Here is a 40,988-nt window from a genome sequence, read left to right as displayed (position 1 = left end):
CTCCCATTATTCCGGTTTGTGGAAGAACATACCACACTGTCTGACTCAAATCCAGATGGGGCTGGCTGGGCGCTTACGATCCCCATCCCCGTGCCCCGGGAAAAATATTTCCATTCGTCAGGGCAGAAAAAAAACCGGGGCAGGCTCTCCTGCTCCGGTTCATTTTTTCGTGGTGCTGACTCAGAAGTAATTCTGTCCGAAATTCGGAACTCCACGATTCCGCTCTTCCTGCGGATAGAACGGAGTCCCATCCGGCTTGACCAGCTTGCAGGTCAGGAAGACAAGCAGATTGCGTTTTTCCGCATTCGTGTAACGGGACTGGAACAACCGACCGATGAAAGGCAGATCACCCAGCACCGGGATCTTGTCGTAGACCACTTCCGTCACATCGGAAGCCACACCGCCGAGCACCACCGTGTCACCATCGTAGACCGTGATCACAGTGTTGATTTCACGACGGTCGAAAATCGGCATCTTGAAGTATTCATCATCATCACCGCTGTCTTCGCCGCCATCCTCCTCATCGGCATTCTGAGCCCGGGCATCAAAGATCATCCACCCGGAGAACGTCTGAATCGGGAACACGATCGGAGCGGTGATGGTCCGGCGGTCACGGTCAATCTCCGGAGTGATGTCGAAAACGATACCGAGTTTGCGCGGTTCGGATTCAAACTGCGGCTGAGGATCGGCACGAATCGTACGCCAGCTCGAAGAGGTCTCGTTCGTATCGCCGTCTGTATTGCTCGTGTCAAGATCGACCGTCTCCCACTCTTCCGGGAAATAACGTTCGGTGACCATCTCGATGTGGGCGGTCTGCCCGGGCAGCGTCGTAACGCGCGGAGAAGCGAGAACATCACCGCTGTCCGCCCAGTTCAGCGCGAACATCGACCCGGTGACGCGCGTACCATCCGAATTTTCCCAGACATAGGAGAACGTACTGTCCGCCAGAGGATCCCGGGCTGCGGTCGTGGCATCGCCGCTGTCATCGCGATAATACCGCATAAGCTCGTTGGAGCTGTTCCCCATCTTGACCGTATGACCGTCAGGACTCAGGGTATCGCGATTGTTGATCGCAAGCTGATAATTGAATGCCAGTTCCTTGAGATTCGTCTGCGAAATCTCGATGAACTTGATCATAATCTGAACCATGGGCTCCTGCTGGTCGAGAACTTCGTTGATCACCGTCTCCACCGCACGGAGATTTTCGACCGTATTGGTCACAATCAGACGGCTGATCCGGCTGTCATAAACGATCGAGGACCCATACGGAAACGGGATGGCATTGTCTCGCTCAAAGTATTCCCGCAGCGCATTGCTGTCTTCGCCGCCGCCGTCAATCGAGGAAAGCGCCGACTGATCAACCGGGAAAATCCGCGTCTCCATCTCATCGAGAGCCACATTCTGCGGGGCGAGAACCACCGCATATTTCTCCACCCGATAACGCATGTTCGCGTTCTTGCAAAGGCTGGCGATCACCTGCATCAGCGTGAGGTTGTTGGTCACAAGGCTGACCGGACGTTCCTCAAACGGAATCGCATTCGGGTCGGCATTCGGGTCGGCATTCGGATCCTGCTGCCAGTTCTGAGGCTGATTCTGCATCGGCGCCTGCTGATAACGCGCCGGATTGTTGGGATTGTTGAAAGCGGGGTCGAGAGGCATCCCGTCCTGCCCCATCGTGCCGTCCTGAGAATTGAGCGAAGAATCGCTGTAGGTGCGCAGAACGATGTTCACACCGAGACGCTCCGGATCAAGGCGACGGCTCTGGTCGCTCAGATTCTTGATCGCAGAGGCGATGGACACATTGTCAAAATCAATCCTCGGAATGATGATGGAGTTGAGTTTCTTCTGCAGAGCACTCTCCTCTTTTTCCACCTGGGAAACAGGACCGTCGAACAGCAAATCGGTTCCGACTTCGCCATCGGAATCAGGGGTGATCGGAATCGCAAATTTCCAGTTGACCTCACCGGTCATCTTCCGGAGAGTATTTGCGAAACGCACCTTGCCGATCCTGCCGATCAACGTATTGGTTGCAAGAACATTCTGCAACGCATCGGCATTGAACGGATCGATCAGCAATACCTCCTGGAATTTGCGCAGCGCCCGGCTGTACTCTCCGGCATTGGCAAGCTCCCGTCCCTGCTGCAGCAGAACCTGGATATCATACTCCTCCCGGGAGTAGTTCGGCATCAATTTGCTCGTGGCAAGATCTTCGCGCTGCTGGGCAGCAGTCTGACGTTTCCGGTAGAACTCGATCTTGGCCTGCAATGCTTCCCGCTCTTCCGGACAATATTTGATCGCTTCCTCACAAAGCTTGATCGCTTCCTCGAAATCCTGCGAGACGGCGCGCTCATCCGCAATCCGCATCGCCTCTTTCGCTTTTTCGATGTAACTTTGCTTGATCATTCGCTGACAGTAAGCTACACGTTCACGGAACTCCGTCGTGCTGAACTGTTCAAACTTCTTCTGAGCCTGGATGTAACAATCCCGGGCCTGCTCAAATTTTTTCTCCGTCAACAGTTTGTTCGCGCGGATCACAAGAGCGTTCGCTTCCGTCTCCACCAACTGCCTGCCGACGTCATACTGGTTGTTCATGACCTGCATTTCAGGCGTGACGACCGGAGCCGGCGAATCCGCCTGCGCGCCCGGCAAACACCCGATGCCGAGTGCAACTGCCAGCCCAAGTAATTTCGACTCTCTATTCAACATATCCTTATGCCTCCGGCGTTAATTTTTACCGATTGAAGTCCGGCGCGCCGTTCTGCTGACCACGGCGAATCGGAATGCCGTCGTTATTCACCAGACGGGTGGTGACAAACAGCAGCAGATTGTTGCGGACGGTATCTTCCGCCTGCGTTGTGAAGAACCGGCCGATAAAAGGCAGATCCCCGAGAATCGGCCACTTATCCGTACGTTTGTTGACAGCACTGTCAATCATGCCGCCAAGAACAATCGTCTCACCATCGTACACCGTGACATTGACACGAAGTTTACGCGAGGAAATCATCGGCATCCAGACATTGAACGTCATCGACTCTTCAACACGTTCGAGGGTCAGCATACCCGGGATCGGAAGTCCGTTCTCGTCCGTCGAATTCACATAACGGGTAATTTCGCCGGTCACGACGATCGGATATTCGTCTTTTCCGATGAAGTTGCGGAACACCGGATTCACATCCAGCGTGATCGTGTAGTTGTCCGGATTCACAACCGGAGTCACGTCAAACGAGATGCCGATATCGTCGAACTCCTCAAAGTCAGGAGTCGGAATCGTGATCGATACCCCGTTGTCGTCATCATCGATTTCATACTCTTCCCAATCGGTCGGGAACCAATAGCTCTTGACCATCTGGACCGAAGCCTTGTTGCCGCTGGTCGTCATGACTTTCGGCGCCGACAGAGTCTCCGTCTTGGAATTCTGACTCAGCGCGTTGATCGTCAAGTAGAGGTTGAACGGAACGTCCGATCCGAAAATGCTCTGCCGCCCGAAAATCGCCGGGAAGATATTGAGCTTGTTGATCACCGCCGTATTGATTCCCCAGAGAGCGTCATTCGAGGTCATGCCGCGCGTGTTCTGCAACCGGTTCGCACCCTGCCCGAACGCCCAACCCTTGTCGGCACCCGCCGCCAGAGAGACGTTACCGTCCGAGTCAAACGACATATTCCGGGAAACCACATCCATCGACCAGTCGAACCCGAGTTCCTGCATGTCGGTTTCACTGATTTCAATACCTTTGATCTCAACCATGACCAGCGGCGTCTGAATCGCATCAAGCTGGCGGATCAGTTCGTCCAGACGACGCAGATTCTCAAGCGTATTGCGAACGATCAGTTTGCTCGCACGCTTGTCATAGGTGATCGAGCTGCCCTGCCCGAACGGAACACCGCGCGCCTGGAAATAACGCATCAACGCCATCGCCGTAACCGACGGCTTGCGCGTGGAAGTGCGATCGAGGAACGTCTTGGACGCCTCACCGCCTTCGCCGCTGACACCGGCATTGGCCGGCGGCTGCTCCTGAGGCATGGGCATACCACCGGCAGCCATTCCCGCCTCGGTCGCATCAGCACTGTCATCACCAGTAATGCTGGAGATCAAATCACCACGCACCTGGAAGTACTGGATCTGCATCTCATCCACATTCGGTCCGATGAAAACACCGGTCGGGTCGACACGGTACTTCAAACCCGTATTCTGGCAGACATACCGGATCACCTCACTCAGAGGAATATGAGACAAGCTCATCGTAATCCGCTGGAAGCTGTCAGGAGTCTGATTTCCGAAACCGTAGGAAATATTTACCCCCTCCTTATCCGGATCGTAGATTTTGCTGCGATCATTCAGATAGCTGAGCACAGACTTCACGTCCATATTCTCAAACTCGATACGGGGGAACACGATCCGCTCCATCTTCGCAAGTGTCCCCTGACCGGCCGGCTCCTTGCGAATTCCCTCTTTCAAATTGGGCTGGACACTGACCGGAAACACCGGCTCAACCCACTGCCACATGTCCGAAGCGAGAATTCCGGCAATGTCGGCCTCACGACGGTGCAGACCCGCCGTATAAATCTTCTTGTAGATGTTATTCATCATCTGAATCGCATCACGCTGGAACGGATCGATCAGATACACCTCTTCGATTCGGGAGATGGCCTCCTCATAGCGCTGAGCCTTGTAGAAAACCTGAGCCTCCGCCAGCAGACGCTTGATCGTCGCTTCATTCGCCTCGTATTGAGGATAGGACGTCGTAACGTTGACCGCCTGGCGAGTCTCCAGCGCATGCTGTCTTGTCCGGCAGAACTCAATGAAAGTCTCTACCTCGACAAGCAGCGGGGAATCCCCCTGAGAGCCATCCTGCTGCTTCTCCGGCTTGGATACATCCATCGCTTCCGTTGCGAGCTGAATCGCGTTCGGATAGCGCTCATCCGCAGCCGCGACGCGGGCCTGACTGAGCAGGTCTTTGCCGCGCGCGACTTTCCGGCTTTCCAGTTCTTTCAAAAAGAGCTGATGCCTCTCCCGGCCGAGAGTTCCGAAATTCTGAGAGGGATCCGCAAGTTCAGCAATAACCGCCTGGAACTCTTTCTTCCCATTCTCGAAGTCCATTTTCCGGGCAGCTTCAATGCGGGCGTCCTGCTCCTCAAATTTCTTGCGGCGCAACGCCTTCTCCTGCGCACTCAACTCGTTGTCTCCCGTTCCGGCCGTCGCAACTGCCGCCGCTGTCTCCGGCTGATCCGCGGCGAATATATCACCGGGAACTCCGGAAAAAGCAACCGCGAAACCAATCGCGACCATACCCCGCGAAAACAGCTTTCGGTTTGAGATTTCCATGCTCGTTGTCTACCTTAATTTGTTAATCGATCGATCTATCTCTGAATTCCAACTTTTGAAATTTTACACTTATCTTCTCATTCCGGGATTCCTGTAACCGGGATTCCTGTAACCGGGATTCCTGTAACCGGGATTCCCGTAACCGGGATTCCCATAGGGAGGATAGCCTTCCTGCATCTCATCCCGGGCCGGCGGAACCTTGACCATCAGGGCCGGCGGAATGCGACCGGAACCGGTAACAAGCATCTTTGTACCATTTTCATCCTCCGTCGAATTCTCCGATTTCGACGGAATCTCAAGAAGCACCGTACCCTCTTTCGCATCGAACTCCTTGACCCGGTAGCTCTCGCTCCCGGTCCGACGGTCTCCGACGCTGAGCGAATCCCCGACCATAACCGTATACTGCCGCTTGTTCGAGATATCCTGCAGAACGGCCTTGTCGGAAAACGACCGGAGCACTCCGCCCATTGCGAGTTTCAGCTTCAGATCGCCGTTCATCTCCTTGAGATTGATGGCAAACAGATCTTTCTTATCCGGCCCGGCGCCCGCCTGGCGGTCGACGCTTTCGATCATGAAAAACCGTCCGTCAACTTCAAGCTCCGTTCCAATCATGTAAAAGCTGCTCATGCCGTTCGCGTCGATTCTCAGCTCCCACTGCTTCGGATCATCGCTGTCCATCGTATTCACGCTGACCAGTTTAATCGGCAGGGCAATACGGCCGACCTCGATCACACGCAGCCGATGCCAGAGCGGCGGGTGATTGCGCACATTGCCCATGTCCGTGTGCATCATATATTCATAGACGTTTGAAAAACCATCGCCGTCAATATCGTAGAAATCGCTGTCCGGATCATTGGAATCAAGTCCATATTCACGACGAATCTCATCCGGAATCGCCGGAACGATGATGTCAGCAGGCGGCTTGACGAATTTATCGCCATTTTCCGCAGCATTGTTGCAAAACGGACAGACCAGCATATCATCCATATATTTGCGGGGAATCAATTTTCCGCAGAACGGACACTTCACAATCTTGAATACATAGGCCAGATCCGTGTAAATACCGTTATCAGATCCGGAGCGCGACCCGGGATTCACCCAGCTCAAGCTCGTCTCCTTGAAAATTCTCGGCACATCGAACGTGGACGCATTCGGATCATGCGTCTGGTAATCCGGCTGCCGCGTCGGAATCTGGAGATGATGATCCTGAATCTCGCTTGTCTGCTGCACGATGCTCAACACGTGAAACATGAGGCCGATGAAAATCAACAGAAGCAAAAGCAGAATCAGCTTTTCGTAGTGTTTCTTCAGAATATCCAAAATAAACCTCCGCTTTCACTAAATTCCGCTGCCGGATTCCATGATATATTCCACATCGATAATCGCACGGCAAAGCCCGTTCCGGCCTACAACCGGCACTCCGTATCCACTCCGGTGATAGTACGGCAAACTCTTTTCCCGTTCAGCAATTTCACGAGCCTGGCGCTCCGCATTCTCCCGCGCCAGACGCTCCTCATCGCTCTCCTGAGTCCGGAAACCTCCTCGACGACCGCCGCGGCGAGGCTGATACATTTCGCGCGAAGACCTCTGCTGCTCCTCAGTCGCCTCTTTCGCCGCAGCGACCTCCGGATTCACCAACGGCAGCGCATCGTCCTCAAGCTGATAGAGAAACACGCTTCGTACCACATAAACGCGGTTATCATGATAGGCCTGATCGAGAATTCCCACAAACTTGCGAATGCTCTCCATTGTCCCGGTCACCTCGATCGAATAATGGAACACGTCGAAACTTCCGGTTTTCTCCGGCTGAATGCCACGCTTGCGGAATGAAACAAAACTCTGAATGCCGGATTCCGTCGAACGCTTTACGATATCACTGAGAATCTCCCAGTGCTGCGCGATCATCGGATAATCCTCGAGCAGATAGCCGCTCGAACTGCCTCCCGGAGCACCATCCGACGTCGGAGCAACCCCGGTCCCGATATCCGTGAACGAAAACGAGAAATAGGTCGCCTCTTCCGAATCGAACTGAATTTTGTCTTTCGTAAGCGCCAGCATGCCATCCCGGAAATTCGTCATCATCAGCAGGAGATTTTCCGGTTTCCCGCCGAGCTTGCGCTGAACACCGAGCGAACTGCGGAAAATTTCATCAATATTCCCCTCGTTGATCGGCTCAGCCGTCGCTTTTTCCGCCACAGAACGAAACGCCTGCATCGCCTCATCCCAGTTGCGGAAGTTATTGCGCTGAAAAAGTTTGTAATTCATCTCCTGCTGGGCGAACACATCGCTCTTTGTCCATTCCGCAATGAACTCCTCCTTGAACTTCTCAAGAGAAACTTCCTCACCGTTCGTGCGACGCAATACGGATATAAACTGATCCAACGCCGGCTGCAACGGGTGTCCGAACGGTTTGCGAATCTGTTCCGCTACCCGCTCATACAATTTCTTGTCCGTCTCAATGAGAGGAATATTCCCCTCAACCGGAGCCGGGGTCTTCTTGATCAGATTCGCAATCTCTTCCCGCAGATTTTCCGTCTGGGTAATGTACTGCCACATCTGCAGATACTGCATTGTCGTCCAGACCAGAAGCCCGATCGTCACAACAAGGGAAATTCCGAGGACGATTATCAGCACCAAATTGTTTTTTACAAATCTATTCACTGTCGTTCTCCGTCCTATTTCCTGATCGGTTCCTTAAGTTTCACCAGAATCTCGAAAGAGCTCAGATTGTACTCTTTCTCCGGAGTGAACTTCACCAGGGAAGAACCACCCTCCACATCTTCAAAAAACTTGGAATCTTTCAGCTGCTTCAAAAACTGCTCTTCCAGAAGATTTGTCCCCATGATCAGGGTATAACCAATCAGACGGAGCTGCTTGACTTCCGTGAGATCTGCCGGAGAGGGCGGAAGATTGGAATCAGGTCCGCCCATCTCTCCCATGGGACCAAACGGCATCCCTCCGCCGAAACCACCGAGTCCGCCGGACCCACTGCTGCTCGAACTGTCATCCGCGGGGACCTCGTCTCCGATCCCCTCAAGACTTGCAACCCACATCGTATCGGGCATTTTCTGTTCGAGTTCCGTCAGCATATTGGTCCATTTTCCGCGATCCTGCAGGAACTGCAGCGGCTCTTCAAAAGAACTTTTGGCTGAATTCAACTGCCCGTACAGACCATCCACCTGCTTGACTTTCTGATTGGTCTTATCCACCTCGACCTGCACCCGTTCCACCCGCTGCCGGTCGAAGTTCAAACGCTTGTGAACACCGTAAGAGAAAATCACCAGACAGGCGATCAGAGAAAATGCCGAAATATAAAAGTAGGGTTTCTTGCGGTTCAGTTCCACCTGGTTCCGGATCGAGGCCGGAATCAGGGAAATGTTGATCGGGCACTGCGTCACGCTGCGCAGACTCATGCCGATCATCTCCTGGAACATCGGTGCAATCGCCTGAAGTGCCTCCTTATCCACGCTCTCATCAATCGTAATCGCCCCGAACGTGTTCAGATACTCCACCGGCAGTCGCAGTTTCTCATTGAAAAAATCTGTGATATACAACATGGTGGAGCCTCCGCCCGCAAGCAGAATCCGACTCGGCTGATGCCCGCCGTGCTGAGAACGCCACACGTTGATCGAGCGGCTCACTTCCCCATGGAGACGTGTCATGACGTTTCGGGCAATCTTTGAAATCGTTGCCGCAACCTCGGACTCCGGCTCCTCGTAGGCTCCTCCGAGCGCGACAAAACCGTGCCGGTGCTTCAGATCCTCCGCCTCGGTAAAACCGATGCCGAACTCTTTGGCAACCTGCTGCGTAATGGTGTCTCCGCCAATCGGAATCGGCCGGATGAACACCCGGTTCTGGTCGGAGATCATCAAGTTGGAACCGCGACCGCCGATATTCAGAATCAATGCGCACTCGTCATCGCGCAACTGCGTTCCCTTCGCTGCGTTGAACAACGCGACCGGAGCGATTTCCACCGAGAGAATCTTCTTCCCGGAATCCTCGATCACATCGGTATAGCGAACAATCTGATCCGTCTTGACTGCGACAAACAGCGCCTCGTACTCCTCGTGGTCCTCGGAAATCTCAATCGTGCTGCCATCCTCCTGCATCTCACTGCGGAGATCTGACCAGGCGTGCCGGATCAACTGATAATCCCAGACCACTTCGCTCATCGCATACGGAACCGTCTGCCGAGCCTCATACTCCACAATCCGGGAAATCGCACTCTTGTTGCCGAGAAGCAGCGGAAGTTTGCTCAATCGCGAGAAAGAGGACTGACCGGATAACGAAAGCCGAACCTGTTTCGCAGTAAAGTTATTCTCCGCAAGCATCTCAAGATAAGTCTGGGCAAACGAGGATTCCTCCCCCTCCCGTTCTTCCAGCTTGCGAAACGCGAACTTGCGAAGCACGATCGCCCCGCCCGGCGGAAAGACGAATTCGGCCATCTTCAAGCTGTCGCCGCCGACGTCAATCGTCAAAACCGTGTTCTCTTTTGGCATTTTAATGATTGTTCCACATGTTCCGCACCGGATGGCATCCCGGCACCGTTGTTATAATAAAACTTATTGATTGTTTCCTACACTCTGCTGCGCCGCGCCTCCCGACTTGAGCAGATCGTAGTCGTCAATGTCCATGAAGGCCCAGGGCGTTTCATTGCGGGGCAGAATCGCCCCGGAAATCTCGGTGGCGGCTCCACTGAGCTTCGAGAAATAATTCGCATACTCTTCATCAGACAAACCGCGCCGACCGTAATAACCGCGGCCGATCACCACGCCGGCCCGATTCAAAAACAGCACTTCAATCGTAAAAGTGTTGCCGAGATTAACCGTACTGGCACTCCCCCCGCTCGGGAGATAACGATCCAGAAGCTGCGGGGGAATCATCATCGTCGCAATGTGTTTGCGATTGTCCAGCGGAATCGTCCAGAACAAACTGCTCCCGGAAAAGTAAAACGCCTGGGTTTTGCCGTCACTCTGCCCGTTGAAGACGGCTCGCACTCTCATTTCCACATCATTGATCCAGGCGTTCCGCATACTCTTCGGTGCCACCGGCGTATAATCCACGGCGATAATCAACCATTTATTCCGCCAGGAGGCACTGGCAGACACAGTAGCATTGCTGGAGTTCCGGATGTTCGGAGCATGGCTCGAACTCAAGTTGATCTTGATTTTCGTAAAGAAATCATCCGCAGCCATCGCCGCCTCAGAGAGAAACAGCGCGACCAGACCGACCAGTAACAGCCACTTTTTCATACGAAAACTTCCCCGCAAACTCCACTACTTCTGTTGTTCACTCGTCGTCGGCGCTTCCGCCGCGGGTTTTTCCTCGGCAACCGGCGCCGCCGTTACCGTCGTCTCAGCGACTCCAGCATCTTCCAGCACCACGGGGCTTTCCAACTGACTTGTCACTCCGGATATCGAGCTCCCGCCGCGGTACCCATGCCCGATCAGCGCCGCCAGCACCAGAGCGAGCAGGAAAAATATCCCCGTCATAATGACCGTCGCCTTGGTCAGATGGCTGCCTACCTGCGCGCCGAACACCGACTCGCCGATTCCGCCGAACGCGGCACCCATCCCGCCGGACTTCGACGGCTGGATCAGAATGATCCCGATCACCAGCAGCGAAATAATCGCCACCAGCACGTACAGAAATACGATCATGTCAATCGCGCCTTATTTTTCTTCGTTGCTTTCGGAATGCGGGAACACAGGACTCCCCGTGTTCCCCATTCCGGGTCCGGTCTAACATTAGCGCTCATCAAAGAAAAAGTCAACCCCTTTTTTCAGAAACAGCACTAATATTATCAATTATTTTTCCAAAAAACCGGAAAAATCAGCCGAGAAGGGCATTGTGAATCAGCTTCGAGAAGCTCTCCGCAACCAGAGCGGCTCCTCCGATCAGGCCGCCGTCGATATTCCGCTGCGCAACGAGTTCTTTCGCATTCTCCGCTTTCATGCTCCCGCCGTACTGAATGCGGACACCCTCGCCGATCTCACGGCCGAACATATCATTGAGCGTCATGCGGATGAAATTGTGGGTCTCCTCCGCGACCTCCGGCGTCGCGGTCTTGCCGGTGCCGATCGCCCAGACCGGCTCGTAGGCGATCACGACTTTCGCCATCTCCTCCTTGCTGAGACCGGCGAGTCCGCCTTCGAGCTGCGTGAACAGAACTTTCTCCGTTTTCCCGGACTCACGGTCTTCGAGCATCTCACCGACGCAGACAATCGGCGTGAAACCGGCCGCCAGCGCAGCTTTCACACGCTTGTTGACCGTCTCATCGGTCTCACCGAAATACTGCCGGCGCTCGCTGTGCCCGATGATCACATATTCCACGCCGAGCTCCTTGAGCATATCAGCGGAAATTTCACCGGTGAAAGCACCGTTCGCCGCCCAGTGGATATTCTGCGCTCCGAGCTTGATGTTGCTGCCTTTGATCGCTTCGCCAACCGCGGCGATCGTCGTGAACGGCGGGCAGACAACGATATCCGCCTTGTCGGCGGGAACATCGGCAACCAGCCCTTTCAACGCCTCCACGAGCGCTTTCCCCTCGGCAGCGGTCTTGTTCATCTTCCAGTTTCCGGCGATAATGACTTTACGGCTCATATTCTTCCCTCTCTACGTTTATAAAGTATGTGCCATGACAAAGAAGTGTCAATAAGAAAAATATCACGCCCACGAACATTTTGCAACCCTTAAGGCGTTGAACATCTGCGATTCATCGTTTTTTTACTTGGGAAATCCGAAGCGTTACTTCTTTTTGACCGCAACAGCCGTCGCAGATTGACTGCGCCGCCACAGAATCCACAGAGAAAAGAAACCGGTCGACGAATCCGTGATCTGAATGTCCTCGACATCCGCTTTCATCTGCCTGGCCCACCCCCGAAGCATGCCGGCCGTATATTTGTTCTCAATCCGATTCCGGAATGTGGTGTAATCACGCCGGTTCGGCCGGTTCGGGTTGCCGCTCCAGAGCGGAATATAATAGAAGAGAAAAAGTCCCCAGTTGCTTCCCTCGAGATTCGCAAGAACGCGGGCTCCGGTCGAACTGGTCTGCCCCTCGACCGCCGGAAATGATTTCACAACCGACGTGTTGCACCCCATCCCCCCGGCAAGTATCGCTGCCGCGAGCATGGACGTCACGAAAAATTTCTTCATGGGAGTCTCCCTCTGGTTGTCTTTGACCGTAATCCTTTAATTTAGACGGTCAACCATGAATTTGCAAGTCCGCAGCCGCCGCAGAAAATGCAATCTGCCGGAATCGATTCCGCAATAAAAAACAAACATCCGTGTTACAATATGCTCACAATACGCGGATATCTTATATTCCGAACCACTCCCGGACATACAGGAAAGGAACATCACATGAAATGGATTCTCACGGCAGCCGCCATTGCCGCCGGCACTCTGCCCACCCTCCTCTCTGCCGCTCCTCCATCTCCGGAGAGCTCCCGGACCATCCGGCTGGTCCAGGACGACGCACAGGAGTACATGGCCTCCAGGGTTTATCGCTTGAATTACCTGAAAGCAGACGATATCACACCCTTTCTTCTCGGAGTTCTCAAACGCAGCAATACCCAGTCGACCGTCAACCGCATCAACTACAAGGCGGGAAATGAACAACTTCTTACGGTAAGCTGTCCCGCCCGATTGATACCCTATGTCGACGATATGCTCTCCAAACTCGACCGTCCCTCCCGAATCACCGGCCGGGGACAGGGCGATCCGATCCGCGGCACCGGAATCACCCGGCGCGTCTATCCGGCCCGATTCCGATCCGCGAAAACCATGGTCGACGTGATGACCGGAACCGGTGTCAACGGCGGCGTCGACTCGTTCGTCGGCTACGATGCCACCACAAACCTGATCTACTGGAAAGATGACTTCAACAAAAGCAACGATCTCATGAAATACCTCGCCTGGCTCGACCGGCCGGTCCCGATGGTCAATTTCGTGTTCACGATCTACGAGGTGCGCGAAAGCACGCTGCGCGACCTCGGAATCGACTATCTGAGCTGGCGCAACGGCCCCGGACTCGATCTGCTGCAAATCGGTTATGATGCAATGAGCCTCGATTCGGCAGGTACTGCGGCGCTGTCAGCGGCCTCGGGCGGCTTCGGAGGATTCCTCATCGCGCCGCAGTTCGATGCGAGTTTCATCCGCATGCTTGAACAGAACGGCAGGGCCAGCATCGCAAACAGCGCGACCTTGACCGTCGCCAACAGCGAAAACGAAAGTTATTCCACCGGATTTTCCCCTCAATCTCAGGCGATTTTCAAACGGGACAACGATCAGCTGCAGGTCGGGATCTCCGGCGTCGGCATGAAAGGAGGGCTTCGACCGCAGGAGTCGGCAGCGGAAGCGTCCAACCCGCTGTTGAATTCCGACGAGCCACCGCCGCCGCTCTCACTGACCATCTCCGCCCCCCGGATCAATCTGCGCGGACCGTCCGATGCCGGAACCGGGCTCCCATCCGGAGAGGATTCTTCCCGCCAGGCGGTTGTAACGTTTCACTACCTCATCCGGACCGCCGACGTGGTCGAACGCAACAATTACGGCGCGGAACTCGCCGAAGTCAGCACGGTGACCGGAGACTGCAATCTGCTCACCGGAAGCGAAAAACTGCTCGCAAGCTGGAGCCGGGAGAGCGAAGTCGAACAGACGATCGGCATCCCGTTTCTCATGGAGATTCCACTCCTGAAATATCTGTTCAGCACCACAACGGTCAACCGGGAAAAAACCTGCTTCTTCATCACCGCGCGCGGGACACTCGTGCATCCGGACACGTTGCCGACCGAATACGGCGGCCAGCTCAAGTCGCTCAGTGAACTGATCCCGTTCGACCCCACCCGATAACTCAGGAGAATGAAAATGTCACAGAAATACGGATTTGCCGTCCTGCTCGCTTTCGCCGTGATCCCCCTGGCCGCCGCACCGGGAGATTCGGCCTCGACGCCTCTCTACACGGACAGCGTTCTCTCGGGAAGTGTCGAGGCCGCTACGCGCTCCCTGCCGTCCCCGGGAATCCCGCGCAACGAAAACAACGCCGATACCGCCAGTTACATGGACACCCAGGTCCAGGCGCAGCTCCGGATCGATCTCGATGAAAAGCTCGACACCGTCCATTTCATCCGCGACAACAACGATCCGAAAGTCGTGACGAAAACCTATCTGCTCCGGCACGCCGAACCTTACGCGCTGCGCTCCTACCTGCGCGAAATGGTCCAGACGCGGCGGGTTTCCGGCAGCGACACGGCTGTCGAATGTCTGAAATTCGAGGACGGAACCGGCGTTCTGTTCGTTTCCGCCGAAGAGTACCGCTTCCGGGATTCCGAAAACGGAATGGGAATCGACGCAATCGTGGAACGGCTTGACCAGCCGGGACTCCTGAACAGCTCCGGGCAGCCGAAATACGTCTACTTCCCCGCAAACGTCCCGGCCGCCGTCCTCGAGGAGATGGTCAAACATGTCGGCATGAATGTCTCGGGCGACACGGCTGAACTCATCGGCGGCAAAGACAAGGTGATGCTCGACCCCGATTTGAACTGCCTCTTCTTCAACACGGCCGGATATTCGCGCAAAAACATCGAAGAGATGCTCCGTCGCTATGACGTTCCTCTTCCGGAAATCCGGATTCGTTTCCGTGTCTATGAACTTTATGCCGAAAACGACGAAAAGCTCGGAATCGATTTTCAGTCATGGAAAAACAACGCCGGCATGGAACTCTTCAGCGCGGGGGGACGCTACCGCGACAACTGGGCTGCGACTTACGGCGGCACGATGGCCCGCCCGCAGGGCTCGGAACGCACGAGTTTCTACCATTTCAATCCGAAGTGGAACACCCGCTACCTCGACTTCCTCGCAAGCCGCGGCAAAGCCGGAATCGCCCACTCCGGCGAGGTGACGGTCCGTCAGAATTCAACCAGCACGCTGGAACGCACAACCCAGCTCTTTTCCATCGACACCACCGTTCCGGCCCCGAAGACGGAAGAACAGCCCGACGGCAGCCACGCTCAGATTTTCGACGAGATTCTCCCGGCATTCGGCAGGGAGTCGCAGGAGACCGGAATCGCGGTCGACAAGGCCAACCAGCAGACCGTCACCCGAGATCCGAACTCCTACGGATTTTTCATGACGGTCAAGGCGCTCTCGATCGCGCCGGAGGCGGCCATTCTGAAACTCACGCTGAAAAACTCTTCCCTCATCGGCTACCAGTCGACCGGCGCTCCGCGCATTCAGGAGGGGAACACCGTCACCACCGATGTGATGGTGTCCACACAACGCAATCGCTTCGTCGTCGGCGGGCTGGAGAAACGGGAGATCGTCCGCGGATCGACCGGCGTTCCGTTTCTCAAAGACCTCCCGCTGCTCGGCTACCTCTTCCAGGTCGAATCGGAGTCGACCCGCAAATCGCAGATGGTTCTGGTCGCGGAATGCGAATACCTCCTCCCCGACAGCGCCATGCCGGTTGAGACCGCAGAACAACTCAAAAAGATCGATATCGCGACCGCCGACGCCGGGGAGAAAAATCTCCATTTCTACCGCCAGCACGGTCTCGACCGCTGAATCCGCTCCGATTCGGACGAAAAACGGCGGAACCGGAGTTTTCGATTCCGCCGTACGTTCTTCTCCGCAGAGAATCACTCCTTCTCTTCGGGGCGTTTCGCGCCGTCGGGTTCCCTGCGGCGTTCGGCCCGCTGCTTGAGCTGTTCCAGGAACTTCTCCGGCTGCTTCATGGATTCCACACCCCGGGTCAGGAACCGGACGGAACGCTCCAGAGCTTCCACACGTTTTTCGCTTTCCTTCTCCCCGGCAGTCTGCGCCGCCTTGAGTTCCTCCCGCTGCCGCTCGAGCGCTCTCTCATAAATTGCCCGGAGCGACTCAATCTGCGCGGTCACTTCAGGGGTGACGGCTTCGGCTTTCAGGAGTGCGAGCGTGATCTCGCGGGCCTCGCGTCCCTCTTCCGGAGTCAAGACTTTTCCGAACGGTCCGCGGGCTTCCCGGCGCCCCGGCTCCGGACGTTTTCCGTCCGGGCGACGGCGTTCTTCCGGACGCATATGTTCGGCACGCGGCGGCCCCTGCGGTTTTTCCCAGCTGGGACGAAGCAGACGCTCAAGCTGGCGATCGATCTCCTGATCCTTGTTCTCGAGTCGCTCTCTCTCGCGGGCGAGCATCTTTTCGACCCGTTCGATCGCGAACATCTGCTGCAATTCAAACCGCTCGGTGATCCGCTCTTTCAGGGCGGCTTTCGTCGAATCGTTCGGCTCCGCGCGGTAGGCGGCGAGCGCTTCCGCAATCCTGCGATTGAGTTCTTCGAGCTTCATGCGCTGCTCCTCGCTCAATCCGGGTCCACGCCTCTCCCGTCCCGGACGCGGCAGCGGTTTTCCCGGGCGGGGGCGGTCTCCGGGCGGCGGCGGGAGTTCTTCCGGCCGCTGCTGTTCGCCGGGCGGCGGCGGCGCATCCCCCTCCGCGGCAAACGCGGAGAACGGTGTCACGGTCAGCGAGAAAGCCAGTGCGGCCAACGGCAATGTCCATTTTCCAGTCATAATTACCACCTCTCTTCTGCTGTTTCGGGCCCCTCCACCGGGCCTTTGCACAGATAACGCCGCGGCGAGCCGGAATATTGTGTTTCCCGGAAAAAATCCGCTGATTCCCCTCAAAATCGGATAGTCCGTCACTTTTCCGTCACTTCCCCGTCATATTTCCGGAACAGGAAAAGACACTTTCTTTTTTTCAAAACTCCGCTTCCAGTTGAAATGCGCCGGGAAACGATTATCTTGCAGTTTGGTCCAAGCCGGTACAGGATCGAGCCGGGAATGGGTATCCTGAGGGGAAAAGTTGACAAATTTCCCGATTCAGTAGAAGCTTTGTCAACTCCCGTTTCCGACGGCGCGCCGGAAAAACGGGAATCATCCGGATACCGGGAACGAACCGGACCGGGAACGCAATCAACGGCCGGCAAGGCCGGAAATAACGGAGAAAGCCTGTCATGCAAAACGAAACGAATCCTCTTGAATCAATTCCCGCCGCTCTCTGCAGCCATGCGGAAAGGGCCGTCAATGTCCTGACGGTGGAACGGGCATTGATCGATCGATTTTCCCATCAGCGGATCGTTCCGGAATATGAACGCATCCACTATGGCGTCCTCGAGCCGGATGAGGTCGGCCTCGCTCTCGCCCTCCAGACCTGCCGCCGAATGAGCACCCCGGGGAAGCTCCGGCTCGAATTCACGTTGTGGGGACGCAGTTGCCGCGCCGACGAGTTCAGAAGCTGGTTCCGGAAGTTCCCGGGCAAACTCCCGAAAAACGGGTGCAGAATCGACCTGCCCGGAGGATCGCGCATCGCACTTGCCGAATTGAGTGCGCCGCTCGGCACGCTGTTTGAACCCGAACGGCTGCTCGGAATCCCCGTCCTGAACGGAATCATGTTCCTCTCGGCGGAACTGGATCTGCTCGAGTCCTGTTTTCATGCTGACGATGCCCCCGCCATCGGCGACCTCCTGGTCGAAGAGAAACGACTGCCGCTGCTCGAACTCGAACGCTCTGCCGGAGAGTATCTTCAACGCAGATTGCGCAAACCGGTCGAAGTGGAACTCGATTCGCTCTCGCCGCTGCGGCGGCGCGGCGGCGCGGAACTCCGGCTCAGGGTGGCTTTGCCGGGAAGCGATCCGGCAGCACTCGCCGCCCGTTTCCCGATCCTCCGGCCGGAGTTTCAAAACCCCGCCGACGCTCCGCTGGCCATGCTGCCCGACACCGTCTGCGCAGATTACTTCACAATCCTCTGCATCTACGGCAACCCTTGAGAAACGATTCGCATTTCCGCCCCGGTCAGACCGAACCAGCGTGCGATCAGAGTCTCAAATTCCGGGTCAGGAGCCGCCAGCCATGCGGCCGCCTCCGCTCCGGAGAGCTGCGGGAAAGGCAGTTCGCCGAGATCTTTCCGTAGAATCTTGCAGGTGCCGAACCTCTTGACGTACAGAAATCCGATCAGCCGGGAGTTCAGGTAGCGCGCCACAAGTTCAGCCTGCCAGAACGGCAGCCGGGGAATCAGCACATTCGCACTGTTCAGCGTGAGAGTCCCCCCGCGATCGACCGCACAAACCGGCCGCGTCGCAATAAAACGGTAGACCAGTTTCGGAACGGCACGATAACAGCAAAACGGCGCGCTCTGCTGCAGTTTTCCCGGCCGCAGATAGCAATGCGGCTCCCGAAGATGATTCGGCTGAATGTCACAGCCGCGCAGAATCGGCTGCGCACCCGGTTCCGGCTCATGCGTCAGGAGCCGGGCGTTGTCCCCGGTTACGATTCCGAGCGCCCAGTCCGCATTCCCGGAGAGCGTAATTCCGCCCCGCCGGAAAATCTTGTCCACGATCTCCCGTTCCCCGGCAGTCACTCCGGTTTCGATGGCGCAGTCCGCCCGTTCCGCCACGCGATGCTGCGCACGCTCCTCCCGCCCGGACTCACGCAGAATCACGATGCTGTGCCCCGCGGGCGCCGGAGCCCGGACCGCATCGATCCGCACCACCGGCGTAAAAACCCCCGGGAAACAACGACCCAGCAGCTCAATCGTGTCGATCCGGCACGACTCCAGCAACCTGCGCCGCAAAGAAGCATGCGCGGCGATGTTCAGCACCGCCTCCGGCAGTAGAAATGACATCCTGCCGCCCTCCTTGAGAAAACGCAGCGCCTGGCGGATGAAGAGCGCAAAACTCTCCTCCCCCTCCGCCGCCGCCCCGCCCCACGGCGGATTCGTCGCAACCAGGTCGAATCTCCCATACTCCGCCCGCAGCATCCGGCCGGACAGCGCATTCCCGCGGAAAACCCGCGGCGCGAACTCCTCCCCGGGAAAGGCAAGCAGCAGATTGATCTTCGCAAGCTCCACCGCGATCGGATCGCAGTCGATGCCGCAAATCTGTTCCGGCCTCAGCCCGAGTACGACCGCGGCCCGCACCAGATAGTGCCCGCTGCCGCAGCAGGGATCGAGATAACGCTCCGCCCCGCGCCCGGATGACAGCGATTCGTCCACAAGCGCGGTCGGAGTATAATAGGTTCCGCCCTGCGCGCGGCGACCGATCGAAGAGAGCGCCTGATAAAGTTCTCCGAGCGATTCGTCGTCCTGCATCCCGGGCAGCGACTGCAGGAACCGGAACAGCCGTCCGTCCGGAGCGCTTTTCAACCGCAGCCGCCAGGTCTCCATCACCTCTGACACCGATCTGCGCCCAAAGCGAAACGTTCCATCTTCCTCCCGGTATTCCGCCTCTCCCGCAGCCGCCAATCGCTTCAACGCGGCCGCATACATGGCGTTCTCCAGAGCGAGATGAAGCGACCGGAAGCACTTGACGCTCTTTCGATACCGTCCCCGCGCCAGCCGCGCCGCAGAACGGCTCTTATTCGCCCTGCGGGTCAATTTTTCTCCTCCGCCGTCACGGCGAAATGCCGCGACCGCCTCCGGCGCAAACCGATAAGGCGTCACCTGCGCCGGAGTCAGCAGCCCGAGGCGCACCCAGTTGTGCACCGTCGCCCGGCAGACGCCGAGACGAATCGCCACCTCCCGCAGGGAGATCAGTTCTGTTTTCTTTTCCATGCCGCCTATCATATCACGTCCTGTGAAAATAATCAACCGGATCGGCATAAAAAAAGCGGCTTTCGCATTCCGCAAAAACCGCTTTCCGTGGATTCGGGCAGTGCCCGCTCCCCCCACCTTACTTGTCGGAGAGCGCCACCACGCCGGGGAGCTCCTTGCCCTCGAGATACTCGAGCGAAGCACCGCCGCCGGTCGAAATATGGCTCATCTTCTCAGCCAGACCAGACTTGTTCACCGCCGAAACACTGTCGCCACCGCCGATGATCGAAACTCCGCCGTTGGCCTTGACTTCCGCCACGGCCTTGCAGATTCCGAACGTGCCGTTCGCGAATTTCGGCATTTCAAAGCAGCCCATCGGTCCGTTCCAGACCACGGTCTTCGCATTCTTAATCGCCTCGGAATAGAGCTCAACGGTCTTCGGGCCGATGTCCAGACCCATCCAGCCGTCCGGAATGTCGTCACCGACGATCTGCGTATTCGCTTCCGCGTCGAACTTGTCCGCCGCGACGTTGTCGATCGGCAGCAGGAAGTTGACCTTGAGCTCTTTCGCTTTCTCAATCATCTCTTTGGCATAGTCAAGCTGGTCGAGCTCGCAGAGCGAGTTGCCGACGTTGTGCCCCTGCGCTTTCAGAAACGTGTAGGCCATGCCGCCGCCGATGATGAGCGTATCAACTTTGGAGAGCAGATTCTTGACCACGGCGAGTTTGTCGGAAACTTTCGCACCGCCGAGAATCGCCACGAACGGACGAACCGGATTCTCCACCGCGCTGCCGAGGTAGGCGATCTCTTTCTCCATCAGGAAACCAGCCACCGCCGGGGTCAGGAATTTCGTGATGACCGCGGTCGAGGCGTGGGCGCGGTGCGCCGTGCCGAATGCGTCGTTGCAGTAGATGTCACCGTAAGAAGCGAGTTTCTCCGCGAGTTTAAGCTGCTTTTCTTTCATCGCGGCTTTCTTCGCCTTGTACTCCTCGTCGGTCATGTCGTCCTTTTTCTTGACCTTGCCCTGCTCCTCGGCGTAGAAGCGGGTGTTTTCGAGCATGACCACGTCGCCGGGCTTCATCGCGGCGACTTCCTTGTCGGCATTCGCGCAGTCAGGCGCAAACACGACCGGCTTGCCGAGCAGCTTCGACAGATATTCCGCGACCGGCTTCAGGCTGAAATCAGCCTCGTATCCCTTTTCCGCCGGACGGCCGAGGTGGCTCATCAGCACGAGGCTGCCGCCGTTGTCGAGCACGTATTTGATCGACGGGAGCGCACCCTTGATCCGGGTATCATCCTTGATGACCCCGTCTTTGATCGGAACGTTGAAATCCACGCGCATAACGACGCGCTTGCCTTTGAGATCGACGTCGCGAAGAGTTTTCTTATTCATGATATTTCCCCTTCATAGGTTGGTGACATGTTGCTGCAAAAAGGGCGGGCGGCCTATTACCACCCGCCCTTTCAGGGAATTACATTCAGATGTAATTACTTGGCGATGACGCGGACCATCTCCAGAACCTTGTTGGAGTAGCCCCACTCGTTGTCATACCAGGAAACGACCTTCACAAAGGTCGGATCCAGCGCGATGCCCGCCTTGGCATCGAAGACGGAGGTCTTCGCTTCGCCGCGGAAATCGGTGGAAACCACGCACTCGTCGGTGTAGCCGAGAACGCCCTTGAGTTCGCCCTCGCTGGCTTCCTTCATCGCCTTGCAGATCTCTTCATAGGAGGCCGGCGTCTTGAGCTCGACGGTCAGGTCAACGACCGAGACGTCGGAGGTCGGAACGCGCATCGACATACCGGTCAGCTTGCCGTTCAGCTGCGGCAGAACCTTGCCCACCGCCTTGGCAGCACCGGTCGAGGACGGGATGATGTTCTCGAGGATGCCGCGGCCGCCGCGCCAATCCTTCTTGGACGGGCCGTCGACGGTCTTCTGCGTCGCGGTGGCGGCATGGACGGTCGTCATCAGGCCGCGGACGATGCCGAACTTGTCATCGAGAACCTTGGAGATCGGCGCCAGGCAGTTCGTGGTGCAGCTGGCGTTGGAGATGATCGCCTGGCCGGCGTAGGTCTTGTGGTTCACACCGTAGACGAACATCGGGGTCGCGTCCTTCGACGGAGCGGACATGATGACTTTCTTCGCGCCGGCGGCGATGTGCTGCTTCGCAAGCTCTTCGGTCAGGAAGAGGCCGGTGGACTCGACGACGACTTCCGCGCCGACTTCGTTCCACTTCAGATCAGCCGGGCTCTTCTCGGCGGTCAGGCGGATCTTCTTGCCGTTGACGATCAGCATATTGCCCTCGACCGCGATCTCCGCGTCGAATTTGCCGTGAACCGAGTCATACTTCAGCATGTAGGCGAGGTAGTCCGGATCGAGCAGGTCGTTGATCCCGACAATTTCGATGTCATTGCTGAAATTCTGGACTGCGGCGCGGAAAACCATCCGACCGATACGACCGAAACCGTTGATACCAACTTTGATCATTTTGACGTTCCTTTAGTTGATGTTAGGGGTCAAGTATAAAAATATCGATGTATCTGAAATATAACCCGCTTTTCTGAAATGTCAAACGCTTCAACAACTTAATTCCCCTCTTTTGCGGCAGTTTCCCCCTCTTTGACGGATTTCCGCATGGCACGGACCTTTTTTCGTGCTATAGTAAACACGGAAATTTCCGCCGGCACCAGGCTGACGCCAGACCCGGCGGCAGAAACAAATCCAACGGAGATCATGCCGATGAAATTCGATTCCGCCCTGATCCGGCGCGTTCTGCGCGACAACCGCGCGCTGCTCGTGCTTCTCGCCGCGGGTTTTCTGCTGCGACTCGCGGTCGCCCTGCCGGGACTCTGCAGCGATCCGGAAACATGCTTTTCGCGCCCCGACACCCCGGGATATCTCGGGCCCGCGCGCGTCCTCGCCGTCGACGGCCGCTATCTCGACGAACCCGGCGGCGCTCCGAACTGCGGACGGGCACCGGGATTCCCGTTCTTCGCCTCTCTCGTCTTCCGGATCGCGGGGGCGGAGAACACCGTTGCTCTCGTTCTCGCACTCATCATCACGGGGGCGCTGATTCCGCTGGCGGTCTACCTGGCAGGGACGGTCTGGGCCGACCGCCGCACCGGGCTGTGGGCATGCGCGCTCACCGGATTGAACCTGACGATGATCGCCCAGTCGCCGATGCTGCTCTCGGATACGCTGTTCGGACTTCTCGCCGCCATCGTACTTGTCTGCTACGGAATGTTTTACCGAAAACACGACATCCGTTTTTTCGCGCTCGCGCTCTTTCTCGCCGGAGTCGGTGCGCTGATCCGCCCGATCAATTCGGTCTGGATTCTCCCGGCGCTCTTTCTGCTCGCCGTCACGCCGGAGCTCGACTGGAGACGAAAACTCGCAGGTGCCCTTGCCGGAACCGCGCTCTTCCTGCTCCCGCTGCTGCCGTGGATGGGACGAAACGCCTCCCTCGGCGCGGGCTGGTCGATCGATACGAACACCGGCGCCATGTATCATCAGAACGGAGCCATGCTCCTGGCCAAAGTCAACGACACGAGCTTCGAGGCCGAAAAGGCGAAGATCCTCGCCGAACTCGAAGTCGAATTCGCCGACACGGCGAAGTATCCCGACCTCAAAAGCCGCAGCGATTACCGGCTGAAGAAATTCCGGGAACTCATCTTCGCCCATCCGCTCGCATGGCTGCCACAGCACTTCCGACCGCACATCCTGCTGCCAGACGCGCCGACTTTCTTCGAGATCCTCGGCGTCACCAGCGCCGGGCGCGGCACCATGGACGTCATGCAGAAAGAGGGGCTTTTTGCGGCGGTCAACCACTATTTCGGCGGCAAACTCTGGGTGCTGCTGCCCGTCGTTCCGCTGCTCGGGATCACGCTGGCGACTTATCTGCTGGCAGCCTGGAAACTCATCGACTGGGTTGTTCATCTCCGGCGGAACTGGTACTGGATCTTCCTCTTCCTCGCATTCGTCGAGTATTACTTCTTTCTGCCGGGTCCGATCGTCGCGCCGCGTTACCAGATTCCGGCGCTGCCGTTCCTCGCGATCATGGCCGCCATGCAGCTGCCCGCACTCGGGCGGCTCCTGAAACGACTCCTGAAAAAAACAAACGACGCCGCCCCGCAGGGAGCAGCGCCGCAGAATCCGGCGTGAGCCGGACTCTCCCACGTTACGCGCAGAAGAGGAAGTAACGTGCCATGATATAGACCGAGGCAAGCACCATGCTGCCGACAGCCACCGGCACGCCGTATTTCAGGAAGCCCGTGAAACTCACGCTGTGACCGTTCTTTTCGGCGATGCCGACCGTCACGAGGTTCGCCGCCGCACCGACCAGAGACGCATTGCCGCCGAGGCAGACCGCCAGCGCCAGCCCCCACCAGAGCAGATCGCTGCACGCTTCGCTGCCGCGGAACGCCGGCGAGGCGCTGATGAACGTCGCCACAACCGTCACCATCGCCGCAGTGAACGAAACGTTGTTCATGACCGCCGCGGCAATCGCGCTGATCCACATGATGACGAGCACCACCACCGGAACCGGCCATCCCTCCATCAACGACAGGAAACTGCCGATCTTGTCCATGAGTCCGCAGGCAGACGCTCCGCAGACGACGATGAACAGCGCCATGAAGAAGAAAAGCGTGCTCCACTCGATCTTCTCCAACGCATGGTCCACATCGACCTTGCAGATACACAGCGCAAGCGCGGCACCCGACATCGCCACCACGCAGGGCTGCAGCCCGACCGCGCCGTGCACGAGGAAGCCGAGGATCGTCAGAATCATCACAATTCCGCCGCGAATCAGATTGCTGCGATCGGAGATCGCCGCGCGCTCGTCGAGCTCCATGATGAGCGCGCGCTTCTCGACCGTCACGCGCATCCGCTTCGAGTAGTAAACCCAGAGACAGATGCAGTAGATCACCATCAGCACGAGGATGAACGGAGTGAGATTCATAAGGAAATCCATGAAGTTCAGATCCGCAATCGAACCGATGATCAGGTTCGGCGGGTCGCCGATCAGCGTCGCGGTTCCGCCGATGTTCGACGCCATCGTCTCTGCCATCAGAAACGGCACCGGCGGCACGTCGAGCTCGTTGCAGACGAGCAGAGTCACAGGCGCAACCAGCAGAATCGTCGTCACATTGTCGAGAAACGCCGAGAGAAACGCCGTCGCAAATACAAGCAGAATCATCGTCCGGATCGGCAGTCCCCTCGCCAGTTTCGCGCAGCGGATCGCCACGTACTGGAAAAGTCCCGTTCCAGAGAGCAGATTCACAAGCAGCATCATGCCCGCAAGCGTAAACACCACGTCGAAGTTCGAATAGCGGGCGAACGTGTCGAGCTTGTCGTAAAGCCCGGCCTTTCGTTCGATTTCACTCGGACCGGTCGCGTCCGCCAGCGCCTGTTCAGTCTCGGCGAGCGCTTCCGCGGCTTTCGCCTGCGCTCCGGCGGCCTGCTCCGCAACGGCGGCGGGGACCTGCTCCGCAACAGCGGCGGGAGCCTCCACCGCAACCGGTTCCGCGGCCTCCTCGTGGGAACCTCCACTGTGGCCGGGCCCCGGCAGAATCACAATCAGCATAAGCATCGCACCGAGCAATGCCGCAACCGTTTTATGCACCTTCTCCGATGCAATCAAAACATAGGTCCCGATAAAAATGATCGTACCTATCCAGAAAATCAGGGTCGAATGTTCCATAGGTGACAACTCTTATCCGCGCAGAACTTTTTTGACAATATACTTGACCATGATTTCACCGATATATTTGTTGTCGGCGTCGATGACGAAGCAGGTGCGCACTTCATTCTTCACCATCTTCACGGTAAACTGAATCAACGGGGTTTCCGGATGAACCGTAAGCGAGGGTGCTCGCATGTAGTCGCGCACCACGTGCTGATTCTCCTCCTGGAAAATCCGGTTGAACGGCTCGAAACTCGTGAGAAAATCGAGATTCTCCATCCGGAAAATGTACTCCGGAATAAAATTCTTCAAGATATCCATTGCCTCGAGCTCCCCGACCAGACGGTCGTTCGCATCGAGCACCGGAATCGTGCTGCTGTCGCCACGGCTGAAACAGTCGAGAGCCGTCGAAAGCGTATCGCCCTCATGCAGAACGCACTTGCCCGTGACCATCACATCTTCGGCCACAAGGTTGCTCCGGACCGTCACATTCGCCTCACGCAGCACTTCGAGAAATTCCGCCGCGCTCTTCACGCCGGAAAGCTTCTCGAGGTTTCCCGGTTGCGACAGATAACGCACCATCGCCGAGAGCGACTTCAAATAAAGGTCGCTCGTGTCCTGCGAGATCAGCGACATCACCACCAGATTGCACGGTGAAACATCGCACTCCTTGAAATGCACCGGCTTCGGCAGCACCCCGATAATGATGTAGAGATCATCGAACTCCGGCGCACGCAGATGCGGCATCGCACATCCCTCATAAGGAATCTGCAGCGTATCTTCCCGCTCGAGCATGCCGGAGACGATCCGGTCGATGTCCATCTGGCTGCCGAGAACCGCCTGGGCTTTCTTGAGCATATCCGCATAAATACCGGAACGGCTCACGCCGTTGACGTTCGTAAAGATCAGCTCTTCATTCAGAATCGATACCAGCTTCATCTTATACTCACTTTCCGTTGTTGCTTAAGGTTAAACGGGGAGCTCTATGCCCCCCGGACTCCATCTCACATGCGGTTGACCACCGCCTCGGCAAACCCCGAGCAGCTCACCTCGGTCGCCCCCTCCATCAGCCGCGCGAAGTCGTAAGTCACCACCCGGTCGGAAATCGCCCGCTCGATGCCGCGACTCACCAGTTCCGCCGCCTCAACCCAGCCGATGTGGCGCAGCAACATCTCGCCGGAGAGCGCCAGCGAACTCGGGTTGACCTTGTCGAGCCCGGCGTATTTCGGCGCGGTTCCGTGGGTCGCCTCGAAGAGCGAATGGCCGGTCGTATAGTTGATGTTCGCCCCCGGCGCAATGCCGATCCCGCCGACGCAGGCCGCGAGCGCGTCCGAAACGTAGTCGCCGTTCAGATTCAGCGTCGCAATCACGTCATACTCGTCCGGGCGGGTCAGGATCTGCTGCAGGAATGCGTCACAGATGCAATCCTTCACAAGGATCTTCCCCTCCGGAGCCTTCCAGTCGCAGTCCGCCGCAACGACGGCGCGGTCGGCATACTCGCGCCGCACGAGGTCGTATCCCCAGTTCTTGAAGCCGCCCTCGGTGAACTTCATGATGTTCCCCTTGTGGACCAGCGTGACGCTGCGGCGCTTGTTCGCGATCGCATAGTCGAGCGCCGCACGGATCAGCCGTTCGCTGCCCTCGATCGAGACCGGTTTCACGCCGATGCTGGAGCTCTCCGGGAAGCGGATTTTCCGAACCCCCATCTCGTTTTGCAGGAAATCGATGACTTTCTTCGCCTCCGGAGTCCCGGCATTCCATTCGATTCCGGCGTAGATGTCCTCGGTGTTCTCCCGGAAGACGACCATATCGGTCTTTTCAGGATGTTTCACGGGAGAGGGCACACCGTTGAAGTAGCGGACCGGCCGCAGGCAGACGTAGAGATCGAGCTCCTGACGCAGTGCGACGTTCAGGGAACGGATGCCGCCGCCGACCGGTGTCGTAAGCGGCCCCTTGATTGCAATGAGGTACTCGCGGATCGCATCGACAGTCTCACCCGGCAGCCACAGCTCCTCGCCGTAGACCTTGTTGGCTTTCTCGCCCGCGAAGAGCTCCATCCAGGCGATTTTGCGCCGATTTCCGTACGCTTTCTCCACGGCGCGATTCCAGATCCGCATCGACGCGGCCGTGATGTCCGGCCCGATGCCGTCGCCCTCGATAAACCCGATGATGGGCTGATCCGGCACCTGGAGTCGGCCCGCGGCATCGGCGGTAATTTTCTCTCCCGCCGGAACTTTGATCTTCTGATAGGACATTTCAGTCTCCCCTGCATTGCTAAAAGTCGCTCATTATAATATACAGCCGCGGGACTCGATCTGCAAGTTGGAACATTCACGAACTCCGAACTTTTTCCATCCGCGCGCGCTTTGCGCCTTGCATTCCGGAAAAAACGGATTATGATATGGAAGATAATAGCCGGCAACCCTTTCCGGGAGAGAAAATACCATGAAAAAATGGAACGTCCTCATGTTCGCGGCCGCGATGGCCGGATTGACTGTATTTGCAGCGGAGCAGCCCGCACCGGCCTCCACATCGGCCGCGGAGCCGACATCGACGGAGTCATGCGGCAGCAGCTGCCCCTCGTTCGAGTGGCCGCCGCGCATCGGAATCTACATCTCCGACACTTCGGCGGCAAGCCGTCCCGGCACGGTCGGAATCAGCCTGACCGGTGTATCGGAGGGGGAGTATTTCGGCGGAATCGGGTTCGGCTTTTTCGGGGAAGATTTCTCCAGACAGAGTGTGCACGGACTCTGGGCCGGATGGTATGGCGAAGTGCAGAGTCAAACCGGACTCCAACTCGGATTCGTGAATGCGGCGTGGCAGCTTGCCACCGCACAGGCGGCCGCCGGAGCGAATACCGCGGAAACCTGCAACGGGGTTCAGCTCGCAGGACTCGTCAACAGCGCGACCGATCTCGCCGGTTTTCAGGCGGCGGGATTCGGAAATCTCACAACGACGGCGAACGGAGTCCAGTTCGCGGGACTGCTGAATCAGGCGGAATACGGCAGCGGCCTGCAGCTTGCGCTTTTCAATGTGACCGGAGCACCGCTCGAAGATCCCGACCGTGAACCGAGCGGGGTGCGCCCCGGATTCGTCGTGCAGACGGGGCTGGAAAACTACAGCGTGGACCGCAGGGTGTTCCAGCTCGGGCTCTACAACAGCAAGAGCGCGCCCGGCTTTCAGATCGGACTCGTGAACTACTCCGAAACCGGGCTGCTGCGCTGGATGCCGTTTTTCAACTGGTAAAAGCAGAGATCCGCCTCAGTCAACGCCCGCCTTGCGCGTCCATCTCCTCTTCGACGACGGCGAGAAGTGTTCCGAGAACCGGCAACGTGATGCGGCTGCCGCTGCTCTCACCGGTATGCAGATTGCGGATCCTCCGGGCGCCGTGAATCACCAGATTCTGCGGAGCGGTCGAATTGTTCGCGACGAACAGCAGCTGCCCGTAAGGGGCCTGCCGGACCGTGTGGAACTCCACACCTGTGACCGGAAGTCCGTCGGGTCCGCAGACCCGGATCTCCGGCAGCGCCCCGATGCGGGAAGCGGCTTCCGAGAGGATTTCCCGGAGTCTGCCCGGATCATCGGTCCGGTTGTGCCGGATCTCACCGGGGATGTCGTCTCCGCCCCATGCCCCGATCCGGACAAAGAGACCGCCGCCGCGGCAGAAATCGCGCAGCGCCTGCGAGGTTCCCTCCTCCACGGCCGGGACATCAACGGCGACCAGCGCGCGCACGCCGTCCAGCCCGCCCGATTCCAGCTGCCTCTCATCCACCACCCGGATCCCCAGACCCGAAAAGAGGGACGCCTCGTAAAGGCGTTGAAGAGAATGCATCGACTGATCGCCGCAAAGCAGACGGCTTTTCCGGCTGTAAAGCAATGCGATCGGTCGGGGCCGGTCCGCCAGTGCCCGATAAATTCCGGAAAAATGCCGAATCAGCGCCGCCGTCCGGGCATAACGGATCATCAGCGGCACGTCGCTGGCGATGTCGAAGCGGTCGACACTCGGGCTCATCACCCAGATCGATCCCGCCCGCAAACCGTGCATCACATTCTGCTGCATCACCATTTCGAGATATTCCGGCGGCGTCCGGGCGTCGATGGCCGCGATATGCCATTCGCTGTCAAAGAGCGCTTTCCCGCGGTCGCTGCCGGAGACGAGATCGTAATAGAGCGACTGATACATGGTGTTGGCTGCGAATGTTCCCTCCCGGGAATACCGGTCGGCGTAGGCGTCCGTGCCGATCAGATCGCTGAAACCGGAGATCGCGAGCCGGTCGATGCCGTCCGGGACTTCCGCCTCATCGCGTTCTTTCGAGTCGCTGTCGATCCAGGTATGGCCGAACTCCCACGGCAGCACTTTCACATGGGTGGGAAGGGCGACGGATTTCCGCACGGTTTCGTGAAGTTCGCGCAGATGTGCGGTTCCGACCTCCGCACAGAACAGACTCCAGTCGTAAAACCGGTTTTTCCGCGTCCTGTCCATCGCCTCCCTGCGGGAGATCGTAATCTCCGGAAAATCGGCGTATGAACTCCCCCAGGAACGGTTCACTTCCTCCACGGTGCCGTACCGTCTCCGCAGAAAATCCCGGAATCGCGCCTGCATCGCCGGCGAGTAATCCTCATAACCGGGTTCGTTGTCCAGACAGATGGAGACCACATTCGACTCTCCGCCGAGACGCGGAATCAGATGATCCAGATAGGTTCTGCACATTGCCCGGTAATCCGGATGAATGATGGAAGCACTCAGAAACCCGTGTCCCGCCACTCTGCCCTCCTCATACGAACCGGTCCACTCCGGATGTTTGTGCAGCAGAAAGGGCGGCGAATAAGGGGCGACCAGCATATCGACCCCGATCCCGTAAAATCCGAGCCGCCGCAGCGACGGCAGGGTGCGACTGCGGTAATGCGCCGCATTGAATGTTCCGTCCGGAAACATCAACTGTGCCGGCCAGACCGAATCGGACACCAGATCGCACCCGAGCCGGGCGAGTTCCGGCGCATAGTTCCCGAGCTCCCAGCCGATGAATCCGAAGTGAAACCCGCGATCATCCGGCGAGAAGAACCGCTCAAATCCGGCACTTTCAAGCGGAATCGACGGCTCCGGCTCATGCGGTGCCGCAAGCCGGGCGGCCTCCTCCTCCAGAGCGTCAAGATAAACTCCGAAGTTTTCCCGCCGTCCGATGTGAATCCGCTTCCACAAGGAGTCCAGCGCGATCCGGATCGCGGCCCGGCCGGCCTCGTCACGGTTGAATTCCGCAGGGGGCACCGTCAGCGGGAAGTCAAAGGCCGGATCCGCCAGCAGCCGCCGATCGACTTCGGCGAGCCGGGCGAACTCAGGGCCGCGCTCGGGGAAATCCGGCAGACGCACCGGCGTGGCCGGCTCTCCGGCGGACACCGTCAGCTGCCGATAGTGACCGAACGCCCCGGGAATTCCGCTCACGGTTTGCGCCAGCGCGATGGAATACTCGCCGGGCGGGAGGTCGCCGCTGTCGAGCTGAACCCAGGTCCGCCCCTCCATCTCCAGCCTGATTCCGTCATTCCCCCAGATCAACCGCAGCGGAAAATGTCCGATCTCATCGAGCAGCGGCCAGGAGATCCGCGTCATGCCGCCGGATTGCAGCCGGAAGCGGCCGCGGCGGACGAGATCGAGTTTCAGCACTTCGTCACCCGAAGCGTCACGAATCAGCAGCAGATTCCCGTCCAGCAGCAGCCAGGTGTGCGGCAACGCGGGCTGAAATTCCAGCGCAATGGTCAGCGGGCCTCCCTCATGATGGAACGTCGACACCGGGAACACCGTCCGACCAGGCGGAAAATTCCCCGTCCCGGCAGGGCGGAAGTCGAGCAATCCGCCCGCGGCAAGAGAAAATATCCCCGGCAGCGTCACCGCCAGAAACAGCCGCTGCACCCATCGAAACAAACGATTCATCTTCTATTCTCCAGATTTCACCATAATTGAAACGGCCTCCTCTCCCGGCGGACAGATGAACCGGAGCGTATCAAACTCCCGCCCGGCAATCCGCCGACTTTCCACCGGTCGCCCGTTGACGATGACTGCCGCCGGTTTCCGCGTCCAAACCGGGAGTGCGATTTCCACCTCCCGCGTCACTCCGGACTGAAGTTCGAGCCGCGTTCCATCGAATCGGAACGAAATGGTCTCCCCATGTCCGACCGGAAGTTCTCCGCAACCGCCCCCATCCGGCAGAACCGGCTGAAGCCGGAGCTCTCCCCCCGGAAACGAGACGCCCAGAATCCGGTCGAACATCTCCTGCAGAAAGACCGCTGTCTGTTCGCAATTTCCGCTGTCGACGGTGTAATCCCCCTCCGGATCTTCGGTATACGCACACCAGAGATCCCGGTGATCGGCGAGAAAATCCCGGATGTATCCGGAGAGTTCGCGGGGACGGTGATGAAACCACCATTCCGGGTAGAGATTGGAGGGTCTCCGAACCGTTTCCCGGAGAAACGCAAACCCGTCCCGCAACTCGCTCGCGCGCCCGGTTTCCGCAAAATATCCAAGTTGCCGGGCAAAAAATTTGCCGAGCAGCATGAAACGCCGTCCGGGAGTCTCCCCGGTCACCAGCGTATGAGTGTCCCAGCGGATCGCGCTCTCGGTCCGCAGCCGCTCATAGGCGTTTTCCCACGCCTCGGGCCGTCCGGCATACCAGCGGCGGCAGTAGAGAATGATCCAGTTCTCCTCCGGCATGAAACCGCCGCGATGAAGAGAGTACGCGCTGCGGTAAAATCCACATTCCGGATCGAAGAGCCGGGCCTCGATACCGGAAGCAAGCAGCTCGGAGCATTCCGCAAATTCCTCTGCGGCACGATCATCTCCGAACTCCGCGGCGACCCGGCCCAGCGCGGCCAGCCCGCTGTGCATGGCGGTGTTGGTGAAAAGATCCAGCAATCGTTCCCTGCTCCCGTCGAACCCCTGTTCATTGTAGTTGCCCGCATCGAGCAGCTGAAACTCCGGATGATAATGGCGCGCCCAGGTGCCGCGGCAGATTCCGCACAGCTGCCGGTAGAGCACCTCATTTCCGGCCTCCGGCCCGGTCTGCCGGACACAGCGTTCCAATGCCCGCGCCAGGTGGCCCGGCGTATCCACCTGAATCGTATTGGCGCGGATGGAACCGTCCCGGCGATAGACGTGCGGCAGATAATACTGCCCCTCCGGAACATGCTCCAGGCTGAAACGCAGAATGCGCGTCCCGAGCTCCGCCAGCCCGACCGAGGCGAGCACTCCCGCCGCCTCGGCCGCATCGCGCGGATAATGACTTGTGCCGTAACATTTGATATTGTTCTCTTCGCCGTAACTGGTCTGGCAGAAGCCGGTCGGATCGACCCGGTCGGCGAGAGATTTCAGAGAGCCCCAGAAAAGCGCATTCAGAAAAGTGTCCCCGAAATCAATCTCGCAGGCGATTCCGAACGTCTCCCGGAGTTCCCGCCGGGCGCGCTGCGCCAGAGCCCGGCTGATACGGTCATCGATCAATGCGGGTTTCATCTTCACTGCCCGCCGAACACCTGTTCAAATCCGTACTCATTGAGAAGTTCCGCTACGGTCTTCCCGTCAACGTGCCCGTCGAGAAAGGCCCCGTTCGCCCGACCCGAATGACTGTGCCGGGTCAGATTGTTGGTCATGCCCCCGTTGGGATAAGCGTAGACCAGAACGTTCTGTCTGAAATCGACCAGCGATACACTGTCGGCGTAAATCATGTAAACGGCCGGCGAACGACGCTGATTTTCCGGAATCATCGGGTTATCCATGCGGACACTCCAGAATGGATTCGCCCACCATTCATAGGAGATCACACCATACGTGGCGTAATCCGCAAACTCATCATTGATGTCATAACTCGTCGGCTCCCAGCCGGGGCAGTTGAACACATCCGACGGCTGCAGATAATTCTGCTCCTGCATCAACTTCCAGTGGGTGATCGCCGTGGCGGCGTTTTTCTGGTAATAGGGACCGGGAAGCACTTTGTTGTCGTTTCCGTACATCGCTCCCGCCAGCCCGAGCTGTTTCAGATTGTTGGTGCAGCGGCTTGACCGCGCAGATTCGCGCGCCCGATTCAACGCCGGCAACAGCATCGCCGCCAGAATCGCAATGATCGCGATCACCACAAGGAGCTCGATAAGCGTAAATGCCGCCTTTCCCGTCACAGAGCCGTGGGCGGCTGGGGGCGTGTCCGCCGCCTCCCGCACCCCCTGCGGCCGGCAAGATGCCTCGTTGGGGAGCGTTGCTTGGCCGTGGGCGGCTGGGGGCGTGTCCGCCGCCCCCCGCACCCCCGGCGTCCGGCAAGGTGCCGGTGCCGCGTACGGGTCGGAGTCGGACTCGGCTGCGGTCGGCCGGCGCGGGGAGAAAGAGCCGCAAAAACGCGAACGGCTCTTCCCGCTTTTCTGCGGAAAGATTTCTTCGCGTTTTTGCTCCACTTCGCCGCTTGCCGAGCGGAGAATTTGTTGCGGGGCGATGATCGGCCGATGGGATGTTTGATGGTTGGTTGGTACGGGGAGAGACGCGCTCTTACGAGCCGCTTTCTCTCCCCCGAACCCCTCTCTTCTACTGCCGGGCGCGGGAATGGGGTGCGCGGCGGAAATCAGGCGGGCACTGGGTTTCCGACAACTGGTAACGACCTGAAATTCGATCAGTTTGAAAAAATTTCTCATCATCTCCCGGTTCTCCTTATTGCGGGTTATTGAAATTCGTACTCGAGCCTCTGACGATCAGTTCCGGAATAATCGTGAGCGGCTCCGGCATGGGTTCTGCCGGATCGATCGCATGCATCAGCACCTGAACCGTATGGGCTGCGATGGGGCGGAGCGGCAGCCGCAGCGTAGTCAGCGCCGGGAACGTGACCACAGCGATCGGAGAATCGTCGTGACCGATGATCGACATGCGTTCGGGCAGACGGATTCCGCGTTCGATGGCGCGGCGGATCAGCCCGGCGGCCACCCCGTCGTTTCCGGCGAAAACGGCGGTTGCTTCACTCGCAAACAGCTGATCGGCAACCTCATATCCGGCCTGCAGCGTCCCGCCCGGCGCCTGAAAGATCCGCGTGGGAATCCCCATAAGCGCCATCTGTTCGCAGTAGGCGGTAAGGCACGGATCGGGCAGCCCGTTCTGCGCGCGACTCTCCGAGGGAATGATCGCGATATGGCGATGACCGAGTTTGAACAAGTGGGCCAGAGCGGTCCGTGCCCCGGCGGCAAAATCGATTACGAGCGGAGATTCCCGATGACGGCGATAAGTGACGACCGGGATGCCGCCGGCGAGCTCCTGAGCGTCATCGGCGTCGAGTTCCGGCAGGGTATTCAGGATGCCGTCGACCATACCGCTGCGGAACTTTGCGAGCAGGGAGCGTCCGTCCTCGATTCGGTCGGTGGTGCCGAGCACCATCTGGATCGAATGGGAAGAGAACGCGCGTCCGAACTCTTCGAGGAGGGCGGTATTGTGAGGGGTGTTCAAACTGTCGACGAGGACGCCGACCAGACCGGTTCTCCGGGTGTTCATGACGCGGGCGGCGAAATTCGGGCGATAACCGAGTTCCTTGACCGCCCGCATAACCTGGCTGCGGACTTCGGCGCTGATCCGGCGTTTGCCGCTCAGCGCATGGGAGACCGTACTTTTGGAGACTCCCAGATGGTTCGCCACATCGGCGATCGTCACATGCCCGTTCATCGTCACTCCTGCCTTATCAATCAAAAATCAAACCGGTTTGATTATATTATAGCAAACCGGTTTGATTTTGTCAAGAGCAAAACGGAAAATTTCTGAAAAAAGAGCATAAACCCGAGAGCGGTCTTAACAGCGGGTTGGGGCTTGTAGAGTTTTAGAGTGAGGCTATATTCGAGCTCGTGCGGGAGGCTGGATTCAGACGGTTGGGGCTTGTAGAGTTTTAGAGTGAGGCTATATTAACGAGGGAATCACTATCCCACCCGTTGAAGTTGGGGCTTGTAGAGTTTTAGAGTGAGGCTATATTGATCCAGTCGGTTCTTCCGGATGAGGTGTTGTTGGGGCTTGTAGAGTTTTAGAGTGAGGCTATATTCGAGCTCGTGCGGGAGGCTGGATTCAGACGGTTGGGGCTTGTAGAGTTTTAGAGTGAGGCTATATTGACGGAAACAGTAGCTGGAATCACAATTCCGTTGGGGCTTGTAGAGTTTTAGAGTGAGGCTATATTCGTCCTGCATAACACGTACTACCGCACGCGGTTGGGGCTTGTAGAGTTTTAGAGTGAGGCTATATTTCCCTGGGGGCAGCTTGGCATTATCGACCCGTTGGGGCTTGTAGAGTTTTAGAGTGAGGCTATATTTTCAACGACGATGGAGCAACTCCGAAAAAAGTTGGGGCTTGTAGAGTTTTAGAGTGAGGCTATATTCGGTTCGGCGATGTTCATGTTACACCCTCTGTTGGGGCTTGTAGAGTTTTAGAGTGAGGCTATATTAATAATAACATTTCAAGAACAAAACTTGAGTTGGGGCTTGTAGAGTTTTAGAGTGAGGCTATATTTTCAACCTGTTTCTTGCTTTGCTTTGCGATGTTGGGGCTTGTAGAGTTTTAGAGTGAGGCTATATTCCATTCGGCAGAGGCGAATCCTCGCCGAGGTTGGGGCTTGTAGAGTTTTAGAGTGAGGCTATATTCTGATGCCCGTGCTTCCGAACTCGTTTGTCGTTGGGGCTTGTAGAGTTTTAGAGTGAGGCTATATTTATATCAATTATATTACATCATTATAAATCAGTTGGGGCTTGTAGAGTTTTAGAGTGAGGCTATATTTACAGTCTGAATGAGATCGAAGAGAAGATGTTGGGGCTTGTAGAGTTTTAGAGTGAGGCTATATTTTGCTGTTGTTGCTCATTTCTTTCTTCCTTGTTGGGGCTTGTAGAGTTTTAGAGTGAGGCTATATTGCATCTGCCATAATATTTTGATTGGCAACGATTTCAATATGGCATATCCTCAAAAAAACGATTGAAATCCGGTGGACGGAACGCGAAAATCCCCGCTTTTCCGACTGAAAACCGGACTAAAACAACAACAGTTGTTCCGGCTTTTCTTCGTTTTTCTTTCGCCGCTTGCCGTAGAAAGAGACCATCTCGCCAAACTGCTTGTCCGTAATCGCCACCAGACGGACATATCCCCCGGGAGGAACCGCCCCGCCGATATAACGGTAGTATTTCCGGGTGTTCTCCCGTGAGGCGCAGAACCGGGCGTAAACGGAATATTGCAGCTGCATGAATCCCTCTTTCTGCAGATACTTCCGGAAACGCACATACTCCCGTTTCTCCGCGTTCGTCACAACCGGCAGATCGAACATGACCATCAACCACATGGATTTGATCCTCGAAATCATCTTCCGTCAACGATAGTTCAGTTTCATTTCTCCGCTCAAAAACGACTCCGCCAACTGCTGAGCGGAACTCCGCAACAGATCGGAAATCCTCCACTCCTCCCCAGCGCGGGTCTCCCGTCTCTCAAGCAAAGCCCGGAGCAGTTCCGCCCGCAAAGGCCGGGTCAGCTCCCCGACTGCGGCATTCTCCGGATTCAGTTCCGCAACTTTCCGGTCAATCACGCAGCGGAACGGTTCCATCAGGTCATCCGCCAGACAGCAGGAGTCGTAACGATTGTGATGGTGAATCCCCAGCGTCGGATGCAATCCCGCCGCACAACAGGCCCGGGCCGCCATCGCCCGCAAAATCGCATAACCGTAGTTCAGCAGCAGATTGTTGTCCGCGCTCTCCCGGTCACGCAGAAACGGTGTGCAAAACAGATTTTTCCAGTAGATCACAGCGGCTCTCCCCTCCAGATTCTCCGGATCGCCTGAGTTGACCGCCGCACTGAGTTTCGCCAGACCGAAATCGTCTCCATGCAGTTCCCGCAACAGCGCCCCCTGCCGACGGATCTTCTCTTTCACCACGCACTGCCACAGGCGTTTGCGCAACGGCAAAGAGGCGTCCGCCTGCGCCCGGAACCGTTCACTCTGAACATAGTTGCCGTTCAGCGGCAGCTGCATGGCCGCCGGCAGGCGGTCCCGGCCGCAGATCACCGCCACACCGCCCGCCGCGGCAAGCTCGGCCAGCAGCGCCCCGGTGACCGTCGCCGCCGGATTGGCGAGAATCAAACACTGCAGTTCCGCAACCGGAAGCGTGGACGACCTCCCGTCCGGCAGCTGGATTTTCAGCAGGTGATTCTCCAGCGAAAGGTGTGCCGCCGTATCCGCAATCTCCACGATCCGGTCAGTCATTGGCCCGCTGCAGCTCCCCGAAGAGATTCATGTTGTACTTCTTCATGCCGCCGTTGAATGCCGCCGTCACCGTCGGCGTATACCACGCTTTTGCAGCCTTAATCTCTTTCTGCATTCTCGCATCGTTGACGGCCACGCAGGAAAACTGCGGCAGCGAAACCCCGCGGATGACACAGAGCAGCTCCCGGCCGTCGCGTTTCCAGGAGACGATGTCGCCTTTCTGCAGCGAAAATTTGAATTTCATCCCGGGGCGTTCGCGCTCGAACGGAGGCAGCCCGCGCTGGTGCCGCAAAACGGCGTCCAGAAGCGAAACGATCTCTCCCTCCCAGGCGACTTCGTTGCCCCGGTCGTCCAGCCGGGCGAAAATCGCCAGAACATAATTCTCGCCGTTGGCAACCTCGCGGCGGCCGTCACCCCGGCCGATCGTCCGGGTCTGCTGTGACCGGCGCACCCGGACTTTCCGGATCGTGTTGACGACATTGCCGGCGCGATCCCGCATCACCGGGAGATTCGCCGGATCCTTGAACTGCTTCAACATCGCTTCCGTCGCGGCGCCGGGGTCCGTCACGCCGAGCTTGCTCAGAACCGCCCTCTTCACTGCGGCGTCGACGATATTCCCGAGCTCTTTCACCGGGAGCGCATCCAGGGCGATCCGGATATGCCGCTCTCCGGTTCCGGGGCGGAAATCCCGGCTGTAGAACGTCTCCTGATGCAGCGCGCCCCGCAGTTTGTTGACCACGTGGTGTGAAACGGCGATCTGATCGAGCCGGCTCTTCGCCTGTCGGAAGAGTTCGTTGTCCGCAAACTCTTTCGATTCGAGCATCCTGCGGCGCTCCTCCGGCGAAAGCCCCGCCGCCCACCGGACCATCTCCGGCGTCGTCAGCGCGATCGTCAGCGCGTCGATCGCATGGTGCCGGTGATCGTCCCGGACTTTCTCCCCCTCGCCCAGCAGATGATTGCCGCCCCACGCCCGGCGGATCAGCGCGGTGCAGGTGCCGGAAGTCGCAAAAATCCGCTGCTTCCCCGTCCGGTCGACAACGCCGCCGTACAGCTGCCCGAGATACTGCACCGCAAGTTTGCTCGCGTAACGGGTGTCGTTCAAATTGCGGGCGAGAAACTCTTCGGGCTGCACTTCCGTCATCTCGAAGAGTTCGAGTTTCCGCTCCGCCGCACTCCCTTTGAAACGGGCAACCCGTTCGAGCATCGCCTCGTATTCATCGCTGCCGCCGAACGCTTCGTAAGGCGTCCGGTTTCCTTTCCGCGCATTGTACTCCCGCAGACAGAGCGTCTTGTTCAAAAATGAATCATCGAACGAGCGCGAATAGGGGATGATGTGTTCGACCTCCAGACGACCGCTGAAGAGATCCCCGATCTCAAAATGCTCTCCGGAATAGGGACACTCGAAATTGCACTCTTCCGCGAGCAGAAGTTTCAGAATGTCATTGCGGGACGGATTCTGAATTCCGGCCTCTTCCGCGATCCGGGCCGCAGCCGCCGCCCGGAGTTTCTCGCGGTCGCGGTTTCGTTTCAAGGCCAGCTCCCTCTCGCGGCCCGTGGATTTGAGATCGCGCGAGAGTTCGATCCGGATCCGGTCCGGTTTGCCGTAACGGCCGATCAGCGCATTGACCGTCCGCCGCAGCTCCGTCAACACCCGGTGCACGACCGGATTGCGCAGATCGATGCCGCTGCGGTCAACCAGATCAAGCTCCGCTTTCTCCTCGCCGCATTCCGTCGGGTGCGTGCACTTCAACACGGTGCTCAGATCGATGCCGGCTTCGAGTTCCGGCAGCAGTTCCCGCAGCGCTTTCAGGGAGAATGCGCAATACCCCTCCGGCATCGCCAGACCTGCGACCTCGTCGATCCGCTCCTCCGGCAGTTTCCAGTGGTCTCGCAGACGTTTGCGCAACACCTCCTCTTTCCGGATCGAGGCCAGATCGTTGAAAAAGCGTTCCCGTTCCTCCGGCGGGAGCGTTGCGGCTTTTTCTCCGAACGCCCGGAACAGAATGTTCTTCAATTCATTTCCGCAGACTTCCTTCTCCTCATCGGCCAGAGTGAACTTCTCTCCGCGCGTCAGACCGACCGCTTTCTGGAGCTTTGCGAGCGTGATTCTGCCGTTTTTCCTGAACTGCGGCGAAAAACTGTTCAGAAGCTTCACCGCCGCCCGCGACTTCTCCTCCGTCAGGGAACGGATCACACCGCCGGATTCGACCCGGAGATTCCGGACGGTCGTGTAAATCCGGAACAGCTGCGCCTCCTCCCGGGCGAATGAACAGCGCGGCAGATCCGGATACAACCGGCAGCGGCCGATCAGATGTCGGCACGATTTCAGCGGACGCTGGTAAAAAATCGCCCGGTAGAGCGCATTCTCAAGCTCTTCCGGAATCAGATGCCGCTGCGCCCGGCAGATCCGGCGGAACTCATCCTGATACATCGCCCGTTCGGTGTAGCGGCAGCGAACCCGCTCCGCCTCCGGATCGACCCCGCAGAAATATTCCCCGAGCGTCCGGGCGCCGGAATTCCGGATCGCCTCCTTAAGCCGGTGAATGCCGGATTTGACTGCGCCCGCCTCCTTTTCATCTTTCGCCTCCTGTTTGCGGTTGCTCAAATATCCGCGCCGCTGGGCGAGATGAAAAAGCGCCCGGGCCAGCTCGTCCGGCTTCAGCGGCTGATCAAGCGCAAGTTTCCGGTAGAAATAGGGGATGAGATGGGCTTTCCGCCGAAACTCCTCCGACGGAAACAGCCGCAGCAGCCGCCGATCGATCTCCTGAAAAAACGCCTGATCGGGCGCTGATTTCAGCAGCCCGCCCGCAATCAGAGTTTCGACGAGCTCCCGTTTCCGCTCCCGGCGGCGGAAATACTGCAGCCGCAGCGCCCGCTGCCGCCTGCGGTCGGCACAGCGTGAGGTTCCTTTCCCGGAGGTGAGGTCATCCACTCCCGCCTGGAAGATCCGGCTGCCCCAGTGAATCAGTTTATGTGTTCCGTTCTCCTCGTTCACCAGCGCCCAGCCGATCGAGGCGACACCCAGATCGAGTCCCAGTGTGACCACTCCCATTCGCTCCCTCTTTCTGATTGATATTACCGTAAACGGATGACTTTTCAATAAAAAAATAATTCAAATGAGCCAATTTCAAAAGTATTGGCTCTCTCGTGTTAATCACTTGTTTTTTCGTGCGTCAAAACCGTTTCGGCGCAC

General features: G+C 57.9%; 28 protein-coding genes and 1 CRISPR repeat array. Of the genes, 5 read left to right on the top strand and 23 right to left on the bottom strand.

The window, feature by feature from the left end:
* Window positions 1–180 precede the first annotated feature (180 nt).
* The 9 genes from Q0J85_RS10530 to Q0J85_RS10490 form a co-directional block, all read right to left on the bottom strand.
* The gene (locus Q0J85_RS10530) at window positions 181–2,706 is read right to left on the bottom strand and encodes a hypothetical protein (RefSeq protein WP_294481235.1); all 2,526 of its coding nucleotides are present in this window, start codon (window positions 2,704–2,706) and stop codon (window positions 181–183) included.
* Between the two features lie 25 nt (window positions 2,707–2,731).
* The gene (locus tag Q0J85_RS10525; RefSeq protein ID WP_294481234.1) at window positions 2,732–5,323 is read right to left on the bottom strand and encodes a hypothetical protein; all 2,592 of its coding nucleotides are present in this window, start codon (window positions 5,321–5,323) and stop codon (window positions 2,732–2,734) included.
* Between the two features lie 69 nt (window positions 5,324–5,392).
* Window positions 5,393–6,643, bottom strand: a complete 1,251-nt coding sequence (locus Q0J85_RS10520; RefSeq protein ID WP_294481233.1) for a hypothetical protein — start codon at window positions 6,641–6,643, stop codon at window positions 5,393–5,395.
* A gap of 18 nt (window positions 6,644–6,661) precedes the next feature.
* Window positions 6,662–7,984: a hypothetical protein gene (locus tag Q0J85_RS10515; protein WP_294481230.1), complete on the bottom strand. Its 1,323-nt coding sequence runs from the start codon at window positions 7,982–7,984 to the stop codon at window positions 6,662–6,664.
* A gap of 14 nt (window positions 7,985–7,998) precedes the next feature.
* The gene (gene pilM / locus Q0J85_RS10510; RefSeq protein WP_294481226.1) at window positions 7,999–9,822 is read right to left on the bottom strand and encodes a pilus assembly protein PilM; all 1,824 of its coding nucleotides are present in this window, start codon (window positions 9,820–9,822) and stop codon (window positions 7,999–8,001) included.
* 63 nt (window positions 9,823–9,885) lie between these two features.
* Window positions 9,886–10,575: a hypothetical protein gene (locus Q0J85_RS10505; protein WP_294481224.1), complete on the bottom strand. Its 690-nt coding sequence runs from the start codon at window positions 10,573–10,575 to the stop codon at window positions 9,886–9,888.
* Between the two features lie 24 nt (window positions 10,576–10,599).
* Window positions 10,600–10,983 carry a preprotein translocase subunit SecG gene (gene secG / locus Q0J85_RS10500; RefSeq protein WP_294481222.1) on the bottom strand — a complete coding sequence of 128 codons (384 nt, stop codon included), beginning with the start codon at window positions 10,981–10,983 and terminating at the stop codon, window positions 10,600–10,602.
* A gap of 172 nt (window positions 10,984–11,155) precedes the next feature.
* Window positions 11,156–11,926 (bottom strand): triose-phosphate isomerase, encoded by a 771-nt coding sequence (tpiA, locus tag Q0J85_RS10495; RefSeq protein ID WP_294481220.1) that lies wholly within the window; start codon window positions 11,924–11,926, stop codon window positions 11,156–11,158.
* 144 nt (window positions 11,927–12,070) lie between these two features.
* The gene (locus Q0J85_RS10490; RefSeq protein WP_294481218.1) at window positions 12,071–12,478 is read right to left on the bottom strand and encodes a hypothetical protein; all 408 of its coding nucleotides are present in this window, start codon (window positions 12,476–12,478) and stop codon (window positions 12,071–12,073) included.
* Window positions 12,479–12,685: 207 nt separating this feature from the next.
* Here Q0J85_RS10490 and Q0J85_RS10485 point away from each other — a divergent pair, with 207 nt between their 5' ends.
* Both Q0J85_RS10485 and Q0J85_RS10480 read left to right on the top strand, forming a co-directional pair.
* The gene (locus tag Q0J85_RS10485) at window positions 12,686–14,176 is read left to right on the top strand and encodes a hypothetical protein (RefSeq protein WP_294481215.1); all 1,491 of its coding nucleotides are present in this window, start codon (window positions 12,686–12,688) and stop codon (window positions 14,174–14,176) included.
* Window positions 14,177–14,191: 15 nt separating this feature from the next.
* Window positions 14,192–15,886, top strand: coding sequence for a hypothetical protein (locus Q0J85_RS10480; RefSeq protein WP_294481212.1), 1,695 nt, complete (start codon window positions 14,192–14,194; stop codon window positions 15,884–15,886).
* A 74-nt stretch (window positions 15,887–15,960) separates the two neighbouring features.
* On the opposite strand, the gene Q0J85_RS10475 is transcribed toward Q0J85_RS10480, so the two are convergent.
* Entirely contained in the window at window positions 15,961–16,866 is a 906-nt protein-coding gene (locus tag Q0J85_RS10475; RefSeq protein ID WP_294481210.1) for a hypothetical protein, read from the bottom strand.
* A gap of 443 nt (window positions 16,867–17,309) precedes the next feature.
* On the opposite strand from Q0J85_RS10475, the gene Q0J85_RS10470 reads away from it, so the two are divergent.
* Window positions 17,310–18,122 (top strand): hypothetical protein, encoded by an 813-nt coding sequence (locus tag Q0J85_RS10470; protein ID WP_294481208.1) that lies wholly within the window; start codon window positions 17,310–17,312, stop codon window positions 18,120–18,122.
* Here the strand turns inward: Q0J85_RS10470 and Q0J85_RS10465 are convergent.
* From Q0J85_RS10465 to gap, 3 genes are all read right to left on the bottom strand, one after another.
* Window positions 18,107–19,903 carry an N-6 DNA methylase gene (locus Q0J85_RS10465; RefSeq protein ID WP_294481207.1) on the bottom strand — a complete coding sequence of 599 codons (1,797 nt, stop codon included), beginning with the start codon at window positions 19,901–19,903 and terminating at the stop codon, window positions 18,107–18,109. The genes Q0J85_RS10470 and Q0J85_RS10465 overlap by 16 nt on opposite strands.
* A gap of 118 nt (window positions 19,904–20,021) precedes the next feature.
* Window positions 20,022–21,275, bottom strand: a complete 1,254-nt coding sequence (gene pgk, locus Q0J85_RS10460) for a phosphoglycerate kinase (RefSeq protein WP_294481205.1) — start codon at window positions 21,273–21,275, stop codon at window positions 20,022–20,024.
* Window positions 21,276–21,370: 95 nt separating this feature from the next.
* Entirely contained in the window at window positions 21,371–22,369 is a 999-nt protein-coding gene (gene gap, locus Q0J85_RS10455) for a type I glyceraldehyde-3-phosphate dehydrogenase (protein WP_294481204.1), read from the bottom strand.
* 252 nt (window positions 22,370–22,621) lie between these two features.
* On the opposite strand from gap, the gene Q0J85_RS10450 reads away from it, so the two are divergent.
* Window positions 22,622–24,043 (top strand): glycosyltransferase family 39 protein, encoded by a 1,422-nt coding sequence (locus Q0J85_RS10450; RefSeq protein WP_294481202.1) that lies wholly within the window; start codon window positions 22,622–22,624, stop codon window positions 24,041–24,043.
* 16 nt (window positions 24,044–24,059) lie between these two features.
* Here the strand turns inward: Q0J85_RS10450 and Q0J85_RS10445 are convergent, their stop codons facing one another.
* From Q0J85_RS10445 to icd, 3 genes are all read right to left on the bottom strand, one after another.
* Window positions 24,060–25,583, bottom strand: coding sequence for an ArsB/NhaD family transporter (locus Q0J85_RS10445; protein WP_294481201.1), 1,524 nt, complete (start codon window positions 25,581–25,583; stop codon window positions 24,060–24,062).
* 12 nt (window positions 25,584–25,595) lie between these two features.
* A complete protein-coding gene (locus Q0J85_RS10440) occupies window positions 25,596–26,504 on the bottom strand; it encodes a PTS sugar transporter subunit IIA (RefSeq protein WP_294481200.1) in 909 nt (302 codons plus the stop codon).
* Window positions 26,505–26,569: 65 nt separating this feature from the next.
* Window positions 26,570–27,820 carry an NADP-dependent isocitrate dehydrogenase gene (gene icd / locus Q0J85_RS10435; RefSeq protein WP_294481199.1) on the bottom strand — a complete coding sequence of 417 codons (1,251 nt, stop codon included), beginning with the start codon at window positions 27,818–27,820 and terminating at the stop codon, window positions 26,570–26,572.
* A 190-nt stretch (window positions 27,821–28,010) separates the two neighbouring features.
* On the opposite strand from icd, the gene Q0J85_RS10430 reads away from it, so the two are divergent.
* Window positions 28,011–28,811 carry a hypothetical protein gene (locus Q0J85_RS10430; RefSeq protein WP_294481197.1) on the top strand — a complete coding sequence of 267 codons (801 nt, stop codon included), beginning with the start codon at window positions 28,011–28,013 and terminating at the stop codon, window positions 28,809–28,811.
* Between the two features lie 19 nt (window positions 28,812–28,830).
* Here the strand turns inward: Q0J85_RS10430 and Q0J85_RS10425 are convergent, their stop codons facing one another.
* The 7 genes from Q0J85_RS10425 to cas9 form a co-directional block, all read right to left on the bottom strand.
* On the bottom strand, window positions 28,831–31,491 hold the full coding sequence (locus Q0J85_RS10425; protein ID WP_294481196.1) for a beta-galactosidase: 2,661 nt from the start codon (window positions 31,489–31,491) through the stop codon (window positions 28,831–28,833).
* Window positions 31,492–31,494: 3 nt separating this feature from the next.
* Window positions 31,495–33,063: a hypothetical protein gene (locus Q0J85_RS10420; protein WP_294481195.1), complete on the bottom strand. Its 1,569-nt coding sequence runs from the start codon at window positions 33,061–33,063 to the stop codon at window positions 31,495–31,497.
* Between the two features lie 2 nt (window positions 33,064–33,065).
* Window positions 33,066–34,229, bottom strand: a complete 1,164-nt coding sequence (locus Q0J85_RS10415; protein WP_294481194.1) for a DUF1559 domain-containing protein — start codon at window positions 34,227–34,229, stop codon at window positions 33,066–33,068.
* Window positions 34,230–34,242: 13 nt separating this feature from the next.
* Window positions 34,243–35,238, bottom strand: coding sequence for a LacI family DNA-binding transcriptional regulator (locus tag Q0J85_RS10410; RefSeq protein ID WP_294481193.1), 996 nt, complete (start codon window positions 35,236–35,238; stop codon window positions 34,243–34,245).
* 133 nt (window positions 35,239–35,371) lie between these two features.
* A CRISPR array of direct repeats spans window positions 35,372–36,461; the repeat unit is 36 nt; unit sequence GTTGGGGCTTGTAGAGTTTTAGAGTGAGGCTATATT.
* A gap of 116 nt (window positions 36,462–36,577) precedes the next feature.
* Complete coding sequence (cas2, locus tag Q0J85_RS10405) at window positions 36,578–36,904, bottom strand: CRISPR-associated endonuclease Cas2 (RefSeq protein ID WP_294481192.1); 327 nt, start codon at window positions 36,902–36,904, stop codon at window positions 36,578–36,580.
* Between the two features lie 6 nt (window positions 36,905–36,910).
* On the bottom strand, window positions 36,911–37,795 hold the full coding sequence (gene cas1, locus Q0J85_RS10400) for a type II CRISPR-associated endonuclease Cas1 (protein WP_294481189.1): 885 nt from the start codon (window positions 37,793–37,795) through the stop codon (window positions 36,911–36,913).
* Window positions 37,788–40,847, bottom strand: a complete 3,060-nt coding sequence (cas9, locus tag Q0J85_RS10395; protein ID WP_294481185.1) for a type II CRISPR RNA-guided endonuclease Cas9 — start codon at window positions 40,845–40,847, stop codon at window positions 37,788–37,790. The genes cas1 and cas9 overlap by 8 nt, the downstream gene beginning before the upstream one ends.
* Window positions 40,848–40,988: the final 141 nt, after the last annotated feature.

This window comes from uncultured Victivallis sp., from assembly GCA_944389935.1.
In the GTDB taxonomy this organism is placed as follows: Bacteria; Verrucomicrobiota; Lentisphaeria; order Victivallales; family Victivallaceae; genus Victivallis.
The sequence above is the reverse complement of the archived record's forward strand: the minus strand, read 5'-3'. Positions and strand labels throughout refer to the sequence as shown.

Coding starts and splice junctions, on each gene's coding strand:
- Q0J85_RS10410 (WP_294481193.1), bottom strand. CDS start 35,238: ATGAACGGGCATGTGACGATCGCCGATGTGGCGAACCATCTGGGAGTC.
- Q0J85_RS10470 (WP_294481208.1), top strand. CDS start 17,310: ATGCAAAACGAAACGAATCCTCTTGAATCAATTCCCGCCGCTCTCTGC.
- Q0J85_RS10430 (WP_294481197.1), top strand. CDS start 28,011: ATGAAAAAATGGAACGTCCTCATGTTCGCGGCCGCGATGGCCGGATTG.
- tpiA (WP_294481220.1), bottom strand. CDS start 11,926: ATGAGCCGTAAAGTCATTATCGCCGGAAACTGGAAGATGAACAAGACC.
- Q0J85_RS10505 (WP_294481224.1), bottom strand. CDS start 10,575: ATGAAAAAGTGGCTGTTACTGGTCGGTCTGGTCGCGCTGTTTCTCTCT.
- Q0J85_RS10490 (WP_294481218.1), bottom strand. CDS start 12,478: ATGAAGAAATTTTTCGTGACGTCCATGCTCGCGGCAGCGATACTTGCC.
- Q0J85_RS10425 (WP_294481196.1), bottom strand. CDS start 31,491: ATGAATCGTTTGTTTCGATGGGTGCAGCGGCTGTTTCTGGCGGTGACG.
- Q0J85_RS10465 (WP_294481207.1), bottom strand. CDS start 19,903: ATGGAAAAGAAAACAGAACTGATCTCCCTGCGGGAGGTGGCGATTCGT.
- Q0J85_RS10450 (WP_294481202.1), top strand. CDS start 22,622: ATGAAATTCGATTCCGCCCTGATCCGGCGCGTTCTGCGCGACAACCGC.
- Q0J85_RS10420 (WP_294481195.1), bottom strand. CDS start 33,063: ATGAAACCCGCATTGATCGATGACCGTATCAGCCGGGCTCTGGCGCAG.
- pgk (WP_294481205.1), bottom strand. CDS start 21,275: ATGAATAAGAAAACTCTTCGCGACGTCGATCTCAAAGGCAAGCGCGTC.
- Q0J85_RS10530 (WP_294481235.1), bottom strand. CDS start 2,706: ATGTTGAATAGAGAGTCGAAATTACTTGGGCTGGCAGTTGCACTCGGC.
- Q0J85_RS10415 (WP_294481194.1), bottom strand. CDS start 34,229: ATGATGAGAAATTTTTTCAAACTGATCGAATTTCAGGTCGTTACCAGT.
- cas2 (WP_294481192.1), bottom strand. CDS start 36,904: ATGATTTCGAGGATCAAATCCATGTGGTTGATGGTCATGTTCGATCTG.
- Q0J85_RS10485 (WP_294481215.1), top strand. CDS start 12,686: ATGAAATGGATTCTCACGGCAGCCGCCATTGCCGCCGGCACTCTGCCC.
- Q0J85_RS10445 (WP_294481201.1), bottom strand. CDS start 25,583: ATGGAACATTCGACCCTGATTTTCTGGATAGGTACGATCATTTTTATC.
- pilM (WP_294481226.1), bottom strand. CDS start 9,822: ATGCCAAAAGAGAACACGGTTTTGACGATTGACGTCGGCGGCGACAGC.
- Q0J85_RS10480 (WP_294481212.1), top strand. CDS start 14,192: ATGTCACAGAAATACGGATTTGCCGTCCTGCTCGCTTTCGCCGTGATC.
- gap (WP_294481204.1), bottom strand. CDS start 22,369: ATGATCAAAGTTGGTATCAACGGTTTCGGTCGTATCGGTCGGATGGTT.
- cas9 (WP_294481185.1), bottom strand. CDS start 40,847: ATGGGAGTGGTCACACTGGGACTCGATCTGGGTGTCGCCTCGATCGGC.
- cas1 (WP_294481189.1), bottom strand. CDS start 37,795: ATGACTGACCGGATCGTGGAGATTGCGGATACGGCGGCACACCTTTCG.
- secG (WP_294481222.1), bottom strand. CDS start 10,983: ATGATCGTATTTCTGTACGTGCTGGTGGCGATTATTTCGCTGCTGGTG.
- Q0J85_RS10525 (WP_294481234.1), bottom strand. CDS start 5,323: ATGGAAATCTCAAACCGAAAGCTGTTTTCGCGGGGTATGGTCGCGATT.
- Q0J85_RS10475 (WP_294481210.1), bottom strand. CDS start 16,866: ATGACTGGAAAATGGACATTGCCGTTGGCCGCACTGGCTTTCTCGCTG.
- icd (WP_294481199.1), bottom strand. CDS start 27,820: ATGTCCTATCAGAAGATCAAAGTTCCGGCGGGAGAGAAAATTACCGCC.
- Q0J85_RS10440 (WP_294481200.1), bottom strand. CDS start 26,504: ATGAAGCTGGTATCGATTCTGAATGAAGAGCTGATCTTTACGAACGTC.